We start from the raw sequence: 57671 nt of genomic DNA on the forward strand, positions 1-57671 counted from the left end.
GGTGCATCCGGGAGGATTCGAACCTCCGACCGCTCGGTTCGTAGCCGAGTACTCTATCCAGCTGAGCTACGGATGCAAATGGCGGTGAGGCGGGGATTCGAACCCCGGATGCAGCTTTTGACCGCATACTCCCTTAGCAGGGGAGCGCCTTCAGCCTCTCGGCCACCTCACCATACGCTTCTTTCGAATTGTGCCTAACTTGCTTTAGAGAAGCTCATCGGCACTGCGTGGCGCACATATTACTTTCTCCGACTTTTAAGTCAAACAATTTTTCCCAACTCATGCGCGTTTGCACAATTCACACCCAACATGGGCGATTTCACGGCAAAAAGGGCGTTTTATCAACAGGCAACCGCAGCGTTTATCGCAACAAAGCAGGAAACTAACCGGGAAAATAATCACGAAAAAGAGAGGGGAGAACGAAAGAAGTGGCTAAAACGATGCAGTAGCGTCTCGTCTGGCAACGAGACGCTGCTTCGGAATCAGTAAGTCGTCTGCTGAGACTTCTCTGCCTGAATGCGCTGATAGATTTCTTCACGGTGAACCGAAACCTCTTTGGGGGCGTTCACACCAATACGCACCTGGTTGCCTTTTACCCCTAGCACAGTGACCGTAACCTCATCGCCAATCATGAGGGTTTCACCAACTCGACGAGTCAGAATTAACATTCTTTGCTCCTTGAAAGATTAAAAGAGTCGGGTCTCTCAGTTTCCCCGTCATTATCCATCATATGTGGTGAAAACGTAAGCCACGCAATCCACAATAAGTGTAAGCAGACTTGGTCCCACCTCAGATAATGGTAAGTTTAGCCGACCTGAAAAACTTTGTTCCCGCAATTGTAACTAAATTGTGTTAGCACAGTATGAAAACGCCATAATCAACAAAGTATTATGGCGTTTGTCCGTGCTATTTATTTATGTTCACAGCTTCGAGGCCACCCAGGCTTCTACGCTGTTTAACGCCGCTGGCAGGGCGTTGATATCCGTCCCCCCCGCCATCGCCATATCCGGGCGACCACCGCCCTTGCCGCCTACCTGCTGCGCCACGTTGCCGATCAACTCGCCGGCTTTTACGCGGTCAGTCAGATCCTTGGTCACGCCTGCGACCAGACTGACTTTGTCGTCAGCCGTCGTTGCCAACACGATGATGGCCGAACCCAATTGATTTTTCAGGTCATCCACCATGGTGCGCAGCATTTTGGCTTCGACATTATCCAACTGGCTGACCAACAGCTTCACGCCGTTAACCACTTTCGCCTGGCTGGACAGCGACGCGCTTTCCTGCGCCGCCTGCTGATCTTTCAACTGCTGCAGTTCTTTTTCCAGCGCGCGGGTGCGATCGAGCACCGAGCGCACTTTATCGGTCAGGTTGTTGCTGTCGCCCTTGACCAGCTGCGCAACGTCTTGCAACAAATCGCTTTGCTGGTGCAGCGTGGCGATAGCGCCTGCGCCGGTCACCGCTTCGATACGACGGATGCCCGCCGCGGTGCCCGACTCGCTCAGAATGCGGAACAGGCCAATGTCGCCGGTGCGGCTGGCATGGGTACCGCCGCACAGTTCGGTGGAGAAGTCGCCCATGGTCAACACGCGCACGTTGTCATCGTACTTCTCGCCGAACAGCGCCATCGCGCCCTTCTCTTTGGCATCTTCCAACGCCATCAGCTCGGTCTGTACCGGCAGGTTGCGGCGTACCTGCTGGTTCACCAGATCTTCCACCGCGCGGATTTGCTCTGGTTTCATCGCTTCGAAATGCGAGAAGTCGAAACGCAGGTATTTGTCGTTAACCAGCGAGCCTTTCTGCGCAACGTGGTCGCCCAACGTTTGGCGCAGTGCGGCGTGCAACAGGTGGGTTGCGGAGTGGTTCAGACGGATGCTGTTGCGCCGCTCGGTATCGATCTGCGCGTCAACGCGATCGTTCAGCTTCAGCGAACCTTGCGCCAGCTTGCCTTGATGACCGATAGCCTGGCCGTATTTCTGGGTGTCGTTGACCACAAATTCTGCGCCGGCGGCTTTCAGCACGCCTTTATCGCCGACCTGACCGCCGGACTCACCGTAGAACGGCGTCTCATCCAGCACCACCACCGCCTCTTCGCCGGCGCTGATCTGATCGACCGGCTGGCCGTCGCGGAACAGTGCGATGACCGTCGCCTGCTGCTCGTCGTGATCGTAGCCGCTGAACTGGCTGCTGCCGTCCACGCGGATCAGGCTGTTGTAGTCGGCACCGAAACCGCTGGACTCACGCGCGCGGCGGCGCTGGGCTTCCATCGCCTCTTCAAAGCCTGCTTCGTCAACTTTCAGACCGCGCTCACGGCAAACGTCAGCGGTCAGATCGACCGGGAAGCCATAGGTGTCGTACAGACGGAAAGCGGTTTCGCCGTCCAGGGTATCGCCCTGCAGCTTGGCCAGCTCTTCGTCCAGCAGCGCCAGGCCGCGCTCCAGCGTGCGGGCAAACTGCTCTTCTTCGGTTTTCAGCACCTGCTCAACCAACGATTGCTGGCGTTTCAGCTCGTCGGCCGCCGGGCCCATCACTTCGATCAGCGGTGCCACCAGCTTGTAGAAGAAGGTGTCTTTCGCGCCCAACATGTTGCCATGACGGATCGCGCGACGAATGATGCGTCGCAGCACGTAGCCGCGGTTTTCGTTAGACGGGATCACGCCGTCCGACACCAGGAAGGCGCAGGAACGGATGTGGTCAGCGATAACGCGCAGGGATTTGTTGTCCAGATCGGTCGCGCCGGTCACTTTCGCTACGGCGGCGATCAGGGTGCGGAACAGGTCGATCTCATAGTTGGAGTTCACATGCTGCAACACCGCCGCGATGCGCTCCAGACCCATGCCGGTATCCACCGAAGGTTTCGGCAACGGCAGCATGGTGCCGTCGGACTGACGGTTGAACTGCATGAAAACGATGTTCCAGATCTCGATGTAACGGTCGCCGTCTTCTTCCGGGCTGCCTGGAGGGCCACCCCAGATGTGATCGCCGTGATCGTAGAAAATCTCGGTGCACGGGCCGCATGGGCCGGTGTCGCCCATCTGCCAGAAGTTATCGGAAGCGAAAGGCGCGCCCTTGTTGTCACCGATGCGGATAATGCGCTCGGCCGGAACGCCGATTTGCTTCTGCCAGATATCGAACGCTTCGTCATCGGTTTCATATACGGTGACCCACAGTCTTTCTTTCGGCAGGTTGAACCAGTTTTCACCGGTCAGCAGTTCCCACGCGTAGCTGATAGCGTCGTGCTTGAAGTAATCGCCGAAGCTGAAGTTGCCCAGCATTTCAAAGAAGGTGTGGTGACGAGCGGTATAACCGACGTTTTCCAGGTCGTTATGCTTGCCGCCTGCGCGCACGCAGCGCTGCGAGGTGGTGGCGCGGGAATAGGCGCGTTTGTCGAGCCCCAGGAAAACATCCTTAAATTGGTTCATGCCGGCATTGGTAAACAGCAATGTCGGATCATTGTTAGGCACCAGGGAGCTGCTTGCTACAACCTGGTGACCCTTACTATGAAAGAAATCGAGAAACGCTTGACGGATCTCAGCGGTGCTCTTGCTCATAATTTTCCTGGAAAGGCTAGAATAACGACACGTGAGCCGGCGACGCGTCATCCCGACGATGACAACCAGCTCACGAACAAAAAGTGGGGATAAGATAAATTTTCTTCAGAGGGAAGTAAAACCCCGTGTGCGCTCATTGCGCAAAATCACGGTAAATTGACTGAATTTCTTCCTGGAAGAAGCCGCGATAGAGCAGATAACGCTGCACTTTGGCTTTCTCTTTCCAGTCGGTTGGCAATACATCGCCAAATTTTCGCTGCGCCACCTGTTTAGCCTGTTCACACCAGTCGATGTCGCATTCCGCCAGCGCGTCCTGCACCAGCGCTTTATCCACGCCCTTTTGCATCAGTTCGCTGCGGATGCGCTGCGCGCCATAACCCTTGCGGCTGCGGCTACCGATGTAACTGTGAACGAAACGCCGATCGTCCAGCCAGTTATGCTGATAACAGTAGGCGACAACCTGCTCGATCTGCGTAGGATCCACCGGCTCTTCAGCCACCGGCGATGATGCCGGCGCATGTGGCCCCTTGCTACCAAAACGGGCTTTCGCCACAAACGGCTGCGCCGCAAGTTTGCGGCGCAGTTCAGCTTCACTATGATCGCGTTGCGACAGCAGGCGCATGGCGCGGCTTAGCAAATCATTCATCATTCAAGCCTGAATTTATGGGATATGCGCCACACAAGCGGCGGCGCATACCTTCAGCGATTAGAACTGCTCGCTGGTTTCCGCTTCGTCGTCTTCGAAGTCGTCACCGGAAGCGGCCACCAGTTCACCACCGCTGTGCAGTAGCAGGTCGCGCAGCTTCTTGTCCAGCTCGGCGGCGATCGCCGGATTTTCTTTCAGGAAGTTACAGGCGTTCGCCTTGCCCTGACCGATCTTCTCGCCGTTATAGCTGTACCAGGCGCCGGCTTTTTCGATCATCTTGTGCTTCACGCCCAGATCGACCAGTTCGCCGCGGCTGTTGATGCCTTCGCCGTACATGATTTGGAACTCAGCCTGCTTGAATGGCGCAGCGATTTTGTTCTTCACCACTTTCACGCGGGTTTCGCTGCCCACCACTTCATCGCCCTCTTTGATGGCGCCGATGCGGCGGATATCCAGACGCACCGAAGCATAGAACTTCAGGGCGTTACCGCCGGTCGTGGTTTCCGGGTTGCCGAACATCACGCCGATTTTCATACGGATCTGGTTGATGAAGATCAGCAGGGTGTTGGCGTTTTTCAGGTTGCCGGCCAGCTTACGCATCGCCTGGCTCATCATGCGCGCCGCCAGGCCCATGTGCGAATCGCCGATTTCACCTTCGATTTCCGCCTTCGGCGTCAGCGCCGCCACGGAGTCGACGATGATAACGTCAACCGCACCGGAGCGGGTCAGCGCATCACAGATTTCCAGCGCTTGCTCGCCGGTGTCCGGCTGCGAGCACAGCAGGTTGTCGATATCGACGCCCAGCTTTTTCGCATAGATAGGATCCAGCGCGTGCTCGGCGTCGATGAACGCACAGGTTTTGCCTTCGCGCTGCGCAGCGGCGATCACCTGCAGCGTCAACGTGGTTTTACCGGACGATTCCGGGCCGTAGATTTCTACGATGCGGCCCATCGGCAGGCCGCCGGCGCCCAGGGCGATATCGAGTGACAGTGAGCCGGTGGAGATCGTTTCCACGTCCATGGAGCGGTCTTCACCCAGACGCATGATGGAGCCTTTGCCGAACTGTTTCTCAATCTGGCCCAGTGCCGCAGCTAACGCCTTTTGCTTGTTCTCATCAATAGCCATTTTTGCTCCTTCGTTTCGCAATGCCGGTGTTACCCCACACTGCCACTGAATGTATGTTGTGCAGGAAATGTCACTAATTATACTGTATGGTCATACAGTATCAAGCCTAATTTACAAAAATTCGTCAATGGCGGTTTGCAGCGCGAAGATCGTCGCCTGCAGCCGCACCGCATCGCGGTCGCCCTTGAATTGCATCTTGCGCACCAGCCCCCGGCCATCGCTGTTGGCGAAGCCGAACCACACGGTGCCGACCGGCTTTTCCTCGCTGCCGCCGTCCGGGCCGGCGATGCCGCTCACCGACAGCGCCAGATCGGCCCGCGCCGCACGCAGCGCCCCTATCGCCATCTCGCGCACCACCTCTGCACTGACCGCGCCGTGCGCCGTCAACGTGGCTTCGCTCACCCCCAGCAGGTCATGCTTCGCCGCATTGCTGTAGGTGACGAAACCGCGATCGAAATAGGCAGAGCTGCCGGCGATGTCGGTAATGGCCTTGGCGATACCGCCGCCGGTGCAGGATTCCGCGCAGGTGATCCAGCGGTTCTGCGCCTTCAGTTTCTCCCCCGCCAGCACGCTGAGCCGGCGCAGTTGGTTTTCACTCATAACCCCTCCTTCGCGAATTCAGGTATATGCGCCCGATAGTAGCATTTATCAAGGCGACGCGGCGGCCGGCGCGTGGAAATGCGCAGCGCCTCGCAGGCGGTGCGGTTTTAAGCGCCCGGTCAAGCTGCTAGTATCAAAAGAAGCGCCCCATCGAGCGGCGGCGCACCAGCACAAGGAACATCACGGAGGCGGCGCGCTGCGGCGGCGGCCTCAGGGCGCACCCGAAGAGATTAGGATGATAGAGTGAAAAAAACGTTGGGCGTATTCTTGCCGTTGTACACCACCACCCTGCTGCTGCTGTTGGGCTCGGGCCTGCTCACTACCTACGTCTCGCTGCGGCTGACCTCCATCCATGTCAGCAGCGCGCTGATCGGCGCCATCATCGCCGCCAACTACATCGGATTGGTGATCGGCGGCAAGGTCGGCCACTTTCTCATCGCCCGCGTCGGGCATATCCGCGCCTACGTAGCCTGCGCCGGCATCATCACCGCCGCGGTGCTGGGGCACGGCCTGACGGAGTTCATTCCCGCCTGGGTCGCGCTGCGTCTGGTGATCGGGCTGTGCATGATGTGCCAGTACATGGTGCTGGAAAGCTGGCTGAACGACCAGGCGGAATCCAACCAGCGCGGCATGGTGTTCGGTTTCTATATGGCGGCGACCTATCTCGGCATGTCGCTGGGCCAAATCGTGCTGATGCTGCAAAGCAACCTGGGTATCGCCACGCTGCTGGTGATCGCACTGTGCTTCGCGCTCTGCCTGGTGCCGATCGCCCTCACTACCCGCACCAATGCGCGCCACATGTCGCCGGCTCCGATGGAACTGCGTTACTTCGTCGGCGCCATCCCCAAAGTATTGGCCACCACGCTGGTGATCGGCATGGTGGTCGGCTCGTTTTACGGCCTAGCGCCGGTCTACGCCAGCCTGCAATCCTTAACCACTCAGCAAACCGGCCTGTTCATGGCGCTGTCCATCTTCGCCGGGCTGGTGGCGCAGTTTCCGCTCAGTTGGCTGTCGGATCGCTACAACCGCCCCTTGCTGATGCGCCTCAACGCCATTTTGCTGATCGTAGCGGCGCTGCCGCTGGCGCTGCTGCCGCACATCGATTTCCCGCTGCTGCTGGCGGTCGGGTTCGTCGTCAGCATGCTGCAATTTACGCTCTACCCGCTGGCGGTGGCGCTGGCCAACGATCTGATAGAGCCGGAGCGCCGCGTCTCGCTGGCCGCCTGTCTGCTGATGGCGTTCGGCGTCGGCGCCAGCATCGGGCCATTGGCGGTCGGCGCGCTGATCGAACCGCTGGGCGGCAATATCCTGTACGCCTTCTTCGCCCTGTGCGGCGTGCTGTTGGCGGCCCTCAGCCGCACGACGAAAGCGGAGGAACCGCAGCTGGCGCAGGACGCGCCGGTGCCGCACATCCCGCTGCCGGACAGCCTCGCCAGTTCGCCGCTGTCGCCGGCGCTCAACCCGACCTTCGATGAACAGATCATTCACGACACCATGCCGCCGCCGGAAGCGGCGCCCGAGGTCGACGATCCGCAGCCCGAAGAACAAGAGGTGGAGCCTTTGCCTCAGGGCGCCGATCCGGAAGAGGACACCGGCCTGAAAAAGGCGCACGCCATGCTGTAAACGGCGGCGTTACAGATCCTGGAAGGAGCCCAGCAGGAAACCGCGTTCGGCGATCGTCGCTTTCAGCGTCGGCGCGGTCAACACATCCAGCTCGACGAGGCGCGGGTGGCAGTATTGGCTCTGCAGAATGGTCGCATCGAGAAACGCCGGGTGGCACATTATTTCCAATGACTCGACGCCCTGCTCGTCGGCACGCGCCAACCTCTGCAGGAACAAGGCTTCGGAGATAGCCTCACCGTAGAATCCCGCGTCAAACGCATCGGTGCTGCAGGGCATCTGCAACGTAATATCGCGCCGTTTCGCCTCTTCGCGATCGAGGCGCAGCGGCAGACCCTGCGCCTGCGCGAACGCCTCCACCAGCGGATAAATCTGCGGCTGCATATGCACATGGTGGTGGCTATCGATATGCGTCGGCGGCCGGCCGAACAGCGTCACGAAGCGCGCGAACTGGCGCTGCAGCTCCTCGTGAATTTCGTCCAGCTGCAGCTCGCCGGCCTCGGCGCGGCGCCACAGCCATTTGCCCAGTTCGCCATGTTCGTTGACCAGCGAAGGCATGGCGCCCAGCGGCTTGCCATGGGTCAAAACGAAATGCAGCCCGATCGGCAACCCCGGATATTGCCGGCTGAGCGCCGCCGCGTGCTGCGCGCCGCCGCCGTTCACCATCGCCGTGGTGGAGGAAACGACGCCATGCTGATACGCCTCGATGACGCCATAGTTCTGCCCTTTGCTCAGGCCGAAATCGTCGGCATTCACGATCAGTAGTTTTTCCATAGAGACTCCCGCGGGATAGATTTTTGGCAAGGGAAGGCCGACCGCTCGGCGCGGCATTCCCCCTCGTTAAGGTAAAAATCAAATGATTAACCGACCGGCGTCCTGAAGCTCATCGGCATATCGGCGTTGATACTGATCGGGAGCGGCCCTAAAGAGGGCCGTAACACTTTTTTCGGTAGTTGCCTGGGGTCACGTCGGTGAGCCGCTTGAAGTTTTTAATGAACAGGCTGACATCGCCATAGCCGGAATCAAAAGCGATGTCGGAGACCGAATAGTTGGTGACCTCCAGCTGCGTCTTGGCGAAGTTGATGCGAATCTCATTGATCACCTGCATCGGCGTCTTCTGATAGTAGCGCCGCATCGCCCGGGTCAGGTACTCCTGAGTTTTCCCCGACAGCGCCACCATGTTCGCCAACGCCTTTTCGCCGAACATCGCCTTGTCATGCATGCCGGCCAGGGTGTTCTTCAGCCACTGCGGGATATCATCGCCGCCGTCGTTTTCTTCTTTATAATGTCGGATGCGGCTGATCACGTAGAAGGTCAATGTTTCGAGGAATTCGGCGAAGTCGTCCTCGCGAAACTGCGGCGAGCTCACCACCGATTCGATATAGGCCAAAAACTCGCTTCTCAGGCTGTAGGCCTGCGAGGCGACGAAACAACGCGGCAGCTGTTGCAAGTAATGCTCTTCAAAGAACGCTTTGCTGACCGCCACGTTGAAGATTTTCGTCGCGCCGAACTCGTAAAAGCTCTGGTGGTAGGAACCGATAGGAATAAAGACGAAATCCCCCCGTTCCAGCAGCACCCGTTTGCCGTTGATCTCCTGATAGCATTTGCCGCTCAGCACGATGGTGAACTCGTAATAGTCGTGCTGATGCAGCCCGGTGGCGCTTTCCACCTTGTTGTAGATAAACAGGTGAAAATCTTTGCAGTTAAAGAAATCCTGCTCGCGAATCAGCTTCACGTCGTTTGCGCTCAGTGAAATTCGGTTATCGGACACGGCGCCGGCCTCCCGTTAGTCAAATCCGTTGCGTCTGGCCGCCTCGGCAAACCAGTAACCGCTTTTCTTGATGGTGCGCCGCTGATCCGCCCGATCCAGCCGCACCAGCCCATACCGATTCTTGTAGGCATTCAGCCAGGACCAGCAATCGATAAAGGTCCACAGATGATAGCCCTTGCACTGCGAGCCTTCCGCCAGCGCGCGGTGCAGCCACTTCAGGTGCTCGCGAATAAAGTCGATGCGGTAATCGTCCTCCACCCGCCCATCGGCACCGATAAACGCTTCTTCGCCCTCGACGCCCATGCCGTTTTCCGAAATATAACAAGGCAGATTGCCGTAGTTCTCTTTCAGATCCATCAGGATGTCGTACAGCCCCTTCTCATAGATCTCCCAGCCGCGATGCGGATTGATTTTGCGGCCCGGCATTGCATAGTAGCTGAACAAATCCTCCGGCGATGCGATTGGCCCTGCGGCGCAACGCCCCTCTTTCGCCTGCACCCTGCGCGGCTGGTAGTAGTTGACGCCGAGGATATCCACCACGCCGCCTTCGATCAGCTGCGCGTCCTGCGGCTCGCAGTGCGGCATCAGCCCATACTGCTCCAACAGGTGCAGCAGCGCCGTCGGATAACGCCCCTTGGCGACCGGATCGAGAAAGCTGCGATTGAGCAGCAGATCGGCGTCGTGTGCGGCCTGCAGATCCTCCGGCGCATCGGAGCGCGGATAGGTCGGGCTCAGATTCAGAATGATGCCGATGCTCCCCGGCAACCCGCGCGCTCTGAAACGCTGCACCGCCATGGCATGCGCCAGTACGCTGTGATACGCCACGGTGACCGCCCGTTTGAAGTCCACCACGCAAGGGTAGTGCAAGTCATTCAGGTAACCGGCCTCCACCGGCACGATCGGCTCGTTGAAGGTGAACCAGTGGGTGACCCGATCGCCAAACAGGCCGAAACAGGTATCGGCGTAACGCGCGTAGGCCTCGATCACCGCCCGGCTTTCCCAGCCGCCGCGCTGCTGCATGCACAGCGGCATATCGAAGTGATAGAGATTGATAAACGGGGTGATGCCCTGCGCCAGCAGCTCGTCGATCATCGCGTTGTAGAACGCCACCGCCTGCGGGTTCACCTCGCCGTCGCCGTCCGGGATCAGCCGCGACCACGAGATCGACGTTCTGAAGGTATTGTGGCCCAACGTTTTGAGCAGCCCGATGTCGGTGCGGAAATGGTCATAAAAGGTCGAGGCCTCGGCCGGCCCGACCCGATCGTGAAAGCGCTCGGGCGCGATCTCGTACCAATAGTCGAAGATGTTGCGGCTCTTGCCGTCCCGCGCGGCCGCCCCTTCAGACTGCGGCGCGGAGGTGGCGCTGCCCCACCAGAACCCGTCGGCAAATTGATATTCCATACTCGCGTCCCTCGCGGGGCGGCCGCGCCGCCCCGTTCCACAGTTAGAATTTCAGCGCGTTGGCGATGTCTTCTTCGCTTTCTGTCGCCGCATCGATCTGGCTCTGCGCCTTGTTGGAGATCGCCACGAACGGCAGGTAAATCACGGTGGCGACCGCCAGGTTGAACAGGCTCAGCAACATGGCCATGATGCTGCCGTTGGTGTTGAAGAACGCCCCCAGGCCGACCGGCATGGTCCAGGGCGCGATGTTGGTGATCGGCGGGATCAGCCCGGAGTAATAAGCCAGCGAGGTGATAATGGTCAGCACCGGCTGCACCAGAATAAACGGAATGAACATCACCGGGTTCATGATCACCGGCAGGCCGAACAGGATCGGCTCGTTGATCTGGAAAATGCCGGATGGTGTCGCCAACTTGGCGACCTGGCGGTAATCCTCGCGGCGCGAAGCGATGAAGATGGCGATGATCAGGCCCAGCGTCGAGCCGGTGCCACCGAGGTAGATATAAGAGTCGACGAACGGTTTCGCCCACATGTGGAACTCTTTACCGGCGGCCACCGCCGCTTCGACAGAACCGTATTTGTTGTACAGCTCCACGTTTTCCAGCGCGAACGGCGTCATGATGCCGCTGTCCAGCGCCGCCAGCGCCATGGAGCCGTGCACCCCAAAGAACCACAGCAGCGAAGAGAACAGCACGTACACCCAACCCACCACGCTGCCCATCTTGGCCAGCGGCGCCGAAATGCCGTCCATGATGATCTGGTGGAAGTTGGTGCCCCAATGCGCCAGCGCGAACGCCACCAGCCCCATGATGGAGAGGATGATGAAGCCGGGGATCAGCGCCGAGAAAGAGCGCGACACCGAAGCCGGCACGCTGTCCGGCAGGCTGATCACCCAGTTGCGCCGCACGATGAAAGCAAACATCTCAGCCACCGCCAGCCCGATCACCATACCGGAAATGATGTTGGCGCCGCCCAGCCAGTTGGCGCCCACCGCATAGGCCTCGCCGACGTTGAACGGCGTGACGGTCATGAAGGCCGCCACCGCCAGCAGTGCCGAGGCCAGCGGATCGACCTTGCGCTCTTCGGCCAACGCCATGCTGATAAAGAACGGCGTCATCAGGGACATGATCCCCAGCGTACCGTTGTAAACGCTGCCGCCGATGCTCTTCAGGCCGTTAAGCGTCTCGATGGTGGAGGCGTCCAACCTCACGCCCAACGAATAGAAGAACGATCCCTCACCGAAGCTGAGGAACACGTTGTTGATCAACACGAACATCGCCCCGGTCAAGGTCAGCGGCATCAGGCGGATAAAGCCGTTCTTGATGGCGTTGACGTGGGGCTGCTTACCGATTTTTACGGCGAAAGGCAGGATAACCTTCTCGAGCGAGGCAATGAGGGTATTCACGGCGGCCTCCTGTTATTGGTTGGCTTTCTTGATGGCGGCCACCGCGGCCTTCAGTACGCCCAGCCCATCGACCTTGCCGTACAGCAGCGGATCGATGACTTCCACAGGTTTGTTGGGCAGCTGTTTTTGCACTTCCGGCAAGGTGTAGGCGATCTGCGGCCCCAGCAGGATCAGATCCGCCTCAACGCCCTTCTCGGCGGCCAGCGCTTCCGGGTAAGCGGCGATGATCACCGGCACTTCATATTTCTCTGCCTGCGCCTTCATTTTTGATACCAACAGGGAAGTGGACATACCGGCAGAACAAAACAGATAGATTTTTTTCTTTTCCATACCAAGCACCTCAGATAATCAAAAAAACCCCGTGTTATTTGTATGCCAGATGCAATCACGATTGCTTCACGCACATTCCTTATGAAAATTTCCGTCACGTTGCCCTGGTTACGGACAGTATACGGAGCATGAAAAACGGATCGGTAAGCCAGGAGGGGACATAACCGTCTCTCATTGACCTGGCGGATTGACCCTCTTCACATTTCGCACAAAAAAATAGTGTGACCGGGCTCTCAAATAACCGATAAAAACTCAGAATATTCGCAATAAATACTCAAATAGCAATTATAAACAGCCAGTTATGAACGCGCTGAGAATTTAAGGGTTTATTTGAGCCGGAACAAATGGAGAGGATATAAAAATAGTTCAGGCTTGATTCCCCCCTGCCATCCCGCACGCGGTGGCGTGGGGAGGATTACGTGGGCAGACGCAGCAACTCGATCATCGTGGTCAACGCCACGGGGTGATTTCTACGATTGGGATAATAGAGGTAAAAACCGGGAAACGGCGCGCACCAGTCGGCCAACACTCGCCGCAGCCGACCGCTCGCCAGGTGTTCTTCCACCTCCTGCTCGATGGCGAAAGCAATGCCGACGTGTGCCAACGCCGCCTGCAGCAACAGTCTGGCGTCATCCACGATCAGCGGGCTGTTGACCGCCACGGAAAATCGCTGCTCGCCCTGCTGAAACGCCCATTTGTAGCGCTCGCCCGAAGAGGCCTTGCGCCAACCGATGCAGCGATGCTGCAGCAAATCCTGCGGGTGTGCCGGTTCGCCATGCCGTTGAAAATAGTCCGGCGTGGCGACGATGGCAAAACGCAGATCTGGCGTCACGCGCACCGCGCGCATATCGTTGTGCAGATCCTCACCGAGCCGGATACCGGCGTCAAAGCCTTGTTCGACGATGTTGGCGAACCCCTCGTCCGCCACCACTTCCAGCGTAATGCCGGGGTACTCGCTGGCCAAGCGCCCCAGAAGCGGCACGATGGCGAGCTCGATGGCCGAACGCGGCGCGTTGATGCGCACCAGGCCGCGCGGCCCGTCGCGAAACGCATTCAGGCTCTCCAGCGCGGCGTCGATATCGGTAAAGGCCGGCACCAGCTGCGCCAGCAGATGCTCGCCGGCTTCTGTCGGCGAGACGTTGCGGGTGGTGCGGTTCAGCAGGCGAATGCCCACCTGCGCCTCCAGCTCGCGCAGGGTGTGGGTCAGCGTCGGCGGCGTTACGCCCAGCCGAGCGGCGGCGCGGCGGAAGCTGCGTTCACTGGCGATAGCCACAAAGGCCGCCAGGCCGGACAGTTCGGGTTTCTTCATGCTATTGATATAAATTATCTAATAGTGAGATGAATTTTTAGCGGATAGTTATCCGTCATCTAACAACATAGCATTGCGATCGAACCCATTACCAGGTATCGATGCGATGATTAATGCTACAGCTCCAACTCATGAAACGCCGCGCAGGCTGGCGGGTAAAGTCGTACTGGTGAGCGGCGGCGGCACCGGCATCGGCCGCGCCGCAGCGCTGGCCTATGCCCGCGAGGGCGCCAAAGTGGCGTTGGCCGGCCGGCGCGCGGCGGAGATCGAAGCCACGGCGCGCGATATCGCGTTGGCCGGCGGCGACGCCCTGCCCATCGTGACCGACGTCGCCCAGGAGGGTGATATCCGCCGGCTGCTCGCCGCGGTGACCGCCCATTACGGCCGGCTCGACGTCGCCTTCAACAACGCCGGCATCATCGGCAACTTCGCCCCCATCACCGAACAGACCAGCGAAGATTTTGACCGGGTTATCGCCATTAACCTCAGAGGCGTCTGGCTGGCGATGAAATACGAGATTGAAACCTTCCTGGCTCAACGCTCGGGCGGCGTGATCATCAACACCTCCTCCTGGCTGACCCACGGCGCACTGGCCGGTTCATCCAGCTACTCCGCCAGCAAAGGGGCGCTCGATGCGATGATCCGCGCAGTGGCGCTCGAATACAGCGGCCAGGGCATCCGCGTCAATAACATCAACCCCGGCATCATCGACACGCCGATGGCGCGCGGCAGCGTGGCCGACAGCGCGGCGTTCGCGCCCTTTATCGCCCATACGCCCGCCGGCCGCCTGGGCGAATCGGAAGACATCGGCGATGTGGCGCTGTGGCTGGCGACGGACGAGGCCCGCTTCATCACCGGCCAAAGCCTGCTGGTGGACGGCGGTTACACCATCGCCGGCATGCGTTGAGGAGACGAGGTCATGAACTACGTTCGGCTTGGCGACAGCGGCCTGAAGGTGTCCCGCCTCTGCCTGGGTTGCATGACCTACGGCGATCCGGCCTGGCGGCCCTGGGTGCTGAAGGAAGATGAAGCGCGCCCCTTTATCCGCGAAGCGCTGGAAGCGGGCATCAATTTCTTCGATACCGCCAACATTTACTCCGGCGGAGAAAGCGAGCGTCTCCTCGGTCGCGCACTGAAAGCGTTCGCCCGTCGTGAAGACGTGGTGATCGCCACCAAGGCCTACTTCCCGATGGATGCGCAGCCGAACAACCGCGGGCTGTCGCGCAAGCACCTGCTGCACAGCGTCGACGCCTCTTTGCAGAGATTGGGGACGGATTACCTCGATCTGTTCGTGCTGCACCGCTTCGACAGCGAAACGCCGATCGAAGAAACCGCCGACACCCTCGACGCCCTGGTGCGGGCGGGCAAGATCCGCTATCTCGGCGCGTCTTCACTGCATGCCTGGCGCTTGATGAAAATGCTGGCCTTTCAACGTCAGCACCGCCTGGCACCGTTTATTTCGCTGCAGAGCCAATACAACCTGGTGACGCGTGAAGACGAAGAAGAGCTGATCCCGCTGTGTTTGGAAGAGGGGCTCGGCCTGACGCCCTGGTCGCCGCTGGCGCGCGGCGTGCTGGCCGGTTCAGGCATGGCCGGCACGCTGCGCGCCGCCACCGACGAACAGGCACCTCGTTGGTACGGTGGCAGAGACGAAGTTGAGCGTACCGTCGCTGCGGTAGCGGAGGTGGCCGCCGCGCACGGCGTTCCTCCGGCACAGATCGCGCTGGCCTGGCTGTTGGCCAAACCCGGCGTGGCGTCGCCGCTGGTGGGCATGTCCAAGCCGCATCATCTGCAGGATGCGCTGGCAGCGCTCACCCTCAGGCTATCGCCGGAAGACGTGGCCGCGCTGGAGGCGCCTATCGCGCGCGTTGCCCGCCCCGAGCGCTGGTAGCCCATTTGCCTTCATTGCAGGAGAGAAGACATGTCATACGCTGTTACCGTGCGAGCGGTGTTGTTCACCCTCGCCACCACACTTCCCCTTAGCGTTCCGGCACAGGCCGCCATCAGCGCAGCCTGCGCCGCAAGCAGCATGACGCTGCCGCCCGGCGCGCTTTACCCCAACGGCATCGCCCGCGCGGCGGACGGCACCCTGTATGTCGGCTTTGTCACCAGCGGCAATGTGCTGCGTAAACGGCCGGGTAAAGCGTGGGAAACCTTTTTCCCCGGCGCTGACACGGTGTTCGCCTCAAACGCGCTGAGGCTGGACGAAAAACGCGGGCTGCTGTGGGGCAATTCGCCGGACTTCCTCTCCGGCGGCAAAGCGCGCGCCAACCGCATCTACGCGCTGAATGTCGCGGATGGCACGCTCGACCGCAGCCTGGTGCTGCCGGCGGGCGAAATGGGCAACGATATCGTGCTCGGCGCAGACGGTACGGTGTACGTGACGGAAACCCGCGGCGGCGGCATCCTGCGCCTGCGGCCAGGCGAGACGGCATTCAGTACGCTGTTTCAGGATCCGCAGTTAGCGGCCCCTAGCGGGCTGGGCGCCGCCGGGATCGTGCTGCTCGACGATCGGCTGATGGCAGTCGCCAATTTCGGTACCGGTAAGCTCTACACCCTCAGCTATAACGATCCCCAGCCGCAGCTGGCGGAAATGCAGCTGCCGCGCCTCATCGAAAACCCGGACGGAATGGGGTTGGCACCGGACGGCGCGCTGATCGTGCTGGAAAACGCGATCCAGAGCGGCCACGGGCGGATCCTGCGGATCGCGTTGCCGAAGGCGGCAGGCATGCACCAGCTTGAGGTCTTGCGCGAAGGCATGGAATCGCCGGTCAACCTGACCATCACCCCGCAAGGCTGCGCCTTCGTCAGTGAGTCGCGCATCCGCCACCGCCTGCTGCCCGGCTATGAAACTGACGTGCCCGACAGCTTCCGCCTCTATCAACTGCCCTTGCCTCTCACCGCCGCACAATAAGCTCTGCGCCGCCTCTACGGGCGGCGACTTGCGTTGTTGCCCGCAGACGAACGACAATCTCGCTTCGTTACCAACCCGCCTTGCGCAGCGCTTCCCATTTTTACCTGTGACAGCCGATTGCCCGCTGGGCTAGTATAAGCGTCTGTGCAAACCTTGGGTTTGAACACGCCGTTTGGCGTTTTGATGACTTGATTTGCGCCGCCCGCCAAGCGCTGAATGGGGCGACGCCTGCTGAAACAATGTGATAGCGAATGACGACAATGAAAATCACAGTGACCTTTACATTCAATGGATTGGAAAAATAATCGCATGAATAGCACCGATAAACTCGATTCGCACACGCCGATGATGCAGCAATACCTGCGCCTCAAGGCCCAGCATCCTGAAATCCTGCTGTTCTACCGCATGGGTGACTTCTACGAGCTGTTTTACGACGACGCCAAGCGCGCTTCCCAACTGCTGGATATCTCGCTGACCAAACGTGGCGCCTCGGCGGGCGAACCGATCCCGATGGCCGGCGTGCCGCACCACGCGGTGGAGAACTATCTGGCCAAGCTGGTGCAGCTCGGCGAATCCGTCGCCATCTGCGAACAGATCGGCGATCCGGCCACCAGCAAAGGGCCGGTCGAGCGCAAAGTGGTGCGCATCGTCACCCCAGGCACCATCACCGACGAAGCGCTGCTGCAAGAACGCCAGGACAACCTGCTGGCGGCGATCTGGCAAGACGCGCGCGGCTTCGGTTACGCCACCCTGGACGTCAGCTCCGGCCGCTTCCGCGTCGCCGAGCCGCAGGATCTGGAAACCATGGCCGCCGAGCTGCAGCGCACCAATCCGGCCGAGCTGCTCTACCCGGAAACCTTCGAACAAATGGCGCTGATCGAACAGCGCCACGGCCTGCGCCGCCGCCCGCTGTGGGAATTCGAACTGGAGACCGCACGCCAGCAGCTCAACCTGCAGTTCGGCACCCGCGATCTGACCGGCTTTGGCGTCGAGCAGGCGCACCAGGCGCTGCGCGCCGCAGGCTGTCTGCTGCAGTACGTCAAAGATACCCAACGCACTTCGCTGCCGCACATTCGCGGCATCACCATGGAGCGCCAGCAGGACGGCATCATCATGGACGCCGCCACCCGCCGTAATCTGGAGCTGACGCAGAGCTTGTCCGGCGGCAGCGACAACACGCTGGCGGCGATCCTCGATCGCACGGTGACGCCAATGGGCAGCCGCATGCTGAAACGCTGGCTGCACATGCCAACCCGCGACATCAAGGTCCTGACTGCCCGCCAGCAGGCGATCGGCGCATTGCAGGAGCTGTTCGTGGATCTGCAGCCTTCGCTGCGCCAGGTAGGCGATCAGGAACGTATTTTGGCGCGTCTGGCGCTACGTACCGCCCGTCCGCGCGATCTGGCGCGCATGCGCCATGCTTTCCAACAGTTGCCGGACATCCGCGCGCTGCTGCAAGACGTAGAGACGCCGCACGTGCAGCAGCTGCTGTCGCAGGTGGGCCAGTTCGACGAACTGCGCGAATTGTTGGAACGCGCGGTCATTGAATCACCGCCGGTGCTGGTGCGCGACGGCGGCGTGATCGCCCCCGGCTACAACAGCGAGTTGGACGAGTGGCGCGCGCTGGCGGACGGTGCCAGCGACTACCTCGACCGGCTGGAGATCCGCGAGCGTGAAAAGCTGGGGCTGGATACGCTCAAGGTCGGCTTCAACGGCGTACACGGCTACTACATTCAGGTCAGCCGCGGCCAAAGCCACCTGGTGCCGATCCACTATGTGCGCCGCCAGACGCTGAAAAACGCCGAGCGCTACATCATCCCGGAACTGAAAGAGTACGAAGACAAAGTGCTCACCTCCAAGGGTAAGGCACTGGCGATCGAGAAAAGCCTGTACGACGAGCTGTTCGACCTGCTGCTGCCGCACCTGGCGGAACTGCAACAAAGCGCCGCCGCACTGGCCGAGCTGGACGTGCTGGCCAACCTGGCCGAGCGCGCCGATACCCTGAACTACGCCTGCCCGACCATGAGCGAGCAGCCGGGGATCCGCATCACCGAAGGCCGCCACCCGGTGGTGGAGCAGGTGCTGAGCGAGCCGTTTATCTCCAACCCGCTCACCCTGTCGCCACAGCGTCGCATGCTGATCATCACCGGCCCTAACATGGGCGGTAAAAGCACCTATATGCGGCAAACGGCGCTGATCGTGCTGATGGCGCACATCGGCAGCTATGTGCCGGCTACCAAGGCCACCATCGGCCCGGTGGATCGCATCTTCACCCGCGTCGGCGCGGCGGACGATCTGGCTTCTGGCCGCTCCACCTTCATGGTGGAGATGACTGAAACCGCCAACATCCTGCACAACGCCACCGAGCACAGCCTGGTGTTGATGGATGAGATAGGCCGCGGTACCTCCACCTACGACGGCCTGTCGCTGGCCTGGGCCTGCGCCGAGAACCTGGCTAACCGCATCAAGGCAATGACGCTGTTCGCCACCCACTACTTCGAGCTGACGACCCTGCCGGAGAAAATGGAAGGCGTGGTCAACGTGCATCTGGATGCGCTTGAACACGGCGACACCATCGCCTTCATGCACACCGTGCAGGACGGCGCCGCCAGCAAAAGCTATGGCCTGGCGGTCGCCGCGCTGGCCGGCGTGCCGCGCGACGTCATCAAGCGCGCCCGTCAGAAGCTGCGTGAACTGGAGTCTATCTCCAGCCACACCGCATCGGGCAGCGTCGATGCCACCCAGATGACGCTGCTGCAGGAAGATACTTCGCCGGCGGTAGAAGCTCTGGAGGCGCTGGATCCGGATTCCCTGTCACCGCGCCAGGCGCAGGAATGGCTCTACCGGCTGAAAAATATGGTGTAGTTGAGGCGATAAACGCAGGCATAAAAAAACGGTGAGCGTCATGCTCACCGTTTTTATTTGATGCGGTTCAACAACCGGCGTTATTCGCGGAACAGCGCCTCAATGCTCAGACCCTGCATCTGCAGGATCTCACGCAGGCGGCGCAGACCTTCAACCTGAATCTGACGGACGCGTTCACGCGTCAGGCCAATCTCCCGGCCCACGTCTTCCAGCGTCGCCGCTTCATAGCCCAGCAAGCCGAAACGACGCGCCAACACTTCACGCTGTTTGGCGTTCAGTTCGAACAACCATTTGACGATGCTTTGCTTCATATCGTCATCTTGCGTGGTGTCTTCAGGCCCGTTGTCCTTTTCGTCGGCCAGAATGTCCAGCAGCGCTTTCTCCGAATCCCCGCCCAGCGGCGTATCCACCGAGGTGATGCGCTCATTCAGGCGCAGCATGCGGCTGACGTCATCTACCGGCTTGTCGAGTTGCTCGGCAATCTCTTCAGCGCTCGGTTCATGATCCAGTTTATGAGAAAGCTCGCGCGCGGTGCGCAGATAGACATTCAGTTCTTTGACGATATGGATAGGCAAACGAATGGTACGGGTTTGGTTCATGATCGCCCGCTCAATCGTCTGACGGATCCACCAGGTTGCATAAGTGGAGAAGCGGAAACCACGTTCCGGGTCAAATTTTTCCACTGCGCGAATCAGACCGAGGTTACCCTCTTCGATCAGATCCAGCAGCGCCAGACCGCGGTTGCTGTAGCGGCGGGCAATTTTCACTACCAGCCGCAGGTTGCTTTCAATCATGCGGCGGCGGGACGGCACGTCACCGCGCAGAGCACGCCGCGCAAAATAGACTTCTTCCTCTGCGGTCAGCAGAGGGGAATAACCGATCTCGCCCAGATAGAGCTGCGTCGCATCCAATACGCGTTGCGTAACGCCTTGAGACAACAGCTCTTCTTCCGCTAAATCGTTCTCGCTGGCCTCTTCTTCTACCAGCGCTTTTTCATCAAACGACTCAGCCTCAGCTCCATTCTCGTCGAAATCCGCATCATCATGTAACTCGTTAACTTTCAGCGTATTTTGGCTCATATGCTGCTCCTACCCGTGATACCGCGAGCAGAATCTCAGCGTATTCTGCCCAATCTATCGCTGCGGAAGATAACGCAGCGGGTTTACGGATTTCCCCTTGTAACGAATTTCAAAATGCAAACGTACTGAACTGGTACCGGAGCTACCCATGGTGGCTATTTTTTGACCCGCCTTCACTTCTTGTTGTTCCCGGACCAGCATTGTGTCGTTATGAGCGTAGGCGCTCAGGTAATCATCATTGTGTTTGATGATGATTAGATTACCGTAACCCCGTAAAGCGTTGCCTGCATACACTACGCGGCCATCGGCGGTAGCGAAGATAGGCTGCCCACGGGAACCGGCGATATCGACGCCCTTATTCCCACCTTCTGATGAGGAAAAGTTATCAATAATCTTACCGTCAGTCGGCCATCTCCAAGTGCTGACCGGAGAACTGTTGCTGACGGTGCTGCTCACTGGTGGAGCGGCTTCCGGTGCGGTAACAGGCGCAGTCGCGGTCCCAACCGCTGCGGCACCCGCTGCAGGTAACATCTTACCTACATTCTGTTTACCCGAGTTTTCAGAATACGCGTTAGTTGATTGAGAATCAACCGTTGCCGTCTGGATCTGGGTAGTGGAAGGTGGCTTCGGAACGCCGCCTTTGGTGGCGTCTGTCGTCGCCAGCATACCGCCGCCGCCGTTGGCAGAACCATTACCAAGCTGAATGGTTTGGCCAACATTCAGGCTGTACGGCTCGGGAATATTGTTGCGCTGCGCCAAGTCGCGGAAATCGTTGCCGGTGATCCAAGCGATGTAAAACAGCGTATCGCCGCGCTTGACCGTATAGGTGTCGCCGCCGCTGTAGCTCCCTTTAGGAATGGCGTTATAACTGCGGTTGTAGACAATGCGGCCTTCTGGGCTGACCTGCTGCGCTCCGCCATTATTATTACCGGATGGAACGGCGCCGCCGCCGCCCACGCTGCTGATAGGGGCCGACGTCGAGGCTGTATTCGTACACCCCGCCAACCACAAACTTACCATCGTACACACCGCTACCCGGCGTAACGTAATCATTGGGCTTCCCGTGCTCATGCTTCCCCCATGACAGCAATATCAGTGATATATCCAAAATACCCTTTACATCGTAGCCGAGCTTTTGCCACTTCCCAGTTTCTGCGATGCAAAGGCGCCGCCGGCCGATCCCTGAACGCCAGGTTATCTCCCGCCGGAGCATCAAAATGCGCGCCAATGCTAACCACATTGGCGATGTCGCACCATAAGACAACTACGTAGAAAGGCCAATTCTAGTGAAAATTAGCCTGATTGGAACGAGAAAACCTTATCCGGACGTGATGAAAGTGCAACAGATTTTGCGGGCGGTCTAAAAATCAGACAATCGCTAGGCCAATTCGCCTTTCACCAGCGGCACAAAACGCACCGCTTCCACCGCGTCGACAACGAATTCGTTGCCATGACGCTGAATGCGTTTGAGGGTTTGGGCCTGTTCGCCGACCGGCAGCACCAAAATACCGCCGTCGTCCAATTGCTCCACCAGCGCCTGCGGAATTTCCGGCGGCGCGGCAGTGACGATGATTGCATCGAACGGACCACGCGACGCCCAGCCTTGCCAGCCGTCGCCGTGGCGGGTGGAAACATTATGGAGATCGAGCTGCTTCAGACGGCGCTTGGCTTGCCATTGCAACCCTTTGATGCGTTCGACGGAACAAACGTGTTGCACCAGATGCGCCAGAATGGCGGTTTGATAACCGGAACCGGTGCCAATCTCCAGCACCCTCGAAGTGGGCGTCAGGTTCAGCAGTTCGGTCATGCGCGCCACCATATAAGGCTGGGAGATGGTCTGGCCGGAACCGATCGGCAGCGCGGTATTTTCGTAGGCCTTGTGATCCAGCGCCTCGTCGACAAAACGTTCGCGCGGCACCGCTTCGATCGCCTGCAGCAACTTTTCGTCCCGGATCCCCTGCTGCCGCAGTTGCGTCAGCAATGTTTGCATACGCTTGTTCACCATTCCCCGCTAACCTCTGCCTTGGTTAACCATGTTTTTACGACTTCCTGCGCCGCGTAGGCGGTCAAATCCACCTGCAGCGGCGTGATCGCCACATAGCCTTGTTCCACCGCCGCAAAGTCGGTATCCGGCCCGGCATCAAATTTATCACCAGGCGGCCCGATCCAGTAGAGATTTTGTCCGCGCGGATCCTGCTGGCAGAAGACCTTATCGGCGGGATGGCGGCTGCCGCAACGGGTGACGCGCAGGCCTTTGATCTCCGCCAGCGGCAGATCCGGCACGTTGATATTCAGGATTTTTCCGGTACGCAACGGCTCGCGCTGCAGCGCGCGCAGGATGCGGCAGGTAATGACGGCGGCGGTCGCATAGTGCTGATGGCCGTTCAGCGACACCGCCAGCGCGGGCAGCCCCAGGTGCCGCCCCTCCATCGCCGCCGCGACGGTGCCGGAATAGATGACGTCGTCGCCCAAATTCGGCCCGGCGTTGATGCCGGAGACCACGATGTCCGGCGCCGGGCGCATCAGCGCGTTGACGCCAAGATAGACACAGTCGGTCGGCGTCCCCTGCAGCACCGCGATATCGCCGTTGGCCAGCGTCTGCGTACGCAGCGGCGACTCCAGCGTCAGGGCATTGGAAGAGCCGCTGCGGTTACGATCCGGCGCCACCACTTGCACCTCGGCGAACTCCCGCAGCGCCGCCGCCAACGCCTGAATGCCCGGGGCGCTAACGCCGTCATCGTTACTCAGTAATATCCGCATCGCTGTCATCCTGCTGCATGATCTCGCGAACCACGCTGGTCGCGAAGCTGCCTGCCGGCAACCAGAAACGCAGCTCCACGGTAACGTCATCCCACCAGTTCCACAGCATATTTTGCGGCTGCAGCAGCAGGGCCCGACGAGCGGGTTCGACACGCTCGCGCTTTAAAAGCGTAAGCAATTCCGGTTGTTCCGCCAAGCACTGTTGTTCAAAAGCCAATGCCTGGCCGGCGGTGCCCGGCTCGCCGTCACCCGGCAAGGGCGCCGTGATCGCCAGCTCGCCGGCATCCAGCCGTTGCTGCAACGTCTCAAGCTCATCGGCTTTGGCAACGAACCAGCTGCCGCGCCCACTCAGCTGCAGGGCATCCCCTTCCAGCACGGTGCGCTGCAGTCCATCGGCCAGGCGCCGGCCGGCAATCTGATTGAACAGCGCGCTACGGCTGGCGGACAGGTAGAAGCTGCGTTTACTGCGCTCTTTGACGCGGATTTCGTCATTCGCCCAGCGGCGCGCCATCACCAGGTTGTTGCCGCCGCGGCCGAAACGCTGGCTGCCAAAGTAGTTCGGCACGCCCTGCGCGGCGATCGCCTGCAAGCGGCGCTCCACGTCCTGCCGATCGGAAATCTGGCGCAGCACCAGCGTAAAGTGGTTGCCCTTCAGAGTGCCGATGCGCATCTTGCGCAGGTGACGGGCGTACGAGAGCACCTCGCAGCCTTCCAGCGTAAACCGGGAGAAGTCCGGCGTTTCCTTGCCCGGCATATGCAGGCAGAACCACTGTTCGGTCACCGCGTGACGATCCTTCAAGCCCGCATAGCTGACGGAACGGGCGTGAATGCCGGCGAAGCGCGCCAGATAGTCGGCCACGAACTGGGTATTGCAGCCGTTTTTACGGATGTTCACCAGCACGTGCTCGCCTTCGCCGTCCGGTGCAAAACCCAGGTCTTCCACCACCACGAAATCTTCCGGATTGGCTTTCAGCACCCCGGTGCTCTGCGGTCGGCCATGCAGCCAGGTCAGATTCGCCATATCCATACCGTTATTCCTTGATCAGCAAGGCGACCGCTTCGCAGGCGATGCCCTCGCCGCGCCCGGTGAAGCCGAGCTGCTCGGTCGTCGTGGCCTTCACGTTGACGTCATCCATATGGCACTGCAGATCTTCCGCCAGGAACACGCGCATCTGCGGGATGTGCGGCGCCATTTTCGGCGCCTGGGCGATGATGGTGATATCGAGGTTGCCAAGGCGATAGCCTTTGGCACGAATGCGTTTCCAGGCTTCGCGCAGCAGCTCGCGGCTGTCAGCGCCTTTGAACGCCGGATCGGTATCGGGGAACAGCTTGCCGATATCGCCCAGCGCCGCCGCGCCCAACAAGGCGTCGGTTGCGGCGTGCAGCGCAACATCGCCGTCGGAATGGGCCAGCAAACCTTTATCGTAAGGGATGCGAACGCCACCGATCACCAACGGGCCTTCGCCGCCGAATTTATGTACGTCAAAACCGTGACCGATACGCATGGTGCGCTCCTTAATTGTCTAACTGGGTCAAATAGAACGCCGCCAGCGCCAAATCCTCCGGCCGCGTTACTTTAATATTGTCCGCCCGCCCGGCGACCAGCAGCGGATGATAACCGCAATGCTCCAGCGCCGAGGCTTCGTCGGTGACGTTCGCGCCTTCATCCAGCGCGCGTTGCAGGCACTGTTTGAGCAGCGGCAGCGGAAACAGCTGCGGCGTCAGCGCGTGCCACAGATCCTGCCGTTCGACGGTATGGGCGATGGTTTCGCGGCCGGGTTCGGCGCGCTTCATGGTGTCACGCACCGGCGCGGCGAGTATGCCGCCGACCTTACTGTGCGCGGTGATCGCCAGCAGGCGTTCAAGATCGTCGGCGTGCAGGCAGGGGCGCGCGGCGTCATGCACCAGCACCCAGTCCGCATCGCCCGCCAGCTTCAGCCCGGCCATCACCGAATCGGCGCGCTGTTTGCCACCCTCGGTGACGATCACCCGCGGATCCTGGGCGATCGGCAACCGTTCGAACTGACGATCTTCCGGGCCGATCGCCACGATCACCCGCTCAATGCACGGGTGGCGCAACAGGGCGTGGATGGCGTGTTCGACGATGCTGTGCCGGCCGATGGTTAAATATTGCTTCGGGCATTCCGCCTGCATGCGGCTGCCGATACCGGCAGCGGGCAAGACGGCAATCACCGAGGGAAAGGTGCCTGCGGAGTGATTCATGCGTTATTTTTGTGCGTTATTTTGCGAGGAAGACGCCGCGTTGCGTCTGGATTGGTCAGGAACCAGACGATAGAAAGTCTCACCGGGCTTGATCATGCCCAGTTCATTACGCGCTCGCTCTTCGATCGCTTCCTGACCGCCGTTCAAATCATCGATTTCGGCAAACAGCTGATCGTTACGCGCTTTCAACTTAGCGTTGTTGCCCTGTTGGACCGCAACGTCTTCATTGACCCGCACGTAATCGTGAATACCATTTTTGCCCAGCCACAGTGAATACTGTAACCAACCGAGCAATGCCAGCAATAGCAGCGTAAGTTTTCCCATCTCCGCCCCCTGAAAAACCGACCAATCATCCCACAACTTCTCGTTGGACTCCACACTGAGAGCGGCATTTCAACGCCAAATTCAGAATACGGATGAAGGGTTCTCGAGTTTATAGCCTAATTCCGCTGCCAAAGCGGCAAAAAAAGCCCCTTTTGCCCGGCGTGCGCGACGTGTTTTCCGGTAAGGCGCACACTGCCTTTTTCCCATTATGCAGCAAGAATCACTATACCGCCGCCCTCTGCCTCATCGCTTTCGCCGTCACCGTGCTAAAAGTGAATATTTAACACCATAGAAATAATAATCATCATGCAGCGGTTGCACTTTCATTCACATGAGCTTATTTTTATGCACTCATAGTGCATAAATAACTCCAATATATAACCTTTCATTATCGGGGATCGCGATGTTAAAACGTTTAGTTCTGATCGGCGCCTGCCTGGCCGCCACCTTCTCCACCGCCGCGTTGGCGGCTGAACCTACCTATGTCGTCGGCTCCGGCGGCACCTATCGGCCGTTCGAATTTGAAAACAGTCAAAAGCAGCTGGAAGGTTTCGACATCGACATCATCAAAGCGGTAGCCAAGGCCGAGGGTTTCCAGATCAAACTGATCAATACTCCGTGGGAAGGCATCTTCGCCACGCTGAACTCCGGCGATCGCGATATCATCATTTCCGGCATCACCATCACCGATAAGCGCAAGCAGATGGTTGATTTCTCTGCGCCTTACTTCCCGGCGGAGCAGGCCATCGTCGTGCCGCAAGACTCGAAGGTGGACTCCATCGCCGCGCTGAAAGCGCTGAAGGTCGGCGTAGTGAACTCCAGCACCGGCGACATCGTGGTGTCCGACGTGCTGGGCAAGAACAGCACCGCCATCAAGCGCTTCGACAATACCCCGCTGATGCTGCAGGAGCTGTATGAAGACGGCATCGGCGCGGCGGTCGGCGACGTCGGCGTAGCCAAGTTCTATATCAAAACCCACCCGGAGAAAGCCTTCAAGCTGGTGCCCGACGCCAAGTTCGAGCGCCAGTATTTCGGCATCGCCGTCGCCAAGGGCAACGATGATCTACGCAACAAGATCAACGCCGGCCTGAAGAAGATCGTTGCCGACGGCACCTACGCCAAGATCTACCAAACCTGGTTCGACAGCAACGTACCGACGCTGCCGGCGGAATAATCCCCTGTCGCCGGCGCCCACCAGACCGCCGGCGCACCACCGTTTCAGCCTACCAAGAAGGAATACCCCTTGAACTTCCGCTGGGAGATCATCCAGGAATACGCGCCGCTGTTTATGGAAGGTGCCTGGATGACCATCAAATGCACCATTATCTGCGTGCTGCTGGGCACCACCTGGGGATTGATCCTCGGGCTGGGCCGCCTGGCGCAGGCGCCGCACGGCATCTGGAAACCCATCCTGCGTTACGGCGTTCAGTGGCCGGTGCGCATCTACATCAGCGCCTTTCGCGGCACGCCGCTGTTTGTACAGATCATGGTGGTGCACTTTGCGCTAGTGCCGTTGTTCATCAATCCGCGCGACGGCCTGCTGGTCACCAGCGGCCTGATGAGCGTCGATTTCGCCCGTGCGCTGCGCGCCGACTACGGCGCCTTTCTCTCCTGCGTGGTGGCGATCACGCTCAATGCCGGCGCTTATGTCTCGGAGATCTTTCGCGCCGGGATCCAGTCGATCGACCGCGGCCAGATGGAGGCCTCGCGTTCGCTGGGCATGAGCTATGGCAAGACCATGCGCCAGGTGATCCTGCCGCAGGCCTTCCGCCGCATGCTGCCGCCGCTGGGCAACAACGCCATCGCCATCGTCAAGGATTCGTCGCTGGCCTCCGCCATTGGCCTGGCGGATCTGGCCTATGCCGCCCGCACCGTCTCCGGCGCCTACGCCACCTACTGGGAGCCCTATCTGACCATTTCGCTGGTCTATTGGGTCATCACCTTCCTGCTCTCGCTGCTGGTGCAACACATGGAAAAGAGGTTCGGTAAAAGTGATTCGCGTACATAATCTGCAAAAACAGTTCGGCGAAAGCCACGTGCTGCGCGGCATTTCCTGCCAGATCGCCGCCAACGAAGTGGTGTGCGTCATCGGCCCTTCTGGCTCGGGCAAAAGCACCTTCCTGCGCTGCATCAATGCGCTGGAGACGCTCTCCGGCGGCGAGATCGAGGTCAACGGCTTCGCCGTCCACGATCAGAAAACCGACCTGAACAAGATGCGGGAAAGCGTGGGCATGGTATTCCAACGTTTCAATCTGTTCCCGCACATGACGGTGTTGGAAAATATCATCATGGCGCCAATGAGCGTGAAGAAACAGCCGCGCGCCGAAGCTATCGCGCAAGCAGAACAGTTGCTGCTCAAGGTCGGCCTGCTCGACAAGCTCGACGCCTACCCCAACAGCCTGTCCGGCGGCCAGCAGCAGCGGGTAGCGATCGCACGCGCGCTGGCGATGGAGCCGAAGATCATGCTGTTCGACGAACCGACCTCCGCGCTCGATCCTGAGCTGGTGGGCGAAGTGTTGGCGGTGATGAAATCACTGGCCCACGAGGGCATGACCATGGTGGTGGTGACGCATGAGATGGGCTTTGCCCGCGAGGTGGCCGACCGGGTGCTGTTTATCGATCAGGGGATCATTCAGGAGGAGGGTGCGCCGCAGCAGATCTTCAGCCAGCCGGCCAATCCGCGCACTCAGGCGTTTCTGAGCAAAGTTTTGTAACCTTCGGCACGGCTTTGCAATCCTTCGGGCGCCGGCATCGGCGCCCGCTCTCTCACCACCCGGTCAGGAAGCTGAACACCAGCCAGAACAGGCACAGCACGATCGCGCCGGTCAGCAGCAGCGTCAGGATCAGACGGCCGCGCAACAGCATGCTGAGGGTGATGCCGATCAGCACTGACAGCGGCATCAGCGCCAGGAAGAACGGCCAGGTATAGAGCAGGAAAAACAGCGTGTTGGAACCGTAAACCAGAAACGGCAACGCGAATGCCAGCCAGTAGAAAACAAAGCCGCTGACGCCGCCCAGGAAAGAATAAGACGGCTCCTCTCTCTCCTGTTTTGACTGCTTGGAGTCGATCAAGATAGGCGTGACATTTTGCATAGTGATCCCTGGTTATTCGGCTCGCTCTGCGGCGGCTTAGAGTAAAAAGCGCATGGCGAAAAACGCCACACGCTTTTTTTGAATTCAGGGTTTGATAATAGCCTGACCACGCAACACGTCTAACAATTGCGCAATCAAATTTGTTACCAATTGTTGGCCATCGAGGTGAATTTCCGGCTGTTGCGGCGCCTCGTAAACCGCGTCGATGCCGGTGAAATTGCGCAGCTCGCCGGCGCGCGCTTTCTTATACAATCCCTTCGGATCGCGCGCCTCGCAGATCGCCAACGGCGTGTCGACGAACACCTCGATAAAGCGCTCCTCGCCGAGCATCTCGCGCACCATCTGCCGCTCGGCGCGATGCGGCGAAATGAACGCGGTCAGCACCACCAGCCCGGCGTCCACCATCAGTTTGGCCACCTCCCCCACCCGGCGAATGTTCTCGCGCCGATCCTCGTCGGAGAAGCCGAGATCGCGACACAGGCCGTGCCGCACGTTATCGCCGTCCAGCAGATAGGTGCTGACACCGAGACCGTGCAACGCCTGCTCCAGCGCGCCGGCGACGGTGGATTTGCCCGAGCCGGACAGCCCGGTAAACCACAACACCACGCCGCGGTGGCCGTTGCGCGCTTCGCGATCCGCACGCGTCACCGCATGCGGATGCCAAACCACGTTCTCATCGTCCGGCCCGCTCGCCCTCAGTTCCACGGCCACCTTACTGGCCACCGAGCAGATCGCGCGCACCCCAGTGCGGGAAGTGTTTGCGCACCAGCGCATTCAGCTCCAGCTCGAAGGCGCTGAACTCGCCGCGCGCCGCCGAGGCGGCCTGCAGCGTTTCACGCACCAGACCGGCACCGACCGTAACGTTGCTCATGCGATCGATGAAGATCAGCCCGCCGGTGTCGTGGTTGCTCTGGTAGCTGTCCAGCACCAGCGGTTCGTCGAAGGTCAGCTCAACCAACCCGATACCGTTGAGCGGCAGGGTGTCAGCCGGGTGCTGCGCCAGCGTATTGATCTCCACCTGATGGCGGATGCTCTCCACGCGAGCGCGGGTCTTTTTGCCGGCGATCTTGATGTCGTAGCTCTGGCCCGGCACCAGCGGCTGTTCGGCCATCCACACCACGTCCACCAGCGCGCTCTGCGCCGCCTGCAGGCTTTCGCCGGCATCGACCAGCAGATCGCCGCGGCTGATGTCCACCTCATCCTTCAGCACCAGCGTAATCGCCTCGCCCGGCACCGCCTCTTGCAGATCGCCGTCGAAGGTCACGATGCGCGCCACGCTGGACTCCACGCCGGAAGGCAGCACCTTGACCCGTTGCCCCACCCGCACCACGCCGGCGGACAGCGTGCCGGCATAGCCGCGAAAATCGAGGTTCGGGCGATTGACGTACTGCACCGGGAAGCGCAGCGGCTGGTTTTCACGCTCGCTGACCACGTCGACGCTCTCGAGCACTTCCAACAACGTCGGGCCGCTGTACCACGGCATATGGGCGCTTTCGCTCGCCACGTTGTCGCCGTCCAGCGCCGACAGCGGCACGAATTTGATATCCAGATCGCCCGGCAGCTGCTGGGCGAAGGTCAGGTAATCCTGTTTGAACTGTTCGAACACCGCTTCCTGATAATCCACCAGATCCATTTTGTTTACCGCGACCACCAGATGGCGAATGCCCAGCAGGGTTGCGATAAAGCTGTGGCGGCGAGTCTGATCCAGTACCCCTTTGCGCGCGTCGATCAGCAGGATCGCCAGATCGCAGGTAGAGGCGCCGGTGGCCATGTTGCGGGTGTACTGCTCGTGTCCCGGGGTATCGGCGATGATAAATTTACGCTTTTCGGTCGAGAAATAGCGATAGGCCACATCTATGGTAATGCCCTGCTCGCGTTCGGCCTGCAGGCCGTCCACCAGCAGCGCCAGATCGAGTTTCTCGCCCTGGGTACCGATGCGTTTGCTGTCGCTGTGCAGCGTCGACAGCTGATCCTCGTAGATCTGGCGGGTATCGTGCAGCAGGCGGCCGATCAGGGTGCTTTTGCCGTCGTCGACGCTGCCGCAGGTCAGAAAGCGCAGCAGGCTCTTGTGCTGCTGCGCGTGCAGATAGGATTCGACGCCGCCCTGGTCAGCGATTTGTTGTGCAATTGCGTTGTTCATCCGGCGGCTCCTTAGAAATACCCTTGACGCTTTTTCAGCTCCATCGAGCCGGACTGATCGCGGTCGATCATCCGCCCCTGGCGTTCACTGGTGGTGGAGACCAGCATCTCTTCGATGATCTCCGGCAGGGTTTGCGCCTGCGAATCCACCGCGCCGGTCAGCGGCCAGCAACCCAGGGTGCGGAAACGCACCATGCGCTGGCTGATCACCTCCCCCGGCTGCAGATCGATACGATCGTCGTCCACCATCATCAGCATGCCGTCGCGCTCCACCACCGGGCGTGGTTTCGCCAGGTACAGCGGCACGATGTCGATCTTTTCCAGGAAGATGTACTGCCAGATATCCAGCTCGGTCCAGTTCGACAGCGGGAAGACGCGGATGCTCTCCCCTTTGTTGATCTGGCCGTTATAGTTGTGCCACAGCTCCGGCCGCTGATTTTTCGGATCCCAGCGGTGGAAGCGATCGCGGAACGAATAGATGCGCTCTTTGGCACGCGATTTCTCCTCGTCGCGCCGCGCGCCGCCAAAGGCGGCGTCGAAACCGTACTTGTTCAACGCCTGCTTCAGGCCCTCGGTCTTCATGATGTCGGTATGCTTGGCGCTGCCGTGCACGAACGGGTTGATGCCCATCGCCACCCCTTCCGGGTTTTTGTGCACCAACAGCTCGAAACCGTACTCCTTCGCGGTGCGATCGCGGAATTCGTACATTTCGCGGAATTTCCAGCCGGTATCGACGTGCAGCAGCGGGAACGGCAGCGTGCCGGGGAAGAACGCCTTGCGCGCCAGATGCAGCATCACGGAAGAGTCTTTACCGATGGAGTACAGCATCACCGGGTTAGCGAATTCAGCGGCGACTTCACGGATGATATGGATACTCTCCGCCTCCAATTGCCGCAAATGAGTGAGTCGTTTTTCGTCCATAACAGGTCCTTAAAAGCCTTGCCTATGCCAAATTCACGACGGCCGGGCGCGCGGCCCCTTCCGTCTGCGATTGATGCCCGAACCAGGCGATTTGATGGTGCAGTTCCACCACCTCGCCGATCACCAACAGCGCCGGCAACGGCGCCCGTTGGGCCAGGTGTTCCAATTGATCCAGCGTGCCGATCTGCACCTGCTGATCGGCGCGCGTGCCGCGGCTGATCACCGCCACCGGCGTCGCAGCGTCGCGGCCATGGGCGATCAGGCGTTGGCTGATGTCCGCCGCCTTCATGGTGCCCATGTAGATAGCCAGCGTTTGCCGCGCCCGGGCCAGATCGGCCCAGTCCAGGCCATCGCCGTCGGGGCGGCAGTGGCCGGTGATAAAGGTCACGCTCTGCGCGTGATCGCGATGCGTCAGCGGAATGCCGGCGTAGGCGGTCGCGCCCGCGGCGGCCGTGACGCCAGGCACCACCTGGAACGGAATGCCGGCGGCGGCGGCCACCTGCAGCTCTTCGCCGCCGCGGCCAAAGATGAACGGATCGCCGCCCTTGAGGCGCACCACCCGTTTGCCCTGCTGCGCCAGCTCCACCAGCAGCCGGTTGGTCTCTTCCTGGATCACCGAGTGCGCGCCGGCGCGCTTGCCCACGCAGATGCGCTCGGCGTCGCGCCGCACCAGATCGAGGATCTCGCCGCTGACCAGATGGTCATACAGCACCACGTCCGCCTGCTGCATCACCTGCAGCCCGCGCAGGGTCAACAGCCCCACGTCGCCTGGCCCGGCGCCCACCAGGGCGATCTCGCCCTGTGCGCCTTCATCGCCTGCGGCGAAGTGGTGTAAATCCTGCTCCAGCTGCCGTTCCGCCTGCGCCGTCTGGCCGTTGGCCACCAGCGTGGCGAAACGGCCGCCGAACGTTTTCTCCCAGAAACGGCGACGTTCGCCGATCGAAGCCAACCGCTGTTTGACCTGGCCGCGCCAGCGGCCCGCTACCTGCGCCATCTGCCCCAAACTGGCGGGCAATAACGCCTCCAGCTTTTCGCGCAGCAGGCGCGCCAGCACCGGCGCCTGGCCGCTGGACGACACCGCCACCACCAGCGGCGAGCGATCGATGATCGACGGGAAGATAAACGAGCAGCGCGGCTGATCGTCCACCACGTTGGCCAACACCCGGCGCTTATCCGCCTCGGCGAACACCGCGGCGTTCAGGGCGTTGTCGTCCGTGGCGGCGATCGCCAGAAACACGTCGTCCAACTGCTGCGGGTCAAAGCTTTCCCCCAGCCAGAGCACCCGCCCCAGCTGACGTTGTTGTTCCAGTTCCGGTGAGAGCGACTGCGCAACTATCCGTATTTCAGCCCCGGCGCGCTGAAGCAGATCGACTTTGCGCGCAGCCACGTCACCACCGCCAACGACCAGCACCGGACGTTGTTTCAGGTCGGCGAATATTGGTAGATAGTCCACAACAGCCTTTTCATATAACAGAAAGATAGTGTGACTATACGGGCTGAGATTTAGCCTCTGAAATGACGAAAAGGAATGATTAGTTCCTTTATGGAATATAGGCCGCAGCGCAGGAGGCAAACGGTGATAATCGAGGCGATGCTTTGCGCGTTCGCGCGAAATTAAGAGACAGGGAAATTGTGTAATGCCGCCCGGCGTCTCATACTGGGTGCCGCAGAAAAATGATCGGCAGCGCCGATAGCAAAGAAGGATTTTTCGGTATGTTTTCCCGTTTTTACCTGAAGACCAGCCTGCTGGCCCTCGCACTCGGCGGCGTCTTCAGCGTGTGTGCCGCACAGCCCGCCAAAGACGCGCCAATGGGCCGTTTCGCCGCCGAACAGACCCGCCACATCGCCACTTACTTCCCCGGCCGCATGGCGGGCAGCCCGGCCGAATTGCTCACCGCCGACTACCTGAAGCAGCAGTTCAGCAAGATGGGCTACCAAAGCGATATTCGCAGCGTCAATACGCGCTATCTCTACACCAGCAAAGACGGCAAGAAGAACTGGAACAACGTCACCGCCAGCTCGGTGATCGCCGCCCGCAACGGCGACAGCCCGAAACAGATAGTGATCGTCGCCCACTTCGACACCTATACGCCGCAGAGCGACGAAGATCTGGATAACAATCTCGGCGGCTTGACGCTGCAGGGCGTCGACGACAACGCCTCCGGCATCGGCGTGATGCTGGAACTGGCGGAACGCCTGAAGAACATCCCCACCGCCTACGGCCTGCGCTTCGTCGCCACCAGCGCCGAAGAGATCGGTTCGCTGGGGGCGCAGAACTACCTGCAGCGCATGAGCGCGGAAGAGAAAAGCAACACCGTACTGGTGATCAACCTCGACAGTCTGATCACCGGCGATCGCCTGTACTTCAACGCCGGGCGCAACACGCCGCCGCAGATGGCGAAGCGCTCCCGCGATCGCGCGCTGGATATCGCCCACCGCTACGGCATCGCCGCCGCCACCAACCCTGGCAATGCACAGCATCCGCAGGGTACCGGCTGCTGCTCCGATCAAGAGGTATTCGATGCGGCGGGCATCCCGGTGCTGTCGGTGGAAGCCACCAACTGGTCGCTGGGCGACAAGGACGGTTACCAGCAACGCGCCGTCAGCCCGCACTTCCCGCAGGGCGTCACCTGGCACCGCCCGCAGTATGACAACCTGCAGTATCTGGATCGCTACCTGCCGGGGCGGATCGACAAACGCAGCCGCGACAGCGTGCAGATCCTGCTGCCGCTGATCAAAGAGCTGGCGCAGGCGCACCCGCCGAAAGCGAAAAAGAAAAAGTAGCCCGCAAAAAAAACAGGGCCCAGCATTGCTGAGCCCTGTCGTGTGATTCGCCTCGTTTAGCCTTCGTGCAGACCGCACTCGCGCTTCAGCCCGAAGAAACGCGTCTCTTCCTCGCTCATGCCCGGCTCCCACTTCTGGGTGGTGTGGGTATCGCCTACCGACAGGTAGCCCTGCTCCCACAGCGGGTGATAGCTTAGTCCGTGCTCGGTCAGATACTGGTAAATCTTGCGGTTGTCCCAGTCGATGATCGGCAGGATCTTGAACACCCCGCGCTGCACCGCCAGCACCGGCAGATTGGCGCGGCTGCCGGACTGTTCGCGCCGCAGGCCGGCGAACCAGCTCTGCGCGCCCAGCGTCTCCAGCGCGCGATTCATCGGCTCAACCTTGTTGATCTGGTTGTACTTTTCAATCCCTTCCACGCCCTGTTCCCACAGCTTGCCGTAGCGCGCCTCTTGCCAGGCGGGAGACTGTTCGGCGCGGAACACCTGCAGATTCAGCTTCAGCTGGTCGGTCAGTTGATCGATAAAGCGATAGGTTTCCGGGAACAGGTAACCGGTGTCGGTCAGGATCACCGGGATATCCGGCCGGATGCGCGTCACCAGGTGCAGACATACCACCGCCTGAATGCCGAAACTGGACGAGAGTACGAACTCGCCGGGCAGATGCTCCAGCGCCCATGCAACGCGCTGTTCGGCGCTGAGGGTCTCCAGTTGGCCGTTGACCACCGCCAATGCCAGCGCCTGCCCGGATTTGGGCAGCGCGTTCAGCGCCGCCAGATCGAATTCAGCCATGTTGTCTCTCCTGCTACTTGAAATTGCCTGTGCGGCCCCTCTGCCCAGAGGCCGCCCGGCCTCACTCCCAGAAATCCCGCGCCGGATCCAGCACCGGTTTGACGATGCCCGCGCGAACGGTGAAGTCGCCGAAGCCTTCGCCGGCGTTGCGCTCCTTCGCCCAGCGCCCCACCAGCAGGTCAATCTCGCTCAGGATCTCGTCTTCGTTGATGTTCTCGCGGTACATGCGCGGAATACGCGTGCCTTCGCGGTTGCCACCCAAATGGAGGTTATAGCGGCCGACCGCCTTGCCCACCAGTCCCAGCTCCGCCAGCAGCGCGCGGCCGCAGCCGTTCGGGCAGCCGGTGATGCGCAGCACGATATGCTCGTCGCCCACCCCGTGCCGATGCATGATCCCTTCCACCTTGGTGACGAATTGCGGCAGGAAGCGCTCGGCCTCCGCCATCGCCAGCGGGCAGGTCGGGAAAGACACGCAGGCCATCGAGTTTTTGCGTTGCTCGCTGATCTGGTCGTCGATCAGGCCATGTTCGCGCGCCAGGGCTTCGATCTTCGCCTTCTCGCTTTCCGGCACGCCGGCGATGATCACGTTTTGGTTCGCCGTCAGACGGAAGTCGCCTTTATGGATCTTGGCGATCTCCGCCATACCGGTCTTCAGCGGGCGCCCCGGATAGTCCAGCAGGCGACCGTTCTCGATAAACAGCGTCAGGTGCCACTGATCGTCGATGCCCTTCACCCAACCGATGCGATCGCCGCGGCCGGTGAATTCATACGGCCGGATCGGTGCAAAGGTGATGCCGGCGCGCTTTTCCACTTCGGCGCGGAAAACGTCCACCCCGACGCGCTCCAGCGTGTATTTGGTCTTGGCGTTCTTGCGATCGGTACGATTGCCCCAGTCGCGCTGCGTGGTCACCACCGCTTCCGCCACCGCCAGCGTATGCTCGAGCGGAATGTAGCCGAACTCGCTGGCCTGGCGCGCGTAGGTTTTCTTGTTGCCGTGCTCGATGGACAGCCCGCCGCCCACCAGCAGGTTGAAGCCCACCAGCTTGCCGTTTTCGGCGATCGCCACGAAGTTCATGTCGTTGGCGTGCAGATCGACGTCATTTTGCGGTGGGATCACCACCGTGGTTTTGAATTTACGCGGCAGGTAGGTCGATCCCAAAATCGGCTCTTCGTCGGTGGTGGCCACCTTCTCCTGATCCAGCCACACTTCTGCGTAGGCGCGGGTGCGCGGCAGCAGGTGTTCGGAGATCTTCTTCGCCCACTCGTAGGCTTCCTGATGCAGCTCGGACTCCACCGGGTTGGAGGTGCACAGCACGTTGCGGTTCACGTCGTTGGCAGTCGCCAGCGCGTCCAGCCCCAGACGGTTCAGCAGTTGGTGCACCGGTTTGACGTTGCCTTTCAGAATGCCGTGAAACTGGAACGTCTGGCGGTTGGTGATGCGAATGCTGCCGTACAGCGTACTTTCCTGCGCGAACTTGTCGATGCCCAGCCACTGCTGCGGGCTGATGACGCCGCCCGGCAGGCGGCAGCGCAGCATCATGGCGTGGCGCGGCTCCAGCTTCTGCTCGGCGCGTTCGGCGCGAATGTCGCGGTCATCCTGCTGGTACATACCGTGAAAACGGATCAACAGGAAGTTGTCGCCGTTGAAGCCGCCGGTCAGGCCGTCGTTCAAATCTTCGGCGATGGTGCCGCGCAAGAAGTTGCTCTCCTTCTTCATGCGCTCCGCATCGGCCAGTTTGCCTTCGACTACCAAAGGCCCGGGGTGTTTATCACTCATCAGTAAACATCTCGCTGATAACGGCGCTCAAGGCGCAGCTCACTTAAAAATTCATCCGCCTGCTCGGTATCCATGCCACCGTGCTCGGCCACCAGTTCCAGTAATGTGTTTTCCACGTCTTTTGCCATGCGATTGGCATCGCCGCAGACGTAAATGTGCGCGCCTTCCTGAATCCAGCGCCACACTTCCGCGCCCTGTTCGCGCAGTTTGTCTTGTACGTATATTTTATGTTGTTGGTCGCGGGACCAGGCCAGATCGATGCGGGTCAGCAAGCCGTCTTTCACGTAGCGCTGCCATTCGACCTGATACAGGAAATCTTCGGTAAAGTGCGGGTTGCCGAAGAACAGCCAGTTCTTGCCGCCGGCGCCGTCGGCGTCGCGCTGCTGCATAAAGGCGCGGAACGGCGCGATGCCGGTGCCCGGGCCGATCATGATCACCGGCGCTTCCGGGTTGGCCGGCAGGCGGAAGTTGTCGTTGTGTTCGATAAACACCCGCACGTCGCCGTCCTCCTCCAGGCGATCCGCCAGGAAACCGGAGGCGCCGCCGCTGCGGGCGCGCCCGTCGATGTCGTAACGCACCACGCCCACGGTGATGTGCACTTCGCTTTCGTTCTCCGCCTGCGAAGAGGCGATGGAGTACAGGCGCGGCGTCAGCGGGCGCAGCAGGCCGACCAGCTGTTCGGCGCTCAGATCCGCCGGCGCCTGGCGCACCATGTCGACGATCGGCGTGTTGTGCGCGTAATGCTGCAGCGCAGCTTTATCCGCCAGCAGGCCGATCAACGTTTCGTCGCGCGACAGCGCGGCGTATTTATCGACGATCGGCGTGGTGTTCTGCGTCAGTTCGAAATGGCTGCGCAGCGCCTGCGCCAGCGGCAGGGTTTGCCCTTCCACCTCGACCGGCTCGTCGCCTTTCAGCCACAACAGCTGCACCAGTTCGTCCACCAGCGCCGGATCGTTGTCGAACCATACGCCGAGCGCATCGCCCGGCTGATAGCGCAGGCCGGAGTCGCCCAGATCGATCTCGATATGGCGCACGTCTTTATCCGACGCCCGACCGGTAATTTTCTGATTGACCGCCAGTTGGGCGGTGAGCGGCTGTTCCTTGCTGTACGGGCTGCTGTCGATCAGATCGACCGCGCCGCTGGCCAACACGCCCGGCGCGGCGCTTTCCGCCGGCGCGCGCGCCTTCAGCACCGACACCACCTGTTTGCGCCAGGCGGCGGCCAGCTCCTGGTACTCCACGTCGGCGTCCACACGCTCCACCAGGCGCTCGGCGCCCAGTTCGGCCAGTTTGCCGTCGAAATCTTTACCAGACTGACAGAAATTCTCATAAGAGGTGTCGCCCAGCCCGAACACCGCAAAAGCGGTATCATTCAGCTTCGGCGCCTTCTTCGAGAACAGGAATTTATGCAGCGCCACCGCTTCTTCCGCCGGTTCGCCCTCCCCCTGCGTGGAGGCGACGATCACCAGCAGGCGCTCTTGCGCTATCTGTTTGAATTTGTAGTCGCCGGCGCTGACCAACGTGGCGCTCAGATTGGCGGCCAGCAGATCGTCGCGCAGCTGCTCCGCCAGGCGGCGCGCATTGCCGGTCTGCGATGCGGAAATGATGGTGATGCCGGCAGCCGCCGCTGGGGCGACAGGCGCAATGCCCACGGCTCCGGGCTGTTGATTGACCATGCCCCAAAAATAGCCGGACAGCCACGCCAGCTGCGTCGGCGAATAATCGCTGATCGTCGCCTGCAGGCGCGCCAGCTGTTCGGGCGTCAGCGGGAGCAAAGATGTTGGAGGAGCCTGAGTCGTCATTGCTGTACTTATTTCCTATACTTAGCGCCTTTGCTGCCAGGCGCGCGCCAGTGTCAGTCGCTGTCTCTTCGCTGCGTCGGGTGTGCGGAAAAGATCAGGAGAGTTTGTAAGGTTACCGAGCAGAATAGCAACGATTAAATAAGGGATAGCAATAAATCATAACCAAAATGACTAAGCTGTTTTTCCGGTAAGGGATAACGCTTAAACCGTTAAACAAAGTTTTTTATCCAGATGAAAATAAAGCACTTTTTTTCATCATTTTTTCACCGTTCAACATTTCGGCTCATAACCCCAGCCGATAGGTGCCGCAAACACCAAACAAAAAAAGTGTTAACCGGGCGCGTTGGCCGTGGCGGTAGACCATAACGGTATAAATGGCAAGCAGACGCGCTTTCCGGTACTATGCGGCGGTTTTTGAGTCAATGAGGCCGTAATAATGGCAACCACGCTGTTTAAAGATTTTCAGTTTGAAGCCGCACACCGTTTGCCGCACGTGCCGGAGGGCCATAAATGCGGCCGTCTGCATGGGCATTCGTTTATGGTGCGTCTGGAAGTGACCGGTGAAGTGGATCCCCACACCGGTTGGGTGATGGATTTCGCCGAGCTCAAGGCTGTGTTTTCCCCGATCTGGGAACGGCTGGATCATCATTATCTGAACGATATTCCAGGATTGGAAAATCCCACCAGCGAAGTGCTCGCCGCCTGGATTTGGCAGCAGCTCAAGCCCCAGCTGCCGGAATTGACTGCGGTGATGGTGAAAGAGACCTGTACTGCGGGATGCGTATATAAAGGTTAAAAGAAAGGGCGCCGCAATGGCGCCCTGATTTTAGGCGATGTTCAGATACTTGTGGGTCTGCATCGACAGCCGCCAGTTGCGCGCGATGCAGGTTTCGATGCACAGGCGGGTCGCCTCTTCTTTTTGGCTGATCGGCTGCAGCGCGATAATGCGGGTCTTGTCGTCCTGCAACGTCGCCAGCAGCGCATCCAGCGCCTCGATGTCGCGCTCACGCGCCACCGGATGTTTCACCTCGTCGGCGCGCCGCAGCGCCTGATCCAATACCTTCATGCCGCCGCGCATGTTCACCTTCGGCGAAACCGTCACCCAGGTGTTGGCGGAACAACGGATTTCGTGGGTGCCGCTGGTCTCAATTTGGCAGCTGTAGCCATGCTGTTCGAACAGCTCGGTCAGCGGCGTCAGATCGTAGATACAGGGTTCACCGCCGGTGATCACGACATGGCGCGCGGTGTAGCCCTGCTGGCGCATTACCGCCAACAGCCGTTCGGCGGTGGCGTTGCCCCAGGCGTCGCTCTCTTCTGTTTTGACCAGGATCCGTTGCAGGTCTACTTCCCGATGGGCTTCCTTTTCCCAGGTATGTTTGGTGTCGCACCAGCTGCACCCTACCGGGCAGCCCTGCAGGCGGATGAAAATGGCCGGCACGCCGGTGAAAAAGCCTTCGCCCTGCAAGGTTTGGAACATCTCATTGATCGGGTACTGCATCGGTTTCTCAATCTGGAAAAGTAAAAAGCGATTATCGCAGATTCCGGCCCGGCGACCAAACGGCCAAAAATGTATTAAATTTTATCCTCGGCGCCGCCGTCAGCATATCTCACCGCTAATGGCGTTCATTTAATTTGTTAACCGGCCTTCGGCATTTCATCGGCGGTGCAAGCTGCTCCACAGAAAACAACACGCAGTTAACAAATAAGATAATTATATTTGACATAAAGCGCCGACGCGCAGATGTATATACAAGCAAACACAAGCCGGGCGACAGTTCCGGCCACGTTCCATCACGACTACATCTGCGTTTAGAGGGTGCCATGACTCATTCCACCAGCGAGTTAAACATTCAACAGGCCATCGACGACAGCAAGTTTTCGCTGTTTCACTGGACACTGATCATTCTCGGGTTCCTGATCCTCGCCATCGACGGTTTTGATACCGCCGCCATGGGCTATATCGCGCCGTCGGTCGCCAAAGACTGGGGCATAGTGAAACAGGACCTGGGGCCGGTGCTGAGCGCCGCGCTGCTGGGGCTATCGCTCGGCGCGCTGATCGCCGGGCCGATCTCCGACCGCATCGGCCGCAAGCGCGTGCTGGTGTTTTCCTGCCTGTTCTTCGGCCTGTCGAGCCTGGCCACCGCCTACGCCGGCTCGCTCAACAGCCTGACGCTGTGGCGTTTCCTCACCGGCCTCGGGCTGGGAGCGGCGATGCCCAACGCCATCACGCTGATCTCCGAATACGCGCCGCAGCGCTGCCGTTCGCTGGCGATCAACACCATGTACTGCGGCTTTCCGCTGGGCGCGGCCGGCGGCGGCGCCATTTCGTCGTGGCTGATCCCGAACTACGGCTGGCACAGCGTATTGCTGCTCGGCGCCATCGCGCCGCTGGCGCTGACGGTGTTGCTGATCCTGCTGCTGCCGGAATCGGTCAAGTATATGGTTAACCGTGGACAGGAAGCGGCGAAGATCAAACGCATCGCGCAGCGTTTCGTCAGCCAGAGCCTCGACGGCGTGACGCGTTTTTACCTGTACGAAGAGAAGCTGGCGCAGACCAAGACCAGCATCGGCCTGCTGTTCAGTCGCCCTTACCTGCTCGGCACGCTGATGCTGTGGGTGACCTACTTCATGGGGCTGGTGATCTACTACGTGTTGCTGAGCTGGATGCCGATCCTGATGCAGGGTTTGGGCTATCAGCTGGAGCAATCGGCGATGCTCACCTCGCTGTTCACCTTCGGCGGCACGCTGGGCATTCTGGTGGCCGGCTGGCTGATGGATCGCTGGAATGCGCATAAGGTGGTCTCGAGCGGCTTTGTCGTCACGGCCCTGCTGATCGTGGCGATGGCCACCGAAGACAAGCAGATCGTGCTGCTTGGCGCCTTCATCTTCCTGATGGGCGTCACCATGAACGGCGCGCAGTCCGGCCTGCAAACGCTGGCGGCCACCTTCTACCCCACCCACAGCCGCGCCACCGGCATCGCCTGGATGCAGGGCATCGGCCGCTTCGGCGGCGTCGCCGGCACCATGATGGGGGCTCAACTGCTGGCCATGCAATGGGAAGTGCAGAGCATCCTGATGTTCCTGTGCGTGCCGGCGCTGATCGCCGCCATCGCGACGGTATGCAAGATGAGCCGCAAACCGACGCTGCAACCGGCCGCCTGATCCTTGCCAGCCCGCTCATGGCGGGCTTTTTTTCCTGCGGTGATAGGGGTTGTTTATCCTCCGCCGCCAACTGTAATCAGTCTGTAAAAATATTGTGACTAGCCGCCCAAAAATGAGTCATTTTTAATTCATTTTTGCCGAATAGCTCACTTTTCTCCGGCCTTGTGCACATGAGGCCGGCGATAAAAAAACGCATATCAACCTGATATAAAAAGAAAATAACTTTTTCTTATGCCACTTTTCAGCGGCAACTGGTCAGTGTTGCATATGCTTGTACATACAAGTATATGTTAATAAGCCCTACGCATTGTTATGCCGTGGTTCTCATCCCCACCGCGGCATGGAATCTGCACCGATACTGTTTGAGGAAAATGCTGTGACTACAAATAACAAAGTTCGCAATGTCGATGTACGCGCGCCACGCGGCACACAATTAAACGCAAAAAGCTGGCTGACCGAAGCGCCGTTACGCATGCTGATGAACAACCTCGATCCTGAAGTTGCGGAGAACCCACACGAGCTGGTGGTGTACGGCGGCATCGGCCGCGCCGCGCGCGACTGGGATTGCTACGACAAGATCGTCGAAACCCTGAAAACGCTGGAAGAAGACGAAACCCTGCTGGTGCAGTCCGGCAAGCCGGTCGGCGTGTTCAAAACCCACAGCAACGCGCCGCGCGTGCTGATCGCCAACTCCAACCTGGTGCCACACTGGGCGACCTGGGAACACTTCAACGAACTGGATGCCAAAGGCCTGGCCATGTACGGCCAGATGACCGCCGGTAGCTGGATCTACATCGGCAGCCAGGGCATCGTTCAGGGCACCTACGAAACCTTCGTCGAAGCGGGCCGCCAGCACTACGACGGCAGCCTGCAGGGCCGCTGGGTGCTGACCGCCGGTCTGGGCGGCATGGGCGGCGCGCAGCCGCTGGCCGCCACGCTGGCGGGCGCCTGCTCGCTGAACATCGAATGTCAGCAGAGCCGCATCGATTTCCGTCTGAAAACCCGCTACGTCGATGAACAGGCCAAAGATTTGGACGACGCGCTGGCCCGCATCAAAAAATACACCTCAGAAGGCAAAGCCATCTCCATCGCCCTGTGCGGCAACGCGGCGGAAATCCTGCCGGAGTTGGTGCGCCGCGGCGTGCGCCCGGACATGGTCACCGACCAGACCAGCGCCCACGACCCGCTGAACGGCTACCTGCCGAAGGGTTGGAGCTGGGAAGAGTATCGCCAGCGCGCTCAGACCGAGCCGGCTAAAGTGGTCGCCGCCGCCAAACAGTCGATGGCCGATCACGTCAAAGCCATGCTGGCCTTCCAGCAGATGGGCGTGCCGACCTTCGACTACGGCAACAACATTCGCCAGATGGCAAAAGAAACCGGCGTCGACAACGCCTTCGACTTCCCGGGCTTCGTGCCGGCCTACATCCGTCCGCTGTTCTGCCGCGGCATCGGGCCGTTCCGCTGGGCGGCGCTGTCCGGCGATCCGCAGGACATCTACAAAACCGACGCCATGGTGAAAGAGCTGATCCCGGATGACGAACACCTGCACCGCTGGCTGGACATGGCGCGCGAGCGCATCAGCTTCCAGGGCCTGCCGGCGCGCATTTGCTGGGTTGGCCTCGGCCAGCGCGCCAAACTGGGCCTGGCGTTCAACGAGATGGTGCGCCGCGGCGAACTGTCCGCCCCGATCGTCATCGGCCGCGACCACCTGGATTCCGGCTCCGTTTCCAGCCCGAACCGTGAAACCGAAGCGATGAAAGACGGCTCCGACGCAGTTTCCGACTGGCCGCTGCTGAACGCCCTGCTGAACACCGCCAGCGGCGCCACCTGGGTTTCCCTGCACCACGGCGGCGGCGTCGGCATGGGCTTCTCCCAACACTCCGGCATGGTGATCGTCTGCGACGGCACCGATGAGGCCGCCGAGCGCATCGCCCGCGTCCTGCACAACGACCCGGCTACCGGGGTCATGCGTCACGCCGACGCCGGTTACGATATCGCTATCGACTGCGCCCGCGAGCAAGGCCTGAACCTGCCGATGGTTGCCGCCACCCAAGGAGAAAAAGCATGAAAGCGCTGACTATTCGCCCAGGCAAACTGACGCTGGCCCAGCTACGCGACGTCTACCAACATCCGGTGACGCTGACGCTGGACGACAACGCCTATGCCCCTATCCAGCAGAGCGTGGCCTGCGTAGAGCGCATCGTTGAAGAAAACCGCACCACTTACGGCATCAACACCGGGTTTGGCCTGCTGGCTTCGACGCGCATCGCCCGCGACGATCTGGAAAACCTGCAGCGTTCGATCGTGCTGTCACACGCCGCCGGCGTGGGCGAGCCGACCGACGACAATCTGGTGCGCCTGATCATGGTGCTGAAGATCAACAGCCTGTCGCGCGGCTTCTCCGGCATTCGTCTGGAAGTCATCCAGGCGCTGATCGCGCTGGTCAACGCCGAAGTTTATCCGCATATCCCATTGAAAGGCTCGGTCGGCGCTTCCGGCGACCTGGCGCCGCTGGCGCACATGAGCCTGGTGCTGCTGGGCGAAGGCCAGGCGCGCCATCAGGGCCAATGGTTGCCGGCAACCGAAGCACTGGCCAAAGCCGGCCTGAAACCGCTGACGCTGGCGGCGAAAGAAGGCCTGGCGCTGCTGAACGGCACCCAGGTCTCCGCCGCCTTCGCGCTGCGCGGCCTGTTCGATGCGGAAGACCTGTTCGCCGCCGCGACCGTGGCGGGCAGCCTGACGGTGGAAGCGGCGCTGGGCTCCCGCAGCCCGTTTGACGCGCGTATCCACGAGGTGCGTGGCCAGCGCGGCCAGATCGACGCCGCCCTCGCCTATCGTCACCTGCTCGGCGCGCGCAGCGAAGTCTCCGACTCGCACCGCAACTGTGAAAAAGTGCAGGATCCTTACTCCCTGCGCTGCCAGCCACAGGTGATGGGCGCCTGCCTGACGCAGATCCGCCAGGCCGCCGAGGTACTGGAGATCGAAGCCAACGCCGTCTCCGATAACCCGCTGGTGTTCGCCGAACAGGGCGACGTGCTGTCCGGCGGCAACTTCCACGCCGAACCGGTGGCGATGGCCGCCGATAATCTGGCGCTGGCGTTTGCCGAAATCGGTTCGCTGTCCGAACGCCGCATCTCGCTGATGATGGACAAACACATGTCGCAGCTGCCACCGTTCCTGGTGGAGAACGGCGGCGTGAACTCCGGCTTCATGATCGCCCAGGTCACCGCCGCGGCGCTGGCCAGCGAAAACAAAGCGTTGGCGCATCCATCGAGCGTCGACAGCATCCCAACCTCCGCCAACCAGGAAGATCACGTCTCCATGGCACCGGCCGCCGGCCGCCGCCTGTGGAGCATGGCGGACAACGTACGCGGCATTCTGGCGGTCGAATGGCTGGCCGCCTGCCAGGGCCTGGATTTCCGCAACGGCCTGAAGACCTCGGAAGGTCTGGAGCAGGCGCGCCGTCTGCTGCGCGAGCATGTCAGTTTCTATGACAAGGATCGTTTCTTCGCCCCCGACATTGAAGCCGCCAGCCAACTCTTGGCGGCCGGTCACCTGACATCGCTGCTGCCTGCGGCGCTGCTGCCTAGCCAGGCATAATCATCACACACTGAATCACGCAGTTTGTTCTGCCCCGCCGGGTGCGTTCCACCCGGCGCGGGCAGCGCGTGCCTGTTCGGCAAACACTTAACGGGAAGCAACATGCGTAACGAAACAACACAACTCAGACGCGGACTAAACGCGCGGCATATCCGTTTCATGGCTCTCGGCTCGGCGATCGGCACCGGTCTGTTCTACGGCTCCGCCGGCGCCATTCAGCTGGCCGGTCCGGCCGTGCTGCTGGCCTACCTGGTGGGCGGCGCGGCGGTGTTCATGGTGATGCGCGCGCTGGGTGAAATGGCGGTGCACCAACCGGTCTCCGGCTCGTTCGGCCACTACGCCAGCCACTACCTCGGCCCGCTGGCCGGGTTCCTCACCGGCTGGACCTACACCTTTGAAATGGTGATCGTCGCCCTGGCGGACGTCACCGCCTTCGGCATCTATATGGGGCTGTGGTTCCCGGACGTCGCTCAGTGGGTCTGGGTACTCAGCATCATCCTGTTTATCGGCGCGCTCAACCTGTGCAGCGTCAAGGTCTTCGGTGAAATGGAATTCTGGCTGTCGCTGGTCAAGGTCGCCGCCATCGTGGCGATGATCGTCGGCGGCGCGGCGGTGATGTTGTTCGGTTTCGGACAGACCCAGCACGCCACCGGCATCAGCAACCTGTGGCAACACGGCGGCTTTATGCCTAACGGCATCGGCGGCGTGGTCGCGTCGCTGGCGGTAGTGATGTTCGCCTTCGGCGGCATCGAGATCATCGGCATCACCGCCAGCGAGGCGAAAGACCCCGCCAAAGTGCTGCCGAAAGCGATCAACGCCGTGCCGGTGCGCATTCTGTTGTTCTACGTGCTGACACTGACGGTGCTGATGGCGATCTACCCGTGGAACAGCATCGGCCAGAACGGCAGCCCGTTCGTTGAGATCTTCAGCAACCTCGGCATCAGCTCCGCCGCCAACGTGCTGAACGTGGTGGTGATCACCGCCGCCATCTCGGCCATCAACAGCGACATCTTCGGCGCCGGCCGCATGATGTACGGCATGGCGCAGGACGGCCAGGCGCCGCGCAGCTTCACCAAACTGACCGCCAGCGGCGTGCCGTGGATGACGGTGCTGGTGATGTCGGTCGCTCTGCTGCTGGCGGTAGTGCTCAACTATCTGATTCCAGAGAAAGTCTTCATGATCATCGCCTCGATCGCCACCTTCGCCACCGTCTGGGTATGGCTGATGATCCTGCTGTCGCAGATCGTCATGCGCCGCACGCTGTCGCCGGAAGAAGCTCGTCAGTTAAGCTTCCCGGTACCGTGGTGGCCGGTAGCGCCGGCATTGGCGACCGCCTTTATGGCGTTCGTCATCGGCCTGCTCGGCTACTTCGAAGAGAGCCGCATCGCGCTGTACGTCGGGCTGGTATGGATAGCCCTCCTCACCGTGGCTTACTGGCTGTGGGTGCGCAAGAAAGGCGGCGGCTCACCGGTCACTGCGGCAACGCAGCAGATGTAGCGTTCGCTGAAGGTCAAACCCGCTGCGGCGGGTTTTTTATTACACGCTTTTGGCCGAACGCCGGGCATAAAAAAACCCGCCGCAGCGGGTTTTTATTCAGCAACCGAATCGGTCGAACTTACTGGCCTTTAACTTCTTTCAGGCCGTTGAATGGCGCACGGTCACCCAGCGCTTCTTCGATACGGATCAGTTGGTTGTACTTGGCAACGCGGTCAGAACGGCTCATGGAACCGGTTTTGATCTGGCCAGCCGCAGTACCTACCGCCAGGTCGGCAATGGTCGCGTCTTCGGTTTCACCGGAACGGTGAGAGATCACTGCAGTGTAACCGGCGTCTTTCGCCATCTTGATAGCCGCCAGGGTTTCGGTCAGAGAACCGATCTGGTTGAACTTGATCAGGATGGAGTTAGCGATGCCTTTCTCGATGCCTTCTTTCAGGATCTTGGTGTTGGTCACGAACAGATCGTCGCCAACCAGCTGGATTTTGTCGCCCAGTACTTTGGTCTGGTAAGCGAAGCCCGCCCAGTCGGATTCATCCAGGCCGTCTTCGATAGACACGATTGGGTACTGTTTGGTCAGCTCTTCCAGGAAGTGAGTGAACTCTTCGGAAGTGAAGGCTTTGTTGCCTTCGCCGGCCAGCACGTATTTACCGTCTTTGTAGAATTCGGAAGCCGCGCAGTCCATCGCCAGAGTAACGTCTTTGCCCAGCTCGTAGCCCGCCGCTTTTACCGCTTCAGCGATAACCGCCAGCGCTTCGGCGTTGGAACCCAGGTTTGGCGCGTAGCCGCCTTCGTCGCCCACAGCGGTGTTCATGCCTTTGGCTTTCAGAACTTTCGCCAGGTGGTGGAACACTTCAGAACCGATGCGCACCGCTTCTTTCAGGGTTTTCGCGCCAACCGGCTGAATCATGAATTCCTGAATGTCGACGTTGTTGTCAGCGTGCTCGCCGCCGTTGATGATGTTCATCATCGGCAGTGGCATGGAGAATTTGCCTGGGGTGCCGTTCAGTTCAGCGATGTGCTCGTACAGCGGCATGCCTTTAGAGGCTGCGGCTGCTTTCGCTGCTGCCAGAGAAACCGCCAGAATGGCGTTGGCGCCGAAGTTGGATTTGTTTTCGGTGCCGTCCAGCTCGATCATGATCTTGTCGATGTTCGCCTGGTCTTTGGCATCTTTACCCAGTACTGCCTGAGCAATCGGACCGTTTACTGCAGCAACGGCTTTCAGTACGCCTTTACCCAGGAAACGAGACTTGTCACCGTCACGCAGTTCCAGCGCTTCGCGGGAACCGGTAGAAGCACCTGACGGCGCAGCAGCCAAGCCGACGAAACCGCCTTCCAGATGAACTTCGGCTTCTACAGTCGGGTTACCGCGGGAGTCGATGATTTCACGACCGATGACTTTAACGATTTTGGACATTAGGTTTTCCTCAGTACAAGTTAAACTAAAACTCCAGACAAACAGCGCGCGGTTCTCACCGCGCGCCGCCTACCAAATATTTTATTTCACCTGGCGCTTCTGATGCTCGCCAGCGGCTTTCACGAAGCCGGCGAACAGCGGATGCCCATCACGCGGCGTAGATGTAAATTCCGGGTGGAACTGACAGGCTACAAACCACGGGTGATTCGGCAGTTCAATGATCTCAACCAGCTTGTTGTCGGCGGAACGACCGGCGACACGCAGCCCTGCGGCTTCGATCTGCTTCAACAGCATGTTGTTAACTTCGTAACGGTGACGGTGACGCTCGACAATGGTCGGTTCGCCGTACAATTGACGCACCAGGCTGTTGTCGCTCAGGTTGCACTGTTGGCCACCTACGCGCATCGTGCCGCCCAAATCGCTTTCTTCGCTGCGCACTTCGACGTTGCCGTCTTCGTCGCGCCATTCGGTGATCAACGCCACCACCGGGTACTTACAGTCTGGCATAAACTCGGTGGAGTTAGCGTTTTCCATGCCGGCCACGTTGCGAGCGAACTCCATCAACGCCACCTGCATGCCCAGGCAAATGCCCAGGTAAGGAATGTTGTTCTCGCGCGCATAGCGTGCGGTCATCACTTTGCCTTCCACGCCGCGGTAACCGAAGCCGCCCGGGATCAGGATCGCATCCAACCCTTTCAGCACTTCCACGCCGCGGGTTTCCACGTCCTGCGAGTCGATCAGCTTGATGTTCACGGTCAGACGGTTTTTCAGCCCACCGTGCTTCAGCGCTTCGATCACCGACTTGTAAGCGTCCGGCAGCTCAACGTATTTGCCGACCATACCGATGGTCACTTCGCCGCCCGGATTGGCTTCTTCGTAGATCACCTGTTCCCATTCGGCCAGGTTGGCTTCCGGCGCGTTCAGGCTGAATCGTTTACAAATATAATCGTCCAGCCCCTGAGATTTCAATAGGCCTGGGATTTTATAAATAGAATCAACGTCTTTCAGAGAGATAACCGCTTTTTCCGGCACGTTGCAGAAAAGCGCGATTTTAGCGCGTTCGTTAGCAGGAACCGCGCGATCGGAACGGCAAATCAGCACATCAGGCTGGATACCGATGGAAAGCAGCTCTTTTACGGAATGCTGGGTCGGCTTGGTTTTCACTTCGCCGGCCGCCGCCATGTATGGCACCAGCGTCAGGTGCATGTACAGGGTGTGCTCGCGGCCCACTTCCACTGCCATCTGACGGATGGCTTCGAGGAACGGCAGCGATTCGATATCGCCGACGGTGCCGCCGATCTCCACCAGCACCACATCGTGGCCTTCGCCGCCTTCGATGATGCGTTCTTTGATCGCGTTGGTGATGTGCGGAATGACCTGCACGGTCGCGCCCAGATAGTCGCCGCGGCGTTCTTTACGCAGCACGTCGGAGTAGATGCGGCCGGTGGTGAAGTTGTTGCGACGCGACATCTTGGTGCGGATGAAGCGCTCGTAGTGACCCAAATCCAGATCGGTTTCTGCGCCGTCTTCGGTGACGAAAACTTCCCCATGCTGAATCGGGCTCATGGTGCCCGGATCCACGTTGATGTACGGGTCCAGTTTCATGATGGTAACGTTGAGGCCACGGGCTTCAAGAATAGCCGCCAGAGAGGCTGCGGCAATGCCTTTACCCAGAGAGGATACGACCCCGCCGGTCACAAAAATATAATTAGTTGTCATGCTGAACCTGAGAGTTTAGGTTTAAAGACGATGGAAGAACCAGGACGGGAAAGTAGTATACCCGAACCTCTCCTGACCTACAAACGATCGTTTTGCTGTCCATCATCTCGGCCGCCCTCCCGTGTTCATCAGGGTTTACTCCGCCGGCGCCCCGCAAACCCTCCAGGAAATACAAAGAGTTAGCGGAGAATATTTCTTTTTACCGCCCCTCAGGAGCGATAAAACGCCTTAGATTTCAGTTTGTTGGCCTTTTGCTGCCGACGGCAGCCATGCGCCTCTGACCTGACCGTAAGCTTAACCGTTTCAGCTACAGTGAACCTTGTCGGCGATCAACATTGCAGCTGCAGTTCAGCTTTCCTGGCGTTTAACCTGCTGCCAGGCCTCTTCCATCTGCTCCAGCGTGGCGTCTTCCAATCGCAGCCCGCGTTGCTGAACGATCTCTTCCACCTGGCGGAAGCGGCGTTCGAACTTGCGGTTCGCCGCCTGCAGCGCGTTCTCCGCCTTGTGCCCCAGATGGCGCGACAGGTTCACCGTGGCGAACAGCAGATCGCCGATCTCCTCTTCCAGCTTGCTCTCGTCGACCACCGCCTGGCGGGCTTCGTGCATCACTTCATCGATCTCTTCGTACACTTTGTCCAGCACCGGGCCCAGCGTGTTCCAGTCGAAGCCGACCGAGGCGCAGCGTTTTTGGATCTTGTGCGCTTTCATCAATGCCGGCAGCGCCTGCGGAATATCGTCCAGCACCGAGTGCAGCGCTTTTTCGGCGCGCTCGCCCGCCTTCAGCTGCTCCCAGCGCGCCGCGACGGTTTCGCTGTCTCCGCCCTCGGCGTCGCCGAAGATATGCGGGTGACGACGCTCCAGCTTATCGCTGATGGCGGTGCACACCTCATCGAAATCGAACAGCCCCTGTTCCTGCCCCATCTGGGCGTAGAACACCACCTGGAACAGCAAATCGCCCAGCTCGTCGCGCAGATCGGCGTAATCTTGCCGCTCGATGGCGTCCAGCACCTCGTAAGTTTCCTCCAGCGTGTAGGGCGCAATGGTGGCGAAGGTTTGCTTGCGGTCCCACGAGCAACCGACCTGTGGGTCGCGCAGCGTTTTCATGATGTTCAACAGACGCTGCAGCGGAGTGGATTGGGTCATAAAAAATCTCTGAGAAAAAAGGGCGTGCTGATATGCCCGCCGGAACTGATGGAGTTCGGGCCGCATCGACATCGGATGCGGCCCGAAAAGTGCCGTGGGCTTAGTTGCCGTGCAGACGCTTGGCGTCTATCACGTCCGGCAGCTGGTTCAGCTTCGCCAACACCCGCCCCAGCACCTGCTGGTTGTAGATTTCGATATCCATGTCGATGGTGGCCAGCTGTTTCTTGGTGTCGCTGCGGCTGGCGACGCCCAGCACGTTGACCTTTTCGTTGGCCAGAATAGTGGTGATATCGCGCAGCAAGCCGCTGCGGTCATTGGCCATCACACGCACCACCAGCGAATAACCGCTGGAGTAGCTTTCGCCCCATACCGCGTCGACAATGCGTTCCGGCGCGTGGGATTGCAAATCGACCAGCTGATCGCAATCCGCACGGTGGATCGAGATGCCGCGCCCCTGGGTGATAAAGCCGACGATGTCGTCGCCCGGGATCGGCTGGCAGCAGCGGGCGATGTGGTGCATCAGATTGCCCACACCCTCCACCACCACTCGGCCGTTGTCCTTGTTGCGGGTCGGCGGCGGCGCTTTTTGCTGCACCAGCTGGCGCAGCGCCTCGCGATCCTGCTCTTCGGCGCTCGGTTTGTTGAACTTGCCCTGCAGGTAATTCACCATCTGGTTCAGGCGAATGTCCCCGCCGCCGATCGCCGCCAACACCTCGTCCAGCGAGTTCATGTTGTAACGCGGGATCAGCAGCTTTTCGGCCTCTTTCAGGCTGATGCCGAGGTGTTCCAGTTCGTTGTCCAGCATCTGGCGGCCGGCAAGAATGTTCTTGTCGCGATCCTGCTTGCGGAACCAGTTGTGGATCTTCGAGCGCCCGCGGCTGGTGGTGACGTAGCCCAGGTTCGGGTTCAGCCAGTCGCGGCTCGGGTTCGGCTGCTTCTGGGTGATGATCTCAATCTGATCGCCCATCTTCAGCTGATAGGTAAACGGCACGATGCGGCCGCCGATCTTGGCACCGATGCAGCGGTGACCGACGTCGCTGTGAATATGGTAGGCGAAGTCGAGCGGCGTGGAGCCGGCCGGCAGATCCACCACGTCGCCTTTCGGGGTAAACACATAGACCCGATCGTCGAACACCTGGCTGCGCACTTCGTCGAGCATCTCGCCGGAGTCCGCCATCTCTTCCTGCCAGGCGATCAGCTTACGCAGCCAGGCGATGCGCTCTTCGTAGCCGGAGCGCACGGTAACCCCCGCACCCTCTTTGTACTTCCAGTGCGCGGCCACGCCCAGCTCGGCGTCTTCGTGCATTTGCCGAGTGCGGATCTGAATCTCGACGGTTTTGCCGCGCGGCCCCAGCACCACGGTATGGATCGACTGGTAGCCGTTGGGTTTCGGGTTGGCGACGTAGTCGTCGAACTCGTCCGGCAGATGGCGGAAGTGGGTATGCACGATGCCCAACGCCGCATAGCAATCCTGCAGACGCTCCGCCACGATGCGCACCGCGCGCACGTCGAACAGTTCGTCGAACGCCAGGTGTTTTTTCTGCATCTTGCGCCAGATGCTGTAGATGTGTTTCGGCCGGCCGTAGATCTCCACCCGAATGCCTTCGCTGGCCATCTCGGCGCGCAACCCGGCGACGAAATCGTCGATGAACTGTTCGCGATCGATGCGGCGCTCGTGCAACAGCTTGGCGATACGCTTGTATTCTTCCGGGTGCAGGTAGCGGAAGCAGAAATCTTCCAGCTCCCATTTCAGTTGACCGATGCCGAGCCGGTTAGCCAGCGGGGCGTAGATATTGGAACACTCTTTCGCCGCCAGCACGCGCTCGTCTTCCGGCGCGTCTTTCACCTCGCGCAGGTGGGCGATGCGCTCCGCCAGCTTGATGACCACGCAGCGGAAATCCTCCACCATCGCCAACAGCATGCGGCGCACGTTGTCGACCTGTTCGGAGGCCATCGAGTCGTTTTGGGTGGCTTTCAGTTGGCGAATGGCGTCCATGTCGCGCACGCCGTGCACCAGCGCGACGATGCCCTTGCCGAACGCTTCGGTCAGGATCTCTTCCTGCACGATGCCGGCGTTCACCAGCGGGAACAGCAGCGCGGCGCGCATGCTGTCGTTGTCCATGCTCAGCGTCGAGAGGATTTCCACCATCTCCAGGCCGCGCCACAGCAGCAGTGAGGCGTCGGGATGGTTTTGGGTCTGCTGCTCACAATAACGCCAGGTTGCGGCCAATCGCTCACATGACTGCGGGTTAGGTAGCCCCAAGCTGGCGATCCACTCATCGAGAGCGAACTCACCCGCCGTATTCAGATGTGCACTTCTTACCGCAACCATAACCTCTCCCTACTTTGCAGCGACCTCTGGCGCGCGCTCGTTGATAAACAGCGCCATTGATTCAAGATGCCCCGTGTGCGGAAACATATCCAACATCCGCACGCGCGCAAGACGATAACCGGCGCTCAACAGCACTTTGCTGTCGCGAGCCAGCGTGGTGGGGTTACAGGAAACATAAACCACCCGCGCCGGCGCCAGTTTTACAATATGTGACATCACCCCGGCCGCACCGGCGCGGGCGGGATCCAGCATCACCTTATCAAACCCTTGTGCTGCCCAAGGTTGCCGCTCAACGTCGTCCTCCAGATTCTCATGGAAAAACGACGCATTATTCAGCTTATTCTTATGTGCATTATATTGCCCATTCGCTACCAGCGTGGCAACACCTTCGATGCCCACCACCGCAGCAGCGCGGCGCGCCAGCGGCAGAGTGAAGTTGCCCATGCCGCAGAACAGGTCCAGCACCCGATCATTGGGTTGAATGTCGAGCCATTCAAGGGCCTGCGCCACCATTTGTTGGTTTACGGCGTCATTGACCTGAATAAAGTCGCGCGGGCTGAAGTCTAAGCGTAGCCCGTCAACCTGATAATACGGCGCGTCACCGCACAGTTTTTCCAACCGATCGCTGTCCGGCGCCAGATAAACGGCGACCTTTTCCCGCTCGCCAAACGCCAACAGCGCCTGCCGATCCACGTCCTTCAGCGCATCGAGATGGCGCAGCACCAGCAGCGGACCGTTATCCGCCAGCACCAGCTCCACATGCCCCAGCCGCCGCACCGCCTGCAGCCCGCTTAGGCAGGTGCGCACCGGCGCCAGCAGCTGTTCCAGCTCCGGCCGCAACACCGGGCAGTGCGCCACCGCCACCAGCTCGCTGGAGGCCGCCTGGCGAAAACCCATCATCAGGCGCTGCTGCTTCGGCTGCCACGCCAGGCTCAGGCGGGCGCGGCGGCGATAGCCGTATTCCGGGCCGGCGATCACCGGTTCCTGCTGCGGAGTTACCCCGGTTTCGCGGGCGATCATGCGCACCAGCGCCGCCGCCTTGCTCTGCTGTTGCAGCGCCTCATCCGCGTGCTGCTGCTGGCAGCCGCCGCATACGCCGAAATGCGGACAGCGCGGCTCCACCCGCTGCGAGCTGCGGCTCAGCAGGCGCTTGAGCTTGCCTTTGGCGAACTGGCGCTTGTCTTCGGTCAGCTGAATTTCTGCCTGCTCGCCCGGCAGTACGCCCGGCACGAACACCGCTTTGCCGTCGTGGCGCGCCACGCCCTGGCCGAAAGGATCGAGATCGCTCACCGTCACGGTGAAGATTTGTGAGCTCTGCCGGGTCGTCACGCGGCGTTTGGGAGAGTAGAATTGCGCCATATTTGTCGATTGTGTGCTGGTTCATTAAGCTAGTGTCAGCTGTCAATTCTCCCACATTGGAATCCCATGACCAAATACAGCCTGCGTGCGCGCATGATGATCCTGATTCTGGCCCCGACCTTGCTGATTGGTTTGCTGCTCAGCACCTTCTTCGTGGTGCATCGCTACAACGAGCTGCAGGAGCAATTGGTCGACGCCGGCGCCAGCATCATCGAGCCGCTGGCGGTGGCCAGCGAGTACGGCATGACGTTCCGCAGCCGCGAGTCGGTCAGGCAGTTGGTCAGTCTGTTGCATCGCCGCCATTCGGACATCGTGCGTTCGATCACCGTGTTCGATGCGCAGAACAACCTGTTCGTCACCTCCAATTATCATCACAACTTCGCCCAGCTGCAGCTGCCGAAAGGCGTGCCGTTGCCCACCGACCTGATGCTCACCCGGCGCGGCGATTCGCTGATCCTGCGCACGCCGATCCTGTCGGAAAACCAATATCCGGATGAAAACGCCGACGGCGGCAGCCATCCCGACAACAACCTGGGCTATGTGGCGATCGAGCTGGATCTGCAGTCGGTGCGGCTGCAGCAATATAAAGAGGTCTTTGTCTCTACCCTGCTGTTGTTGCTGTGCATGTGCATCGCCATCCTGTTCGCCTACCGGCTGATGCGCGACGTGACCGGCCCGATCCGCAACATGGTGAACACCGTCGACCGCATCCGCCGCGGCCAGCTCGACAGCCGCGTGGAGGGCTACATGCTCGGCGAGCTGCACATGCTGAAGAACGGCATCAACTCGATGGCGATGTCGCTCACCGCCTACCACGAAGAGATGCAGCAGAATATCGATCAGGCCACCTCCGATCTGCGCGAAACGCTGGAGCAGATGGAGATCCAAAACGTCGAGCTGGATCTGGCGAAAAAACGCGCGCAGGAGGCGGCGCGCATCAAGTCCGAATTCCTGGCCAACATGTCGCACGAGCTGCGCACCCCGCTCAACGGCGTGATCGGCTTCACCCGCCAGATGCTGAAAACCGATCTGAGCGCGACCCAGACCGATTATTTGCAGACCATCGAACGCTCGGCCAACAACCTGCTGACCATCATCAACGACGTGCTGGATTTCTCCAAGCTGGAAGCCGGCAAGCTGGTGCTGGAACACATTCCGTTCGCCCTGCGTGAAACGCTGGACGAAGTGGTGGTGCTGCTGGCGCCGAGCGCCCACGACAAGGGTCTTGAGCTGACGCTGGATGTGCACAACGACGTGCCGGAGCAGGTGATCGGCGACTCGCTGCGCCTGCAGCAGATCATCACCAACCTGCTGGGCAACGCCATCAAATTCACTGAAACCGGCAATATCGACATTCGCGTCGAGCTGCGCAAACAGCTGGAGCGACGGGTAGAAGTGGAAGTGCAGATCCACGACACCGGCATCGGCATTTCCGAACGCCAGCAGTCGCAGCTGTTCCAGGCATTCCGTCAGGCGGACGCCAGCATCTCCCGCCGCCACGGCGGCACCGGGCTGGGGCTGGTGATCACGCAAAAACTGGTGAAGGAGATGGGAGGCGATATCTGCTTCCACAGCCAGCTGAATCGCGGCTCGACCTTCTGGTTCCACATCACGCTGGATCTGAACGAGGGCATGCTGTCGCTGGCACCGAGCCTGCCGGATCTGAACGGCAAAACGCTGGCCTATATCGAGTCCAACCCGACGGCGGCGCAGGCGACGCTCAACATGCTCAGCGTCACGCAGTTGGTGATCACCCACTCGCCGACGCTGGGCCAGTTGCCGCCAGGCCACTATGACTTCCTGCTGGCCGGCGTGCCCATCCCGTTCCGCGACAACATGGCGCAGCATCAGGACAAATTGCTGGCCTCGCTGAAGCTGGCCGATCGGGTGATTCTGGCGCTGCCGTGCCAGGCGCAGATCGACGCCGAGCTGCTTAAACAACAAGGCGCGCTCGGCTGCCTGATCAAGCCGATCACCAGCACCCGACTGTTCCCGCTGCTCCGGATGGAAGCGCCGGCACGCCTCACCGCGCAGCCTGAGCGTAAACGCCTGCCGCTGACCGTGATGGCGGTGGACGACAACCCGGCCAACCTGAAGCTGATCGGTACGCTGCTGGGGGAACAGGTAGAAAAAACCCTGCTGTGCGAAAGCGGTGAGGAAGCGCTGGCGCTGGCGCGCGACAACGTGCTGGATCTGATCCTGATGGACATTCAGATGC

49 protein-coding genes and 2 tRNA genes (1 of these 51 running past the window's edge) are annotated in these 57671 nt (G+C 60.3%); 16 read left to right on the top strand and 35 right to left on the bottom strand.

Annotation, left to right across the window (positions count from 1 at the left end; translation table 11 throughout):
- Window positions 1-2: 2 nt before the first annotated feature.
- The 4 genes from AC6BYQ_RS16095 to alaS form a co-directional block, all read right to left on the bottom strand.
- Window positions 3-76: transfer RNA gene (locus AC6BYQ_RS16095), tRNA-Arg, on the bottom strand.
- 3 nt (window positions 77-79) lie between these two features.
- Window positions 80-172 (bottom strand) — tRNA-Ser (locus AC6BYQ_RS16100).
- A gap of 310 nt (window positions 173-482) precedes the next feature.
- Complete coding sequence (gene csrA / locus AC6BYQ_RS16105) at window positions 483-668, bottom strand: carbon storage regulator CsrA (protein WP_004091602.1); 186 nt, start codon at window positions 666-668, stop codon at window positions 483-485.
- 252 nt (window positions 669-920) lie between these two features.
- Window positions 921-3548, bottom strand: a complete 2628-nt coding sequence (alaS, locus tag AC6BYQ_RS16110; RefSeq protein ID WP_025159655.1) for an alanine--tRNA ligase — start codon at window positions 3546-3548, stop codon at window positions 921-923.
- Here alaS and AC6BYQ_RS16115 point away from each other — a divergent pair.
- Window positions 3498-3641, top strand: coding sequence for a hypothetical protein (locus AC6BYQ_RS16115; protein WP_205406914.1), 144 nt, complete (start codon window positions 3498-3500; stop codon window positions 3639-3641). The two genes, alaS and AC6BYQ_RS16115, sit on opposite strands and share 51 nt — an antisense overlap.
- Before the next feature lie 40 nt (window positions 3642-3681).
- Here AC6BYQ_RS16115 and recX read toward each other — a convergent pair whose 3' ends face one another.
- From recX to pncC, 3 genes are all read right to left on the bottom strand, one after another.
- On the bottom strand, window positions 3682-4194 hold the full coding sequence (gene recX / locus AC6BYQ_RS16120; protein WP_498057206.1) for a recombination regulator RecX: 513 nt from the start codon (window positions 4192-4194) through the stop codon (window positions 3682-3684).
- 60 nt (window positions 4195-4254) lie between these two features.
- On the bottom strand, window positions 4255-5319 hold the full coding sequence (gene recA, locus AC6BYQ_RS16125; RefSeq protein WP_004932541.1) for a recombinase RecA: 1065 nt from the start codon (window positions 5317-5319) through the stop codon (window positions 4255-4257).
- A gap of 111 nt (window positions 5320-5430) precedes the next feature.
- Complete coding sequence (gene pncC / locus AC6BYQ_RS16130) at window positions 5431-5919, bottom strand: nicotinamide-nucleotide amidase (protein ID WP_019455129.1); 489 nt, start codon at window positions 5917-5919, stop codon at window positions 5431-5433.
- 243 nt (window positions 5920-6162) lie between these two features.
- Between pncC and AC6BYQ_RS16135 the strand changes: the two genes are divergently transcribed.
- Window positions 6163-7542: an MFS transporter gene (locus AC6BYQ_RS16135; RefSeq protein ID WP_019455128.1), complete on the top strand. Its 1380-nt coding sequence runs from the start codon at window positions 6163-6165 to the stop codon at window positions 7540-7542.
- Between the two features lie 9 nt (window positions 7543-7551).
- Here AC6BYQ_RS16135 and chbG read toward each other — a convergent pair whose 3' ends face one another.
- The 6 genes from chbG to AC6BYQ_RS16165 form a co-directional block, all read right to left on the bottom strand.
- The gene (gene chbG / locus AC6BYQ_RS16140; RefSeq protein WP_198635860.1) at window positions 7552-8313 is read right to left on the bottom strand and encodes a chitin disaccharide deacetylase; all 762 of its coding nucleotides are present in this window, start codon (window positions 8311-8313) and stop codon (window positions 7552-7554) included.
- 148 nt (window positions 8314-8461) lie between these two features.
- Window positions 8462-9310: a transcriptional regulator ChbR gene (chbR, locus tag AC6BYQ_RS16145; RefSeq protein WP_025159654.1), complete on the bottom strand. Its 849-nt coding sequence runs from the start codon at window positions 9308-9310 to the stop codon at window positions 8462-8464.
- Between the two features lie 15 nt (window positions 9311-9325).
- Window positions 9326-10711 (bottom strand): glycoside hydrolase family 1 protein, encoded by a 1386-nt coding sequence (locus tag AC6BYQ_RS16150; RefSeq protein WP_498057207.1) that lies wholly within the window; start codon window positions 10709-10711, stop codon window positions 9326-9328.
- 43 nt (window positions 10712-10754) lie between these two features.
- Window positions 10755-12116, bottom strand: a complete 1362-nt coding sequence (chbC, locus tag AC6BYQ_RS16155) for a PTS N,N'-diacetylchitobiose transporter subunit IIC (protein ID WP_063918187.1) — start codon at window positions 12114-12116, stop codon at window positions 10755-10757.
- Window positions 12117-12128: 12 nt separating this feature from the next.
- Entirely contained in the window at window positions 12129-12446 is a 318-nt protein-coding gene (locus AC6BYQ_RS16160) for a PTS sugar transporter subunit IIB (protein ID WP_004932561.1), read from the bottom strand.
- 415 nt (window positions 12447-12861) lie between these two features.
- Window positions 12862-13755 (bottom strand): LysR family transcriptional regulator, encoded by an 894-nt coding sequence (locus AC6BYQ_RS16165; RefSeq protein WP_498057208.1) that lies wholly within the window; start codon window positions 13753-13755, stop codon window positions 12862-12864.
- 106 nt (window positions 13756-13861) lie between these two features.
- On the opposite strand from AC6BYQ_RS16165, the gene AC6BYQ_RS16170 reads away from it, so the two are divergent.
- The 4 genes from AC6BYQ_RS16170 (at window position 13862) to mutS (ending at window position 19534) form a co-directional block, all read left to right on the top strand.
- Window positions 13862-14662: an SDR family NAD(P)-dependent oxidoreductase gene (locus AC6BYQ_RS16170; protein WP_074055914.1), complete on the top strand. Its 801-nt coding sequence runs from the start codon at window positions 13862-13864 to the stop codon at window positions 14660-14662.
- Window positions 14663-14674: 12 nt separating this feature from the next.
- Window positions 14675-15646: an aldo/keto reductase gene (locus tag AC6BYQ_RS16175; protein WP_498057209.1), complete on the top strand. Its 972-nt coding sequence runs from the start codon at window positions 14675-14677 to the stop codon at window positions 15644-15646.
- Between the two features lie 30 nt (window positions 15647-15676).
- Window positions 15677-16669: a Vgb family protein gene (locus AC6BYQ_RS16180; RefSeq protein ID WP_498057210.1), complete on the top strand. Its 993-nt coding sequence runs from the start codon at window positions 15677-15679 to the stop codon at window positions 16667-16669.
- A gap of 309 nt (window positions 16670-16978) precedes the next feature.
- Window positions 16979-19534 carry a DNA mismatch repair protein MutS gene (gene mutS, locus AC6BYQ_RS16185; RefSeq protein ID WP_498057211.1) on the top strand — a complete coding sequence of 852 codons (2556 nt, stop codon included), beginning with the start codon at window positions 16979-16981 and terminating at the stop codon, window positions 19532-19534.
- Window positions 19535-19614: 80 nt separating this feature from the next.
- On the opposite strand, the gene rpoS is transcribed toward mutS, so the two are convergent.
- From rpoS to ftsB, 8 genes are all read right to left on the bottom strand, one after another.
- Window positions 19615-20613 (bottom strand): RNA polymerase sigma factor RpoS, encoded by a 999-nt coding sequence (rpoS, locus tag AC6BYQ_RS16190; protein ID WP_019455119.1) that lies wholly within the window; start codon window positions 20611-20613, stop codon window positions 19615-19617.
- 54 nt (window positions 20614-20667) lie between these two features.
- Complete coding sequence (gene nlpD / locus AC6BYQ_RS16195) at window positions 20668-21666, bottom strand: murein hydrolase activator NlpD (protein ID WP_019455118.1); 999 nt, start codon at window positions 21664-21666, stop codon at window positions 20668-20670.
- A gap of 325 nt (window positions 21667-21991) precedes the next feature.
- Window positions 21992-22618, bottom strand: a complete 627-nt coding sequence (locus AC6BYQ_RS16200; protein WP_019455117.1) for a protein-L-isoaspartate(D-aspartate) O-methyltransferase — start codon at window positions 22616-22618, stop codon at window positions 21992-21994.
- Entirely contained in the window at window positions 22612-23373 is a 762-nt protein-coding gene (gene surE / locus AC6BYQ_RS16205; RefSeq protein ID WP_019455116.1) for a 5'/3'-nucleotidase SurE, read from the bottom strand. Before surE ends, AC6BYQ_RS16200 begins: the two co-directional genes overlap by 7 nt.
- Window positions 23354-24400, bottom strand: a complete 1047-nt coding sequence (truD, locus tag AC6BYQ_RS16210; RefSeq protein ID WP_498057212.1) for a tRNA pseudouridine(13) synthase TruD — start codon at window positions 24398-24400, stop codon at window positions 23354-23356. The genes surE and truD overlap by 20 nt, the downstream gene beginning before the upstream one ends.
- 4 nt (window positions 24401-24404) lie before the next feature.
- Complete coding sequence (gene ispF, locus AC6BYQ_RS16215; protein ID WP_004932594.1) at window positions 24405-24878, bottom strand: 2-C-methyl-D-erythritol 2,4-cyclodiphosphate synthase; 474 nt, start codon at window positions 24876-24878, stop codon at window positions 24405-24407.
- A gap of 10 nt (window positions 24879-24888) precedes the next feature.
- Complete coding sequence (gene ispD, locus AC6BYQ_RS16220; protein WP_498057213.1) at window positions 24889-25596, bottom strand: 2-C-methyl-D-erythritol 4-phosphate cytidylyltransferase; 708 nt, start codon at window positions 25594-25596, stop codon at window positions 24889-24891.
- Window positions 25597-25599: 3 nt separating this feature from the next.
- Window positions 25600-25920 (bottom strand): cell division protein FtsB, encoded by a 321-nt coding sequence (gene ftsB / locus AC6BYQ_RS16225; protein ID WP_016929043.1) that lies wholly within the window; start codon window positions 25918-25920, stop codon window positions 25600-25602.
- A gap of 403 nt (window positions 25921-26323) precedes the next feature.
- On the opposite strand from ftsB, the gene AC6BYQ_RS16230 reads away from it, so the two are divergent.
- The 3 genes from AC6BYQ_RS16230 to AC6BYQ_RS16240 all read left to right on the top strand — a co-directional run bounded on the left by AC6BYQ_RS16230 (window position 26324) and on the right by AC6BYQ_RS16240 (window position 28634).
- A complete protein-coding gene (locus tag AC6BYQ_RS16230; RefSeq protein WP_063918181.1) occupies window positions 26324-27094 on the top strand; it encodes a basic amino acid ABC transporter substrate-binding protein in 771 nt (256 codons plus the stop codon).
- 114 nt (window positions 27095-27208) lie between these two features.
- Window positions 27209-27928: an amino acid ABC transporter permease gene (locus AC6BYQ_RS16235; RefSeq protein ID WP_050487541.1), complete on the top strand. Its 720-nt coding sequence runs from the start codon at window positions 27209-27211 to the stop codon at window positions 27926-27928.
- Window positions 27912-28634 carry an amino acid ABC transporter ATP-binding protein gene (locus AC6BYQ_RS16240; protein ID WP_019455111.1) on the top strand — a complete coding sequence of 241 codons (723 nt, stop codon included), beginning with the start codon at window positions 27912-27914 and terminating at the stop codon, window positions 28632-28634. Before AC6BYQ_RS16235 ends, AC6BYQ_RS16240 begins: the two co-directional genes overlap by 17 nt.
- A gap of 52 nt (window positions 28635-28686) precedes the next feature.
- Here the strand turns inward: AC6BYQ_RS16240 and AC6BYQ_RS16245 are convergent, their stop codons facing one another.
- The 5 genes from AC6BYQ_RS16245 to cysG form a co-directional block, all read right to left on the bottom strand.
- Window positions 28687-29013 carry a DUF3561 family protein gene (locus tag AC6BYQ_RS16245; protein WP_004932611.1) on the bottom strand — a complete coding sequence of 109 codons (327 nt, stop codon included), beginning with the start codon at window positions 29011-29013 and terminating at the stop codon, window positions 28687-28689.
- Window positions 29014-29097: 84 nt separating this feature from the next.
- A complete protein-coding gene (cysC, locus tag AC6BYQ_RS16250) occupies window positions 29098-29787 on the bottom strand; it encodes an adenylyl-sulfate kinase (protein WP_080062264.1) in 690 nt (229 codons plus the stop codon).
- A complete protein-coding gene (gene cysN / locus AC6BYQ_RS16255; protein ID WP_019455109.1) occupies window positions 29726-31153 on the bottom strand; it encodes a sulfate adenylyltransferase subunit CysN in 1428 nt (475 codons plus the stop codon). The genes cysC and cysN overlap by 62 nt, the downstream gene beginning before the upstream one ends.
- Window positions 31154-31164: 11 nt before the next feature.
- On the bottom strand, window positions 31165-32073 hold the full coding sequence (cysD, locus tag AC6BYQ_RS16260; protein WP_004932620.1) for a sulfate adenylyltransferase subunit CysD: 909 nt from the start codon (window positions 32071-32073) through the stop codon (window positions 31165-31167).
- 22 nt (window positions 32074-32095) lie between these two features.
- On the bottom strand, window positions 32096-33526 hold the full coding sequence (gene cysG, locus AC6BYQ_RS16265) for a siroheme synthase CysG (RefSeq protein WP_019455108.1): 1431 nt from the start codon (window positions 33524-33526) through the stop codon (window positions 32096-32098).
- Window positions 33527-33786: 260 nt separating this feature from the next.
- Here cysG and AC6BYQ_RS16270 point away from each other — a divergent pair, with 260 nt between their 5' ends.
- On the top strand, window positions 33787-34857 hold the full coding sequence (locus tag AC6BYQ_RS16270; protein ID WP_025159651.1) for an aminopeptidase: 1071 nt from the start codon (window positions 33787-33789) through the stop codon (window positions 34855-34857).
- A 56-nt stretch (window positions 34858-34913) separates the two neighbouring features.
- Here the strand turns inward: AC6BYQ_RS16270 and AC6BYQ_RS16275 are convergent, their stop codons facing one another.
- The 3 genes from AC6BYQ_RS16275 to cysJ form a co-directional block, all read right to left on the bottom strand.
- Entirely contained in the window at window positions 34914-35648 is a 735-nt protein-coding gene (locus AC6BYQ_RS16275; RefSeq protein WP_498057214.1) for a phosphoadenylyl-sulfate reductase, read from the bottom strand.
- Between the two features lie 61 nt (window positions 35649-35709).
- Window positions 35710-37425, bottom strand: coding sequence for an assimilatory sulfite reductase (NADPH) hemoprotein subunit (gene cysI / locus AC6BYQ_RS16280; protein WP_063918179.1), 1716 nt, complete (start codon window positions 37423-37425; stop codon window positions 35710-35712).
- Entirely contained in the window at window positions 37425-39227 is a 1803-nt protein-coding gene (gene cysJ / locus AC6BYQ_RS16285; RefSeq protein ID WP_498057215.1) for an NADPH-dependent assimilatory sulfite reductase flavoprotein subunit, read from the bottom strand. The genes cysI and cysJ overlap by 1 nt, the downstream gene beginning before the upstream one ends.
- A 436-nt stretch (window positions 39228-39663) precedes the next feature.
- On the opposite strand from cysJ, the gene queD reads away from it, so the two are divergent.
- Window positions 39664-40023, top strand: coding sequence for a 6-carboxytetrahydropterin synthase QueD (gene queD / locus AC6BYQ_RS16290; RefSeq protein ID WP_004932638.1), 360 nt, complete (start codon window positions 39664-39666; stop codon window positions 40021-40023).
- A 30-nt stretch (window positions 40024-40053) separates the two neighbouring features.
- On the opposite strand, the gene queE is transcribed toward queD, so the two are convergent.
- Window positions 40054-40725 carry a 7-carboxy-7-deazaguanine synthase QueE gene (gene queE / locus AC6BYQ_RS16295; protein ID WP_063918177.1) on the bottom strand — a complete coding sequence of 224 codons (672 nt, stop codon included), beginning with the start codon at window positions 40723-40725 and terminating at the stop codon, window positions 40054-40056.
- A 323-nt stretch (window positions 40726-41048) separates the two neighbouring features.
- Here queE and AC6BYQ_RS16300 point away from each other — a divergent pair, with 323 nt between their 5' ends.
- The 4 genes from AC6BYQ_RS16300 (at window position 41049) to AC6BYQ_RS16315 (ending at window position 47486) form a co-directional block, all read left to right on the top strand.
- Window positions 41049-42389 (top strand): MFS transporter, encoded by a 1341-nt coding sequence (locus AC6BYQ_RS16300; protein ID WP_019455103.1) that lies wholly within the window; start codon window positions 41049-41051, stop codon window positions 42387-42389.
- A gap of 376 nt (window positions 42390-42765) precedes the next feature.
- The gene (hutU, locus tag AC6BYQ_RS16305) at window positions 42766-44457 is read left to right on the top strand and encodes a urocanate hydratase (protein WP_025159649.1); all 1692 of its coding nucleotides are present in this window, start codon (window positions 42766-42768) and stop codon (window positions 44455-44457) included.
- Window positions 44454-45989 carry a histidine ammonia-lyase gene (hutH, locus tag AC6BYQ_RS16310; RefSeq protein ID WP_019455102.1) on the top strand — a complete coding sequence of 512 codons (1536 nt, stop codon included), beginning with the start codon at window positions 44454-44456 and terminating at the stop codon, window positions 45987-45989. Before hutU ends, hutH begins: the two co-directional genes overlap by 4 nt.
- A 102-nt stretch (window positions 45990-46091) precedes the next feature.
- Window positions 46092-47486, top strand: coding sequence for an amino acid permease (locus tag AC6BYQ_RS16315; protein ID WP_025159648.1), 1395 nt, complete (start codon window positions 46092-46094; stop codon window positions 47484-47486).
- Between the two features lie 118 nt (window positions 47487-47604).
- On the opposite strand, the gene eno is transcribed toward AC6BYQ_RS16315, so the two are convergent.
- From eno to rlmD, 5 genes are all read right to left on the bottom strand, one after another.
- Window positions 47605-48900, bottom strand: a complete 1296-nt coding sequence (eno, locus tag AC6BYQ_RS16320; protein ID WP_004932670.1) for a phosphopyruvate hydratase — start codon at window positions 48898-48900, stop codon at window positions 47605-47607.
- 81 nt (window positions 48901-48981) lie between these two features.
- On the bottom strand, window positions 48982-50619 hold the full coding sequence (gene pyrG, locus AC6BYQ_RS16325) for a glutamine hydrolyzing CTP synthase (protein ID WP_004932674.1): 1638 nt from the start codon (window positions 50617-50619) through the stop codon (window positions 48982-48984).
- Window positions 50620-50967: 348 nt separating this feature from the next.
- Window positions 50968-51762 carry a nucleoside triphosphate pyrophosphohydrolase gene (gene mazG / locus AC6BYQ_RS16330; RefSeq protein ID WP_019455100.1) on the bottom strand — a complete coding sequence of 265 codons (795 nt, stop codon included), beginning with the start codon at window positions 51760-51762 and terminating at the stop codon, window positions 50968-50970.
- A gap of 100 nt (window positions 51763-51862) precedes the next feature.
- Window positions 51863-54094, bottom strand: coding sequence for a GTP diphosphokinase (relA, locus tag AC6BYQ_RS16335; RefSeq protein ID WP_498057216.1), 2232 nt, complete (start codon window positions 54092-54094; stop codon window positions 51863-51865).
- A 9-nt stretch (window positions 54095-54103) separates the two neighbouring features.
- Window positions 54104-55453, bottom strand: coding sequence for a 23S rRNA (uracil(1939)-C(5))-methyltransferase RlmD (gene rlmD, locus AC6BYQ_RS16340; RefSeq protein WP_498057217.1), 1350 nt, complete (start codon window positions 55451-55453; stop codon window positions 54104-54106).
- Between the two features lie 66 nt (window positions 55454-55519).
- Here rlmD and barA point away from each other — a divergent pair, with 66 nt between their 5' ends.
- Window positions 55520-57671: the 5' portion of a two-component sensor histidine kinase BarA gene (gene barA / locus AC6BYQ_RS16345; RefSeq protein WP_498057218.1), read on the top strand. It continues 575 nt past the right edge of the window; only the first 2152 of its 2727 coding nucleotides appear in the window; it begins with the start codon at window positions 55520-55522; the stop codon falls past the right edge of the window.

The sequence above is a fragment of the Serratia sp. LTN-2 genome (assembly GCF_059740205.1).

What these genes read in the sequence shown, in the direction of transcription:
- AC6BYQ_RS16270 (WP_025159651.1), top strand. Translation starts at nt 33,787, where the DNA reads ATGTTTTCCCGTTTTTACCTGAAGACCAGCCTGCTGGCCCTCGCACTC.
- AC6BYQ_RS16115 (WP_205406914.1), top strand. Translation starts at nt 3,498, where the DNA reads ATGAAAGAAATCGAGAAACGCTTGACGGATCTCAGCGGTGCTCTTGCT.
- pyrG (WP_004932674.1), bottom strand. Translation starts at nt 50,619, where the DNA reads ATGACAACTAATTATATTTTTGTGACCGGCGGGGTCGTATCCTCTCTG.
- AC6BYQ_RS16315 (WP_025159648.1), top strand. Translation starts at nt 46,092, where the DNA reads ATGCGTAACGAAACAACACAACTCAGACGCGGACTAAACGCGCGGCAT.
- AC6BYQ_RS16200 (WP_019455117.1), bottom strand. Translation starts at nt 22,618, where the DNA reads ATGGTGAACAAGCGTATGCAAACATTGCTGACGCAACTGCGGCAGCAG.
- AC6BYQ_RS16180 (WP_498057210.1), top strand. Translation starts at nt 15,677, where the DNA reads ATGTCATACGCTGTTACCGTGCGAGCGGTGTTGTTCACCCTCGCCACC.
- recX (WP_498057206.1), bottom strand. Translation starts at nt 4,194, where the DNA reads ATGAATGATTTGCTAAGCCGCGCCATGCGCCTGCTGTCGCAACGCGAT.
- surE (WP_019455116.1), bottom strand. Translation starts at nt 23,373, where the DNA reads ATGCGGATATTACTGAGTAACGATGACGGCGTTAGCGCCCCGGGCATT.
- cysJ (WP_498057215.1), bottom strand. Translation starts at nt 39,227, where the DNA reads ATGACGACTCAGGCTCCTCCAACATCTTTGCTCCCGCTGACGCCCGAA.
- csrA (WP_004091602.1), bottom strand. Translation starts at nt 668, where the DNA reads ATGTTAATTCTGACTCGTCGAGTTGGTGAAACCCTCATGATTGGCGAT.
- eno (WP_004932670.1), bottom strand. Translation starts at nt 48,900, where the DNA reads ATGTCCAAAATCGTTAAAGTCATCGGTCGTGAAATCATCGACTCCCGC.
- cysI (WP_063918179.1), bottom strand. Translation starts at nt 37,425, where the DNA reads ATGAGTGATAAACACCCCGGGCCTTTGGTAGTCGAAGGCAAACTGGCC.
- AC6BYQ_RS16245 (WP_004932611.1), bottom strand. Translation starts at nt 29,013, where the DNA reads ATGCAAAATGTCACGCCTATCTTGATCGACTCCAAGCAGTCAAAACAG.
- AC6BYQ_RS16235 (WP_050487541.1), top strand. Translation starts at nt 27,209, where the DNA reads ATGGAAGGTGCCTGGATGACCATCAAATGCACCATTATCTGCGTGCTG.
- rlmD (WP_498057217.1), bottom strand. Translation starts at nt 55,453, where the DNA reads ATGGCGCAATTCTACTCTCCCAAACGCCGCGTGACGACCCGGCAGAGC.
- AC6BYQ_RS16175 (WP_498057209.1), top strand. Translation starts at nt 14,675, where the DNA reads ATGAACTACGTTCGGCTTGGCGACAGCGGCCTGAAGGTGTCCCGCCTC.
- ftsB (WP_016929043.1), bottom strand. Translation starts at nt 25,920, where the DNA reads ATGGGAAAACTTACGCTGCTATTGCTGGCATTGCTCGGTTGGTTACAG.
- chbG (WP_198635860.1), bottom strand. Translation starts at nt 8,313, where the DNA reads ATGGAAAAACTACTGATCGTGAATGCCGACGATTTCGGCCTGAGCAAA.
- AC6BYQ_RS16165 (WP_498057208.1), bottom strand. Translation starts at nt 13,755, where the DNA reads ATGAAGAAACCCGAACTGTCCGGCCTGGCGGCCTTTGTGGCTATCGCC.
- ispD (WP_498057213.1), bottom strand. Translation starts at nt 25,596, where the DNA reads ATGAATCACTCCGCAGGCACCTTTCCCTCGGTGATTGCCGTCTTGCCC.
- cysC (WP_080062264.1), bottom strand. Translation starts at nt 29,787, where the DNA reads ATGCGCTGGTGCGCAAACACTTCCCGCACTGGGGTGCGCGCGATCTGC.
- AC6BYQ_RS16275 (WP_498057214.1), bottom strand. Translation starts at nt 35,648, where the DNA reads ATGGCTGAATTCGATCTGGCGGCGCTGAACGCGCTGCCCAAATCCGGG.
- AC6BYQ_RS16160 (WP_004932561.1), bottom strand. Translation starts at nt 12,446, where the DNA reads ATGGAAAAGAAAAAAATCTATCTGTTTTGTTCTGCCGGTATGTCCACT.
- hutH (WP_019455102.1), top strand. Translation starts at nt 44,454, where the DNA reads ATGAAAGCGCTGACTATTCGCCCAGGCAAACTGACGCTGGCCCAGCTA.
- cysN (WP_019455109.1), bottom strand. Translation starts at nt 31,153, where the DNA reads ATGAACAACGCAATTGCACAACAAATCGCTGACCAGGGCGGCGTCGAA.
- rpoS (WP_019455119.1), bottom strand. Translation starts at nt 20,613, where the DNA reads ATGAGCCAAAATACGCTGAAAGTTAACGAGTTACATGATGATGCGGAT.
- relA (WP_498057216.1), bottom strand. Translation starts at nt 54,094, where the DNA reads ATGGTTGCGGTAAGAAGTGCACATCTGAATACGGCGGGTGAGTTCGCT.
- AC6BYQ_RS16170 (WP_074055914.1), top strand. Translation starts at nt 13,862, where the DNA reads ATGATTAATGCTACAGCTCCAACTCATGAAACGCCGCGCAGGCTGGCG.
- mutS (WP_498057211.1), top strand. Translation starts at nt 16,979, where the DNA reads ATGAATAGCACCGATAAACTCGATTCGCACACGCCGATGATGCAGCAA.
- cysD (WP_004932620.1), bottom strand. Translation starts at nt 32,073, where the DNA reads ATGGACGAAAAACGACTCACTCATTTGCGGCAATTGGAGGCGGAGAGT.
- ispF (WP_004932594.1), bottom strand. Translation starts at nt 24,878, where the DNA reads ATGCGTATCGGTCACGGTTTTGACGTACATAAATTCGGCGGCGAAGGC.
- alaS (WP_025159655.1), bottom strand. Translation starts at nt 3,548, where the DNA reads ATGAGCAAGAGCACCGCTGAGATCCGTCAAGCGTTTCTCGATTTCTTT.
- truD (WP_498057212.1), bottom strand. Translation starts at nt 24,400, where the DNA reads ATGGATATGGCGAATCTGACCTGGCTGCATGGCCGACCGCAGAGCACC.
- AC6BYQ_RS16230 (WP_063918181.1), top strand. Translation starts at nt 26,324, where the DNA reads ATGTTAAAACGTTTAGTTCTGATCGGCGCCTGCCTGGCCGCCACCTTC.
- recA (WP_004932541.1), bottom strand. Translation starts at nt 5,319, where the DNA reads ATGGCTATTGATGAGAACAAGCAAAAGGCGTTAGCTGCGGCACTGGGC.
- nlpD (WP_019455118.1), bottom strand. Translation starts at nt 21,666, where the DNA reads ATGATTACGTTACGCCGGGTAGCGGTGTGTACGATGGTAAGTTTGTGG.
- AC6BYQ_RS16150 (WP_498057207.1), bottom strand. Translation starts at nt 10,711, where the DNA reads ATGGAATATCAATTTGCCGACGGGTTCTGGTGGGGCAGCGCCACCTCC.
- mazG (WP_019455100.1), bottom strand. Translation starts at nt 51,762, where the DNA reads ATGACCCAATCCACTCCGCTGCAGCGTCTGTTGAACATCATGAAAACG.
- AC6BYQ_RS16300 (WP_019455103.1), top strand. Translation starts at nt 41,049, where the DNA reads ATGACTCATTCCACCAGCGAGTTAAACATTCAACAGGCCATCGACGAC.
- queD (WP_004932638.1), top strand. Translation starts at nt 39,664, where the DNA reads ATGGCAACCACGCTGTTTAAAGATTTTCAGTTTGAAGCCGCACACCGT.
- queE (WP_063918177.1), bottom strand. Translation starts at nt 40,725, where the DNA reads ATGCAGTACCCGATCAATGAGATGTTCCAAACCTTGCAGGGCGAAGGC.
- pncC (WP_019455129.1), bottom strand. Translation starts at nt 5,919, where the DNA reads ATGAGTGAAAACCAACTGCGCCGGCTCAGCGTGCTGGCGGGGGAGAAA.